Annotated in this window: 55 protein-coding genes and 2 tRNA genes (1 of these 57 running past the window's edge); 40 read left to right on the top strand and 17 right to left on the bottom strand. The window is 66.3% G+C overall.

The annotated features are described in order from the left end of the window. The 4 genes in view from EV641_RS23210 to EV641_RS23195 are tightly spaced (at most 57 nt apart) and all read left to right on the top strand, a layout consistent with a single transcriptional unit that may run on beyond the window. A protein-coding gene (locus EV641_RS23210) for an NAD(P)/FAD-dependent oxidoreductase (protein WP_054713908.1) crosses the window boundary here: on the top strand, positions 1–1325 show its 3' portion. 217 nt of this gene lie to the left of the window's left edge; only the last 1325 of its 1542 coding nucleotides appear in the window; its start codon lies beyond the left edge, outside the window; it ends in the stop codon at positions 1323–1325. Further along, complete coding sequence (locus EV641_RS23205) at positions 1322–3037, top strand: GMC family oxidoreductase (RefSeq protein WP_132474909.1); 1716 nt, start codon at positions 1322–1324, stop codon at positions 3035–3037. Before EV641_RS23210 ends, EV641_RS23205 begins: the two co-directional genes overlap by 4 nt. Then, positions 3018–3656 (top strand): acetoacetate decarboxylase family protein, encoded by a 639-nt coding sequence (locus EV641_RS23200; protein WP_199233363.1) that lies wholly within the window; start codon positions 3018–3020, stop codon positions 3654–3656. The genes EV641_RS23205 and EV641_RS23200 overlap by 20 nt, the downstream gene beginning before the upstream one ends. Positions 3657–3713: 57 nt before the next feature. Next, positions 3714–4337, top strand: a complete 624-nt coding sequence (locus EV641_RS23195) for a pentapeptide repeat-containing protein (RefSeq protein WP_054713591.1) — start codon at positions 3714–3716, stop codon at positions 4335–4337. 3 nt (positions 4338–4340) lie between these two features. Here EV641_RS23195 and EV641_RS23190 read toward each other — a convergent pair whose 3' ends face one another. Next, a complete protein-coding gene (locus EV641_RS23190) occupies positions 4341–5129 on the bottom strand; it encodes a DUF5602 domain-containing protein (protein WP_054713585.1) in 789 nt (262 codons plus the stop codon). Between the two features lie 303 nt (positions 5130–5432). On the opposite strand from EV641_RS23190, the gene EV641_RS23185 reads away from it, so the two are divergent. Then, entirely contained in the window at positions 5433–6890 is a 1458-nt protein-coding gene (locus tag EV641_RS23185; RefSeq protein WP_132474907.1) for a catalase, read from the top strand. A 144-nt stretch (positions 6891–7034) separates the two neighbouring features. Here the strand turns inward: EV641_RS23185 and EV641_RS23180 are convergent, their stop codons facing one another. Continuing rightward, positions 7035–7931 (bottom strand): LLM class flavin-dependent oxidoreductase, encoded by an 897-nt coding sequence (locus EV641_RS23180; RefSeq protein ID WP_132474905.1) that lies wholly within the window; start codon positions 7929–7931, stop codon positions 7035–7037. 108 nt (positions 7932–8039) lie between these two features. Here EV641_RS23180 and EV641_RS23175 point away from each other — a divergent pair, with 108 nt between their 5' ends. The 6 genes from EV641_RS23175 (at position 8040) to EV641_RS23150 (ending at position 15237) form a co-directional block, all read left to right on the top strand. Continuing rightward, positions 8040–8468 (top strand): Fur family transcriptional regulator, encoded by a 429-nt coding sequence (locus EV641_RS23175; RefSeq protein ID WP_054713587.1) that lies wholly within the window; start codon positions 8040–8042, stop codon positions 8466–8468. Between the two features lie 105 nt (positions 8469–8573). After that, entirely contained in the window at positions 8574–10034 is a 1461-nt protein-coding gene (locus EV641_RS23170; RefSeq protein WP_132474903.1) for a catalase, read from the top strand. Positions 10035–10342: 308 nt separating this feature from the next. Continuing rightward, the gene (locus EV641_RS23165) at positions 10343–10816 is read left to right on the top strand and encodes a DNA starvation/stationary phase protection protein (RefSeq protein WP_132474901.1); all 474 of its coding nucleotides are present in this window, start codon (positions 10343–10345) and stop codon (positions 10814–10816) included. A gap of 172 nt (positions 10817–10988) precedes the next feature. Beyond that, the gene (locus EV641_RS23160) at positions 10989–11798 is read left to right on the top strand and encodes a metal-dependent hydrolase (RefSeq protein WP_132475048.1); all 810 of its coding nucleotides are present in this window, start codon (positions 10989–10991) and stop codon (positions 11796–11798) included. Positions 11799–11879: 81 nt separating this feature from the next. Further along, a complete protein-coding gene (locus tag EV641_RS23155) occupies positions 11880–13625 on the top strand; it encodes a cholesterol oxidase substrate-binding domain-containing protein (RefSeq protein ID WP_132474899.1) in 1746 nt (581 codons plus the stop codon). Positions 13626–13806: 181 nt separating this feature from the next. Beyond that, on the top strand, positions 13807–15237 hold the full coding sequence (locus EV641_RS23150) for an alkaline phosphatase PhoX (RefSeq protein ID WP_132474897.1): 1431 nt from the start codon (positions 13807–13809) through the stop codon (positions 15235–15237). 81 nt (positions 15238–15318) lie between these two features. Here the strand turns inward: EV641_RS23150 and EV641_RS23145 are convergent, their stop codons facing one another. From EV641_RS23145 to EV641_RS23135, 3 genes are all read right to left on the bottom strand, one after another. Beyond that, complete coding sequence (locus EV641_RS23145; RefSeq protein WP_132474895.1) at positions 15319–15774, bottom strand: TerB family tellurite resistance protein; 456 nt, start codon at positions 15772–15774, stop codon at positions 15319–15321. Positions 15775–15857: 83 nt separating this feature from the next. Continuing rightward, complete coding sequence (locus EV641_RS23140; RefSeq protein WP_132474893.1) at positions 15858–16979, bottom strand: CoA transferase; 1122 nt, start codon at positions 16977–16979, stop codon at positions 15858–15860. Then, positions 16976–18163, bottom strand: coding sequence for an acyl-CoA dehydrogenase family protein (locus EV641_RS23135; protein WP_132474891.1), 1188 nt, complete (start codon positions 18161–18163; stop codon positions 16976–16978). Before EV641_RS23135 ends, EV641_RS23140 begins: the two co-directional genes overlap by 4 nt. A gap of 164 nt (positions 18164–18327) precedes the next feature. On the opposite strand from EV641_RS23135, the gene EV641_RS23130 reads away from it, so the two are divergent. From EV641_RS23130 to EV641_RS23110, 5 genes are all read left to right on the top strand, one after another. Continuing rightward, complete coding sequence (locus EV641_RS23130; RefSeq protein ID WP_132474889.1) at positions 18328–19335, top strand: LacI family DNA-binding transcriptional regulator; 1008 nt, start codon at positions 18328–18330, stop codon at positions 19333–19335. A gap of 126 nt (positions 19336–19461) precedes the next feature. Continuing rightward, positions 19462–19836, top strand: coding sequence for a helix-turn-helix transcriptional regulator (locus tag EV641_RS23125; RefSeq protein WP_132475045.1), 375 nt, complete (start codon positions 19462–19464; stop codon positions 19834–19836). Between the two features lie 10 nt (positions 19837–19846). Further along, positions 19847–20257, top strand: coding sequence for a VOC family protein (locus EV641_RS23120; RefSeq protein ID WP_054713696.1), 411 nt, complete (start codon positions 19847–19849; stop codon positions 20255–20257). Positions 20258–20292: 35 nt separating this feature from the next. After that, positions 20293–20766, top strand: a complete 474-nt coding sequence (locus EV641_RS23115; RefSeq protein WP_132474887.1) for a nitroreductase family deazaflavin-dependent oxidoreductase — start codon at positions 20293–20295, stop codon at positions 20764–20766. Between the two features lie 76 nt (positions 20767–20842). Beyond that, positions 20843–23233 carry an excinuclease ABC subunit UvrA gene (locus EV641_RS23110; RefSeq protein WP_054713702.1) on the top strand — a complete coding sequence of 797 codons (2391 nt, stop codon included), beginning with the start codon at positions 20843–20845 and terminating at the stop codon, positions 23231–23233. A gap of 59 nt (positions 23234–23292) precedes the next feature. Here EV641_RS23110 and EV641_RS23105 read toward each other — a convergent pair. Both EV641_RS23105 and EV641_RS23100 read right to left on the bottom strand, forming a co-directional pair. Beyond that, positions 23293–23366: transfer RNA gene (locus EV641_RS23105), tRNA-Pro, on the bottom strand. 76 nt (positions 23367–23442) lie between these two features. Then, complete coding sequence (locus EV641_RS23100; RefSeq protein WP_132474886.1) at positions 23443–24396, bottom strand: metallophosphoesterase; 954 nt, start codon at positions 24394–24396, stop codon at positions 23443–23445. 66 nt (positions 24397–24462) lie between these two features. Between EV641_RS23100 and EV641_RS23095 the strand changes: the two genes are divergently transcribed. Then, positions 24463–24939, top strand: coding sequence for a GatB/YqeY domain-containing protein (locus EV641_RS23095; RefSeq protein ID WP_132474884.1), 477 nt, complete (start codon positions 24463–24465; stop codon positions 24937–24939). A gap of 7 nt (positions 24940–24946) precedes the next feature. Here the strand turns inward: EV641_RS23095 and EV641_RS23090 are convergent, their stop codons facing one another. Continuing rightward, positions 24947–27391: a transglycosylase domain-containing protein gene (locus EV641_RS23090; RefSeq protein ID WP_132475043.1), complete on the bottom strand. Its 2445-nt coding sequence runs from the start codon at positions 27389–27391 to the stop codon at positions 24947–24949. Between the two features lie 278 nt (positions 27392–27669). Here EV641_RS23090 and EV641_RS23085 point away from each other — a divergent pair, with 278 nt between their 5' ends. Then, positions 27670–27993 (top strand): WhiB family transcriptional regulator, encoded by a 324-nt coding sequence (locus EV641_RS23085; RefSeq protein WP_054713697.1) that lies wholly within the window; start codon positions 27670–27672, stop codon positions 27991–27993. 100 nt (positions 27994–28093) lie between these two features. Here the strand turns inward: EV641_RS23085 and EV641_RS23080 are convergent, their stop codons facing one another. Further along, a complete protein-coding gene (locus tag EV641_RS23080; protein ID WP_054713698.1) occupies positions 28094–29233 on the bottom strand; it encodes an ArsA family ATPase in 1140 nt (379 codons plus the stop codon). Next, positions 29230–30243: an ArsA-related P-loop ATPase gene (locus EV641_RS23075; protein WP_132474882.1), complete on the bottom strand. Its 1014-nt coding sequence runs from the start codon at positions 30241–30243 to the stop codon at positions 29230–29232. The genes EV641_RS23080 and EV641_RS23075 overlap by 4 nt, the downstream gene beginning before the upstream one ends. A gap of 53 nt (positions 30244–30296) precedes the next feature. Here EV641_RS23075 and EV641_RS23070 point away from each other — a divergent pair, with 53 nt between their 5' ends. From EV641_RS23070 to EV641_RS23060, 3 genes are read left to right on the top strand one after another with little or no spacing between them, the layout of a single operon-like run. Then, the gene (locus tag EV641_RS23070; RefSeq protein WP_132474880.1) at positions 30297–30461 is read left to right on the top strand and encodes a hypothetical protein; all 165 of its coding nucleotides are present in this window, start codon (positions 30297–30299) and stop codon (positions 30459–30461) included. A gap of 4 nt (positions 30462–30465) precedes the next feature. Continuing rightward, positions 30466–30927, top strand: a complete 462-nt coding sequence (locus EV641_RS23065) for a RidA family protein (protein ID WP_054713699.1) — start codon at positions 30466–30468, stop codon at positions 30925–30927. A 2-nt stretch (positions 30928–30929) separates the two neighbouring features. Then, positions 30930–31712: an MBL fold metallo-hydrolase gene (locus EV641_RS23060; RefSeq protein ID WP_132474878.1), complete on the top strand. Its 783-nt coding sequence runs from the start codon at positions 30930–30932 to the stop codon at positions 31710–31712. Between the two features lie 87 nt (positions 31713–31799). On the opposite strand, the gene EV641_RS23055 is transcribed toward EV641_RS23060, so the two are convergent. Both EV641_RS23055 and EV641_RS23050 read right to left on the bottom strand, forming a co-directional pair. Then, a complete protein-coding gene (locus EV641_RS23055) occupies positions 31800–32474 on the bottom strand; it encodes a Crp/Fnr family transcriptional regulator (protein ID WP_132474876.1) in 675 nt (224 codons plus the stop codon). Positions 32475–32671: 197 nt separating this feature from the next. Then, the gene (locus tag EV641_RS23050; protein ID WP_054713700.1) at positions 32672–32941 is read right to left on the bottom strand and encodes a hypothetical protein; all 270 of its coding nucleotides are present in this window, start codon (positions 32939–32941) and stop codon (positions 32672–32674) included. Between the two features lie 207 nt (positions 32942–33148). Between EV641_RS23050 and nth the strand changes: the two genes are divergently transcribed. From nth to EV641_RS23030, 4 genes are read left to right on the top strand one after another with little or no spacing between them, the layout of a single operon-like run. Next, entirely contained in the window at positions 33149–33829 is a 681-nt protein-coding gene (nth, locus tag EV641_RS23045; RefSeq protein WP_241997421.1) for an endonuclease III, read from the top strand. Positions 33830–33834: 5 nt separating this feature from the next. Continuing rightward, on the top strand, positions 33835–34497 hold the full coding sequence (locus EV641_RS23040; protein WP_132474872.1) for a TlpA disulfide reductase family protein: 663 nt from the start codon (positions 33835–33837) through the stop codon (positions 34495–34497). Continuing rightward, positions 34494–35192 (top strand): CoA pyrophosphatase, encoded by a 699-nt coding sequence (locus tag EV641_RS23035; RefSeq protein WP_132474870.1) that lies wholly within the window; start codon positions 34494–34496, stop codon positions 35190–35192. The genes EV641_RS23040 and EV641_RS23035 overlap by 4 nt, the downstream gene beginning before the upstream one ends. Then, a complete protein-coding gene (locus EV641_RS23030) occupies positions 35189–36379 on the top strand; it encodes a MarP family serine protease (protein WP_132474868.1) in 1191 nt (396 codons plus the stop codon). The genes EV641_RS23035 and EV641_RS23030 overlap by 4 nt, the downstream gene beginning before the upstream one ends. A gap of 13 nt (positions 36380–36392) precedes the next feature. Here the strand turns inward: EV641_RS23030 and EV641_RS23025 are convergent, their stop codons facing one another. The 3 genes from EV641_RS23025 to acs form a co-directional block, all read right to left on the bottom strand. Beyond that, positions 36393–37325 (bottom strand): alpha/beta hydrolase, encoded by a 933-nt coding sequence (locus EV641_RS23025; protein ID WP_199233367.1) that lies wholly within the window; start codon positions 37323–37325, stop codon positions 36393–36395. A gap of 13 nt (positions 37326–37338) precedes the next feature. After that, entirely contained in the window at positions 37339–37839 is a 501-nt protein-coding gene (locus EV641_RS23020; protein WP_054718906.1) for a phage holin family protein, read from the bottom strand. 199 nt (positions 37840–38038) lie between these two features. Beyond that, positions 38039–39970: an acetate--CoA ligase gene (gene acs / locus EV641_RS23015; protein ID WP_132474866.1), complete on the bottom strand. Its 1932-nt coding sequence runs from the start codon at positions 39968–39970 to the stop codon at positions 38039–38041. 226 nt (positions 39971–40196) lie between these two features. On the opposite strand from acs, the gene EV641_RS23010 reads away from it, so the two are divergent. After that, positions 40197–40949, top strand: coding sequence for an oxidoreductase (locus EV641_RS23010; protein ID WP_132474864.1), 753 nt, complete (start codon positions 40197–40199; stop codon positions 40947–40949). A 415-nt stretch (positions 40950–41364) separates the two neighbouring features. Here the strand turns inward: EV641_RS23010 and EV641_RS23005 are convergent, their stop codons facing one another. Beyond that, positions 41365–42219: an HAD-IB family hydrolase gene (locus EV641_RS23005; protein WP_132474862.1), complete on the bottom strand. Its 855-nt coding sequence runs from the start codon at positions 42217–42219 to the stop codon at positions 41365–41367. A gap of 373 nt (positions 42220–42592) precedes the next feature. Between EV641_RS23005 and ssd the strand changes: the two genes are divergently transcribed. The 8 genes from ssd (at position 42593) to EV641_RS22965 (ending at position 48564) form a co-directional block, all read left to right on the top strand. Beyond that, positions 42593–43654 carry a septum site-determining protein Ssd gene (gene ssd, locus EV641_RS23000; protein ID WP_132474860.1) on the top strand — a complete coding sequence of 354 codons (1062 nt, stop codon included), beginning with the start codon at positions 42593–42595 and terminating at the stop codon, positions 43652–43654. After that, on the top strand, positions 43651–44823 hold the full coding sequence (locus tag EV641_RS22995) for a TadA family conjugal transfer-associated ATPase (protein ID WP_132474858.1): 1173 nt from the start codon (positions 43651–43653) through the stop codon (positions 44821–44823). The genes ssd and EV641_RS22995 overlap by 4 nt, the downstream gene beginning before the upstream one ends. Next, entirely contained in the window at positions 44820–45620 is an 801-nt protein-coding gene (locus EV641_RS22990; RefSeq protein ID WP_132474856.1) for a type II secretion system F family protein, read from the top strand. The genes EV641_RS22995 and EV641_RS22990 overlap by 4 nt, the downstream gene beginning before the upstream one ends. Positions 45621–45628: 8 nt before the next feature. Then, positions 45629–46198, top strand: coding sequence for a type II secretion system F family protein (locus EV641_RS22985; RefSeq protein WP_132475038.1), 570 nt, complete (start codon positions 45629–45631; stop codon positions 46196–46198). Positions 46199–46287: 89 nt separating this feature from the next. After that, entirely contained in the window at positions 46288–46452 is a 165-nt protein-coding gene (locus EV641_RS22980; protein ID WP_132475036.1) for a DUF4244 domain-containing protein, read from the top strand. 47 nt (positions 46453–46499) lie between these two features. After that, on the top strand, positions 46500–46814 hold the full coding sequence (locus EV641_RS22975) for a TadE family type IV pilus minor pilin (RefSeq protein ID WP_132474854.1): 315 nt from the start codon (positions 46500–46502) through the stop codon (positions 46812–46814). 84 nt (positions 46815–46898) lie between these two features. Beyond that, positions 46899–48047, top strand: a complete 1149-nt coding sequence (locus EV641_RS22970) for an RNA-guided endonuclease TnpB family protein (protein ID WP_132474852.1) — start codon at positions 46899–46901, stop codon at positions 48045–48047. Between the two features lie 16 nt (positions 48048–48063). Beyond that, positions 48064–48564: an Rv3654c family TadE-like protein gene (locus EV641_RS22965; protein ID WP_347238247.1), complete on the top strand. Its 501-nt coding sequence runs from the start codon at positions 48064–48066 to the stop codon at positions 48562–48564. A gap of 21 nt (positions 48565–48585) precedes the next feature. On the opposite strand, the gene EV641_RS22960 is transcribed toward EV641_RS22965, so the two are convergent. Beyond that, positions 48586–50940, bottom strand: coding sequence for a DEAD/DEAH box helicase (locus EV641_RS22960; RefSeq protein WP_132474850.1), 2355 nt, complete (start codon positions 50938–50940; stop codon positions 48586–48588). A 348-nt stretch (positions 50941–51288) separates the two neighbouring features. Between EV641_RS22960 and EV641_RS22955 the strand changes: the two genes are divergently transcribed. From EV641_RS22955 to EV641_RS22930, 6 genes are all read left to right on the top strand, one after another. After that, positions 51289–51492: a cold-shock protein gene (locus tag EV641_RS22955; RefSeq protein WP_054720028.1), complete on the top strand. Its 204-nt coding sequence runs from the start codon at positions 51289–51291 to the stop codon at positions 51490–51492. Between the two features lie 132 nt (positions 51493–51624). Beyond that, on the top strand, positions 51625–52233 hold the full coding sequence (locus tag EV641_RS22950; RefSeq protein WP_132474848.1) for a hypothetical protein: 609 nt from the start codon (positions 51625–51627) through the stop codon (positions 52231–52233). A 115-nt stretch (positions 52234–52348) separates the two neighbouring features. Next, on the top strand, positions 52349–55300 hold the full coding sequence (gene topA / locus EV641_RS22945) for a type I DNA topoisomerase (protein ID WP_132474846.1): 2952 nt from the start codon (positions 52349–52351) through the stop codon (positions 55298–55300). Positions 55301–55346: 46 nt separating this feature from the next. After that, positions 55347–56534 carry a DNA polymerase III subunit delta' gene (locus tag EV641_RS22940; protein ID WP_132474844.1) on the top strand — a complete coding sequence of 396 codons (1188 nt, stop codon included), beginning with the start codon at positions 55347–55349 and terminating at the stop codon, positions 56532–56534. Positions 56535–56596: 62 nt separating this feature from the next. Further along, a tRNA-Thr gene (locus EV641_RS22935) sits at positions 56597–56669 on the top strand. A gap of 270 nt (positions 56670–56939) precedes the next feature. After that, the gene (locus EV641_RS22930; protein ID WP_054719110.1) at positions 56940–57137 is read left to right on the top strand and encodes a hypothetical protein; all 198 of its coding nucleotides are present in this window, start codon (positions 56940–56942) and stop codon (positions 57135–57137) included. Positions 57138–57248 lie beyond the last annotated feature (111 nt).

Below are 57248 nucleotides of genomic sequence, written 5' to 3'. Positions count from 1 at the left end.
ATGTTCCGAGTGCGCTGTACTCCTTCTCCTTCGCTCCGGAATCCGAGTGGAAGAGGGCGCACGGCACTCGGGCCGAGATCTACGCGTACCTGCAACGGGTAGCCCGCGAACAGGGCGTCACGGAGCGGACGATGTTCGGGTGCGAACTGCGCGATGCGCAGTGGGACGGAGAGCGCGCGCGGTGGGTGGTGTCGACCTCGCGCGGCAACCTCACTGCCGACGTGCTCGTCGCCGCGACAGGCGCGCTCTCCACACCCACCCTGCCTAAAGTGCCGGGTCTGGAACTGTTCAGCGGCACCATGTTCCACTCCGCCGAGTGGGACCACAGTCATGACCTGACTGGCGCACGGGTCGCGGTGATCGGTACTGGGGCATCGGCAATCCAGTTCGTTCCCGAGATCGTCGGCAGGGTCGACCACCTCACGCTGTTCCAGCGCACCGCCTCGTGGGTGATGCCCAAGCGCGATCATGGAATTGCCTCGCCTGTGCGATCGCTGTACCGCCGATTCCCCGTCGTCCAGAAGGCTGTTCGCGGTGCTGTGTACGGTCAGAAGGAAATGTATGTCGTCGGAATGACGAAACCGTTCGCACGGAACTACGCCTTGCCGCTGTTCGAGAAGCGTGCCCGTTCGTTCCTGCGCAAGCAGGTACCCGACCCGGAGTTGCGGAACCGGCTCACGCCGGACTTCGCCATCACCTGCAAGCGAATCCTGTTGTCCAACGACTGGTTCCCGGCAATCACCCGCAGCGATGTCGAGATCGTGTCGTCGGCGCTGACGTCGGTGACCGAGAACGGAGTCGTCGACGCCGACGGCAACGAATACCCGGTCGACACGATCATCTTCGGAACCGGATTCACGCCGTCCGAGCCTCCCATCGCACAACATGTCCGAGGAGAGCACGGGCGGAGTCTCGCGGAAGTATGGAACGGAAGCCCCTCGGCGCACCTGGGAATCAGCGTCAACGGGTTCCCGAATCTGTTCCTCATGTACGGCCCGAACACCAATCTCGGACACAGCTCGATCGTGTACATGCTCGAGTCCCAGGCCGCGTACATCGCAGCCGCCCTGCGGGTCATGCGCACCCGTCGTCTCGATGCGGTGGAAGTCAGAGCGGACGCACAGCGTCGCTTCGCCGAGGAACTCGACCCGATGCTGGCCGGTACGGTCTGGAACACCGGTGGCTGCAGTAGTTGGTATCTCGACAGGACCGGCCGGAACTCGGTGATGTGGCCGACCTTCACCTGGCACTACCGCAATCGGACCAAGGAGTTCGATGCAGAGAACTACGACCTGCGGGCCGCGAACACGGGAGTACGAGGATGACCCACTACGACGTCCTCGTCATCGGATCGGGATTCGGTGGCAGCGTCTCGGCCCTGCGCCTGACCGAGAAGGGATACCGGGTCGGGGTTCTCGAGGCCGGTCGCCGCTTCGCCGACGACGAGCTCCCGAAGACCAGCTGGAGACTCCGTAGGTACCTGTGGGCTCCGGCAATCGGATGCTATGGCGTGCAGCGTATTCACCTCCTTCCTGACGTGCTGGTCATGGCCGGAGCGGGGGTCGGAGGCGGCTCGCTCAACTACGCGAACACTCTCTACCGTCCGCCATCGCGGTTCTTCCAGGACCCCCAGTGGGGCCACATCACCGACTGGGAGGCCGAACTCTCGCCCTACTACGAGCAGGCGTCGCGCATGCTCGGGGTGCGCAAGAACCCCAGCATCACCCCCGCCGATGTGGTGATGCGCAAGGTCGCCGACGACATGGGCGTGGGCGACACCTTCGGCCCCACGCCGGTCGGTGTCTTCTTCGACGAACCGGGCAGGACCGTATCCGACCCGTTCTTCGGAGGCGCGGGCCCGAACCGCACCGGATGTACCGAGTGCGGCAGCTGCATGACCGGATGCCGTGTGGGTGCCAAGAATACCCTCGTCAAGAACTACCTCCATCTCGCCGAGCGTGCGGGTGCGCGAATCCATCCACTGACGACCGCGACCCGCGTGACACCTCGAGCAGATGGCGGATACGAGATCGAGGCGCGCAGCACCAACGGGATCCGCAAGCGGCGGAGGATGTTCACCGCAGACGAGGTGATCGTCGCAGCCGGCACGTACGGCACCGCCCGATTGCTGCTCGCCATGCGCGAGAGCGGCGACCTGCCGCGGTTGTCACCGAGCCTCGGCCGCGTCGTCCGGACCAACTCGGAGGCGGTGCTCGCCGCGACGGCGCAGAACCGCGAGGTCGACTACACCGAGGGTGTTGCGATCACGTCGTCGTTCCACCCCGACGATCACACCCACATCGAACCGGTGCGATACGGTAAGGGCAGCAACGCGATCGGGCTGCTGCAGGCGATGCTCGTCGACGGCGGCGGCAAGATTCCGAGATTGGCGAAGTTCGTAGGTGTCGCAGCCCGTAACCCACTTGCCTTCCTGCGCAGTCTGTCGGTGCGGCACTGGTCCGAACGCACCGTCATCGCGCTGGTGATGCAGACCGACGACAATTCTCTCGAACTCGCCAGCAGGCGGAGTCCATTCGGGCACGGCGTCACCAGCAAGCAGGGGCCGGGGAGTCCGCCACCCGAATGGATCCCCGTCGGACACGAGGCGGTCCGGAGAGTGGGGGACGAGATCGGTGGTGACCCCGGGGGATCGCTCCTCGATCTGGCGAACATCCCCATGACCGCACATTTTCTCGGCGGCTGCGTGATCGGCGACTCGCCCGAGACCGGCGTCGTCGACCCGTACCTTCGCGCATACGGTCACGAGGGTATTCATGTGGTCGACGGTTCGGTCGTGACCGCGAATCTCGGCGTCAACCCGTCCCTCACCATCGCCGCGCAGGCCGAGCGGGCAATGGCGTTGTGGCCCAACAAGGGTGAGATCGACCAGAGGCCTGGCGTCGGAGCGCCCTACGTCGCGGTGGACCCGGTACCGCCGATACGGCCGACGGTGCCCGCGGATGCGCCCGGGGCACTGCGCCTACCGCTGTTCACAATCCGACATGAGGAGGCCGGCGATGCTGTGGAGCGTGCCTGAAAGCGCCGACGACCGCACCGACTGGCCGGTGTCGCCGCCACCGCCGTGGCCGGCGAACGTGCGCGCCACCCTATGGTGGCACCGCAGCACTCCCGCTGCTCGTGAATACGGGCCCGACGGGCCGATCGTGCCGATGACGCTCGCGATGATGGTCGACTATCTGGATTCTCCGGTAGGTCCGTATCGCGAGATCCTGGCCAGCCCGGTGCTGCGCCGCAGGCTGATCCCTGCGATGGCGGTGCCGTTCATCGCAGTCGATTCCGAACCGTCGGTACACGGTGGCCGTGAGCACTGGAGATTGCCGAAGGTGCTCGCCGACTTCGGCGGAGACGTCCTGGGTGACTTCACCGCAACCGGCGAGGGGTGGAAGGTGCGGACCTGCACATCCCCACGGGGGCCGCAACTGCCGATTGCCGGAGGTCTGACGTTCGCGCAGCCGGGCGAGAGCGGAGAGCTGTACCGGGCATCCGCGCGTCTTCGCGGCCGTTTCCGGTATGCGAGGGTGACGGTGGATGCGGAGGGGCCGACGCTGAGCCGCTGGCTTCGCGCCGGGGACCATCACGGAATCGTCGTCACGTCGGGTTCGATGGCGACCGGGCAGGCCCGCATCGCGCGGTAGCGCCGGAGGTGCCGATGCGGAAGATCCGCGTGAGGCCTGATGGTGAACACTGAGTGTATGAACGACCCGGCCTTCGACACAGCATCCGACACGATCGTGGGGGAGGACTACTCCGACGCGCGTCTACCGGGTGGGCAGTGGCGGCGTCAGGAGTATGTGGGCTGCACCTTCCATGACGCGGACCTCTCCGGACTCGAGACGGAAGCGGTCACGTTCACCGACTGCGACTTCACCGGCGCGGACCTCACCGGCTCGACGCATTCCGGTGCGGCCTTCCGAAACTGCACGTTCGAGTACACGCAGTTGCGCAACAGCACGTTCCGGAACTCGACGTTTCTCGGCTCGGTTTTCCGCGACTGCCGGATGCGACCCATGACCTTCGACGAGGTCGACTTCAGCCTGACCTCGCTCGGTGGCGTCGATCTGCGGAAGGCGGACCTGAGCGGATGCAGATTGCGGGAGGCGAACCTGGTCGAGGCCGATCTGCGTGAATCGCTGCTCGTCGGCGCCGACCTCAGCGGTGTGCGTGCCGGTGGGTTGCGACTCGACGGAGCAGACCTGACCGGCGCGCGAGTCGACGCGATGCTCTGGGTCTCTGCGAGCCTGCGCGGCGCGAAGATCGATTTCGGGCAGGCGCTGGCGTACGCGGGTGCGCAAGGGCTCGAGGTCGTGCAGGGCTGAGACCTACGACGGTTCCCGCGGCGTGAGCCCGCCGAGTTCGATGACATACTCCTGCGCGGCCTCGTCCCAGGTGACGGAGTAGGTCGTGGGGTACGCGCCGGACTGCTGGTAGGCGGCGGGTTGGGGCAGGTCCTCGTGCAGATCCGGCTTCGACGTGAGCCACTCGCGGGTCATCATCGGCTCGATGAACACGACCTGACCGTCCCACGTCCCGTGCAACACCGTCTCGGTGAAGTGGTGATCGTGTGCGCCGGTGTCGAGCCAATGCAGCCCCATGCCCGGAACGGTGCCCAGGAGTGGATCGTCGCCGGCTGCGTAGCCGTCCGGTAGATACCGGGGGTCGGGGAGTCGAGTGGACGCTTCGATGTAGCCCGGCGTCAGGGGATGGATCGCTTCTCTGGCTGCAGGGTCGATCAAGTAGAAGTGCACATCGATGTGGGGGATGTCGAAGCCGTGCTCAGGGTTGTGGCCGTGCGAATTCCAGTCGAGGGTCACGTGGTCGAAGATGGTCGTCGCTGCTTGCTCGGGTAGCGGCAGGACGTACTCCTGGGTGGTCGGCAACATCCCGATCGGAAGTTCATCGAGGGCGGCGGTGTCGAGGCGGACACCGACTGCGGTCGGAGCGCGGTCGTCGTCGAACGCGACATAGGTATGTGCGCTGCCGGCTCCGACCGAAACCTCGTCGGCGCTGACGACTCCAGACATTCCGCCTGCGTGCGCGGCGGGGGAGGTGGCTACGAGGAGCACGCATGCCGCAGCGACGAGCAAGGGCGAGCGTGATCGGATGGCCATGGTTCTCCTGTGATGCATGCGGCTGGTGATTCGGATGGTATTTCCCTGACGACCGGTCCCGTGCCGGGTACGTTGAATCGTGATGTTCCGGTTCTGCCCGCCGGTACATCGGGACTTTGTGCCTCGTTTTCTTGACCTATTCAAGAAAAGGTGATGAAGTGTGACTGGCAACACAACATGAGCCCACGTTGTGGAACGCCAGGGATCCCCGCCGCTCCGCAGCCCGGAGTGGTAGAGCGACAACTGGATACGAACTTCGACTCAACGCACGCACACCCACGCATGCCTACGGAGGGACGACTTATGACCCAGGACAAGTTGACGACCGGCGCAGGCGCCCCCGTCCCCGACAATCAGAACGTCATCACCGCTGGACCACGGGGTCCGCAACTTCTCCAGGACGTCTGGTTCCTCGAAAAACTCGCGCACTTCGACCGTGAGGTCATCCCCGAACGCCGCATGCACGCGAAGGGTTCGGGTGCGTACGGGACCTTCACTGTCACCAACGACATCTCGCAGTACACCACCGCCAAGATCTTCTCCGAAGTCGGCAAGAAGACCGAGCTGTTCGCCCGGTTCTCCACTGTCGCCGGCGAGCGCGGTGCTGCCGATGCCGAGCGCGACATTCGCGGCTTCGCGGTCAAGTTCTACACCGAGGACGGAAACTGGGACCTCGTCGGCAACAACACCCCGGTCTTCTTCTTCCGCGATCCGCTGAAGTTCCCCGACCTCAACCACGCCGTCAAGCGCGACCCGCGCACCAATCTGCGTAGTCCCAACAACAACTGGGATTTCTGGACCAACCTGCCGGAGTCGCTGCACCAGGTCACCATCGTGATGAGCGACCGTGGCATCCCCTCCTCGTACCGGCACATGCACGGTTTCGGATCGCACACATTCAGTTTCATCAATGCCGAGGGCGAGCGGTTCTGGGTGAAGTTCCACCACCGTGTCCAGCAGGGCATCAAGAACCTCACGGACGCCGAGGCCGCCGAACTCGTCGGCACCGACCGGGAAAGCCATCAGCGCGATCTCTTCGACGCGATCGAGGCCGGCGACTTCCCGAAGTGGAAGTTGTGCGTCCAGATCATGCCGGAGGCCGACGCCGCGAAGGTGCCCTACCATCCGTTCGACCTGACGAAGGTGTGGCCGAAGGGCGACTACCCCCTCATCGAAGTCGGCGAGTGGGAGCTCAACCGCAACCCCGACAACTACTTCGCAGAAGTCGAGCAGGCCGCCTTCAACCCAGCGCATGTGGTTCCGGGCATCAGTTTCTCGCCCGACAAGATGCTGCAGGGGCGCCTGTTCTCGTACGGAGATGCGCAGCGGTACCGGCTGGGAGTCAATCACTTCCAGATCCCCGTCAACGCGGCGAAGAACGGGGTGAACAGCTTCCACCGCGACGGCGCGATGCGAGTCGACGGGAATTACGGCGGCAAGCTGCACTACGAGCCGAACAGCTACGGCAAGTGGCAGGAACAGGCGCAGTACCGCAATCCGCCGCAGTCGGTGGGCGACGTCGCCGATGCATGGAACTTCCGTGAGGACGACGACAACTACTTCTCGCAGCCCCGCGTGTTGTTCAACAACATGAGTGACGAGCAGAAGCAGGCATTGTTCGAGAACACCGCCCGCGCGATCGACGGCGCTGAAGAGATTGTGGTGCAGCGCCACATCGACAATTGCACCCAGTGCGACCCCGCCTACGGAGAGGGCGTCGCGAAGGCGATTGCAGCGCTCAAGGGAGAACGCCCCATCTAGGTTTGTTCCATCGGTAGGGGCCGTCTGCGCACGCGGGCGGCCCCGCCGCTGTCTCTATTGTCCGGCATTGTCCGGCGCCGTCCCCTTCTGTCAGGGCGTCACCTCGAATGGGTGCCCACCGCGCCCTGCAATCGCTGAACCGCGTCAGGTCGCATTCCGCTCCGCGTCGACGAGGTCGCGCACCTGTGGCGCGACCTCTCCGGCGAAGCGTTCGAGGTCGTCGGCGGAGTCGCTGCCGAGGATGAACGTGCTGGTGCCGTGCAGCAGTGCCACATCGGCGAGTTGTTCGGCCCACACTCGCGGCGGCCCGTTGAGGAACGAACCGTCGGCCGAGTCGGTGAAGGTGCCGCTGATGTTGTACAAGCGGCGGATCGCGGCAGGGTCGCGGCCCGCCTTGCGTGCGGCCTCGTCCACACGCTCGCTCATCGCACCGAGTTTGTCGGGACCGGCATTGAAGGCGCTGGGTAGCCAACCATCGGCGTGGCGTCCCGTCACGGCGAGCATCCGTTTCCCGTATGCGCCGAGCCAGATTCCGATGTCGTGTAGCGGAGCCGGACCGCGCTTGGCGCCGGAGACGCTGTAGTGCTCACCGTCGACGCGTGCCGTGCCGCGTTCGTCCGACCAAAGCGCCCGGATCACGGATACGGCCTCGACGAGGGCGTCGACCGATTCACCGGCGCTGCGTCGTGGACCTCCGTTGGCGGCGACGGCATCCCAGAAGGCGCCCGCGCCCAATCCGAGTTCGACGCGCCCGCCACTGAGTCGATCGAGCGACGCGGCGCTACGTGCGAGGATCGCGGGCCCTCTCAGTGGGAGGTTGGCGACGTTCGGCGACACCGCGACGGTCTCGGTCGTCGCTGCGATCCAGGTCAGCAGTGTCCAGGTGTCGAGAAACCCGGATTGATACGGATGGTCCTGGATGGTGACCAGGTCGAGACCTGCGCGTTCGGATCGGACGGCCAGGTCTACGACGGTCGACGGGTCTGCGGCGGCCGGAGTGAGGAAGCTTCCGAACCGGAGATGTTGGCCGAAATCGGGCATGTTCTGGTCCCTTCGCTGACCGTGGCGATGCTGCCCACCCTAACTGGTGATCGTCACCACACGGTTTCTTTTCTTGACTAATTCCAGAAAAGCGGCATACTTGAGGCCATGCAGCGAACGGATGACTCACACTTCGACCCCAAGGAACAGCTTCGTTCCGTGGGGCTCCGGGTGACGGCTCCGCGTGTTGCAGTACTCGATATGGTTGCTCGGAACCCGCATTCGGATGCCGATGAGGTCGCCGCCGCTGTGCGCGACGAGCTCGGCAAGGTATCGACCCAGGCCGTGTACGACGTACTCAGGGCTTGCGTGGGTGCCGGACTTCTCCGGCGGATCGAGCCGGCCGGCTCCCCGGCCCGGTTCGAGACCCGCACCGGAGACAATCACCACCACCTGGTCTGCCGTAATTGCGGCACCGTCGTCGACGTCGACTGCACTGTCGGTGCCGCACCCTGCCTTACTCCGTCGGATCCCGGAGGCTTCGTCGTCGACGAAGCCGAGGTGACCTTCTGGGGACTGTGCCAGTCCTGCCGCTGAACCCTTTCGATATCCAGATCCACTTCATGCACGGTGTCGCTCCGGCGACCCGTGTCGACGCGTCGTACCCGGTCTCACGGGTAATCGCCAATACGGAGGTCGCACATGACGAACACCCGTTTCACCACCAACAACGCCGGTAACCCGGTAGCCAGTGACGACACCTCGCTGACCGCGGGCGCGCAGGGGCCGATCCTGCTGCACGACCATTACCTCATCGAGAAGCTTGCACACTTCAACCGTGAGCGTGTCCCCGAGCGGGTGGTCCACGCGAAGGGTGGCGGCGCATTCGGCGAACTCGTCGTGACCGAGGACGTGAGTGCCTACACGAAGGCGAAGCTGTTCCAGCCAGGTGTGAAAACCGAGTCTCTGGTGCGCTTTTCGACTGTCGCAGGTGAGCAGGGAAGTCCTGACACATGGCGCGACCCGCGCGGCTTCGCGATGCGGTTCTACTCCGAGGACGGCAACTACGACCTCGTCGGTAACAACACGCCGGTCTTCTTCATCAAGGATCCGATCAAGTTCCCCGACTTCATCCATTCTCAGAAGCGTCTGCCCGGCTCCGGCCTCCGCGACCACACCATGCAGTGGGATTTCTGGACGCTGCGTCCCGAAACCGCGCACCAGGTGACCTGGCTGATGGGTGACCGCGGCATTCCTCGTACCTGGCGTCACATGGACGGCTTCGGCTCCCACACCTACCAGTGGATCAACGCCGAGGGCCAGCGATTCTGGGTCAAGTATCATTTCAAGACCGACCAGGGCATCGAAACCCTCACCGCAGCGGAGGCCGATGTGCTCGCAGGCACCGACCCCGACTACCATCGCGCCGACCTGTACCAGGCGATCGAACGGGGTGAGTTCCCCAGCTGGACGCTGCACGTGCAGGTGATGCCCGTTGTGGATGCCGAGGGCTATCGCTTCAATCCGTTCGACCTCACCAAGGTCTGGTCGCAGAAGGACTACCCGCTGATCAAGGTGGGTACCTGGACCCTGAATCGCAACCCGCGGAACTTCTTCGCCGAGATCGAGCAGGCAGCGTTCGCGCCGTCGAACATCGTGCCGGGCATCGGATTCTCACCCGACAAGATGCTGCTCGGTCGCGTGTTCTCCTACGCGGACGCACACCGCTATCGTGTCGGCGCCAACCACGCACAGCTGCCGGTCAATGCTCCGAAGAACAAGGTGGAGTCGTACTCGCAGGACGGCAGCATGGCGTACTCGTTCAACGACCCCGCGACGCCGGTATACGCACCGAACAGCTTCGGCGGTCCGCATGCGGACCCCGAGCGCGCAGGCGATGAGGGGCTGTGGAGCTTCGGTACCGAAGCTGTGCGAGCCGCATACGTCGAGCACGCGGAGGACGACGACTTCGGTCAGGCGGGCGTGTTGGTTCGGGTGGTCATGGACGACGCCGCGCGGGAGCGCTTGGCCGGCAACATCGTCGGTCACGTCCTCGGCGGTACGTCTGAGGCCTTGTACGAGCGCATCTTCGAATACTGGCGCAATGTCGACGCCGATCTGGGGAAGAAGGTCGAAGAAGGCGTGCGGTCCGGCGGCGAATGATCTCTCGGGTGTACCCGACGCTTCAGGCGAGGCCCCACAAGTAGATCGCAACGGCCAATGCCCAGACGATCAGAGACTGTGCGTCCATCGTGCTAACCCCCTCGGTCGGTCGATGATGAACCGTACAACCATCATGCCTCGCGGCGGGTGCCGGGTCACGGTCGCCGGCCCTGCCGACACGATCCTGTGACACACCCGGGGCTTCATCCGGATGTGGAGTCGGCCACAAAATGATGCGGTCCGGAAACATTCGGGCATGAAAACAGTTGAACCCAAAGGTAGTTACGAAATTGAGAGGAGTGCGAAAGATGAACAGCCCCATCAGCAGCACGCTGTCGGACGAGAACCGGAAGGTTGCGGCAGACGCCTTGCAGAACGTGCTCGTCGATGTGATCGACCTGAGCCTGATCGGCAAGCAGGCGCACTGGAACGTCGTCGGGTCCCAGTTCCGTAGCATCCATCTCGACCTCGACGAGCTCGTCGCCACTGCTCGCGAGTTCACCGATCAGGTGGCCGAGCGGCTGACCGCGATCGGTGTCAGCCCGGACGGGCGAGTGGCGACGGTTGCCCGCGACAGTGGCACCAAGGGCTTCGGCGACGGCTGGAGCAAGGACACCGAGGTCGTCGCTTCGATCGTCGGTAATCTCGCAGCTGTCATCGCGCGGTTGCGTGAGGGTATCGAGGCCACCGGCGATGCCGACCCGGTCACGCAGGATCTGCTGATCGGCCAGGCCGCTCGACTCGAACAGCTCCACTGGATGTGGCAAGCGCAGCTCGCCTGATCAGAACGACACACGGAAGGCCGCCCACCGGCACGGTGGGCGGCCTTCCGTTGTTCGGGGGTCTCCGGAGTGGTCCGTGTGACTCGTGTGTCGGTTGTGGTTGCTAGGTTGGTATTCGACCTTCTCCGATGTGGGGCGGGCAACGACGTTCGATCGAAAGGTGGTGTCCGACATGGTAATGGGCCCTACCCATGCGGTATCCGGAGCGCTCGTCGGGCTCCTGGTCGCCGACGTGCTTCCACGGGAATGGGGTGGCCCGACGTCGACACCGGAGATTCTCGCCTTCGCGGGTGTCTGTGCGGGATCGGCGCTGCTGCCCGATCTCGACACATCCCAATCGACCGTCGCGAGGTCGTTCGGTCCGGTGAGTCAGACGTTCGCTCGGGGCGTCGGCGCGGTCTCGGCCGGGTATTACAACGTCACACGTGGGCGTAGGGATCGGAAGCGGACCGGTGGCCACCGCACCATGACGCACACGGCGTTGTTCGCGGCTCTGCTGGGTGCGGGGGTGTCGGTGCTGGTTGCACAGTTCGGCCGCAACGCGATCATCGGTGTCCTGTTCATCACGTTGGGTCTCGCGCTGCGCGGACTGTTCGGCACCTGGGCCAAGAAGTACGGGTGGTTCATCGTCACCGTCGTCACTGCCATCCTCTCGGTCCTGATGTGGACGGCGTTCCCCGGGGAGGTGGGATCGACCGGCCTGGGGGTCGCCGTCGCTCTCGGGTGTGTCACCCACTGTCTTGGTGATGCGATCACCAAGGAGGGGATCCCCTTCCTCGCTCCCTTCGTGCCGTGGCAAGGCAAACGATGGTGGGAGTTCAAACTTCCGAGCGCGATCTCCATCCGTGCGGGTGGGCCGTTCGAGGTCGTGTTCCTCGGGCCGGCGATGACTCTGGCCGCGATCGGATTTGCCCTCTGGTCCGTCGACGGGGTCCCGGGCTACGTCTTCGGAGCGCTCGAAGCGTCCGGTCTCTCGTTCTGAATTTCGAAGCCACTGGCATCGAAAAGAAACTTGTTCTATTTTTGCTCCGTCCCGGTTTCCCACAGAACGGAGCTCGTCCACGTGAGCGAACAAGCCTCGAGCGCTGCCCTCAGCCGACGTGGTTTCCTCGGAGCCGCCGCGGGCGCCGCGGCGCTTGCAGGGTTGAGCTGGACGCCCGCGGGAGCGATCCCGCTCGGCGACCCGAGCGCGACCATCCCCGCGCCCCCGGAATTCCCCGCCGACATCCCGCTCGCGCAGCAACGCTTCGAGAACTGGGCGAAGACCATCCGGTTCGATGCCGTATGGACAGCCACCGCACGCGAGCCCGGCGACGTCGTACGCCTCGCGAACTGGGCACGCAGCCACGGCTACCGCATCCGCCCGCGGGGCTCGATGCACAGTTGGAGCCCGCTCACTCTCGTGCCCGGCGAGAGTGCCGACAAGATCGTGCTCATCGACACCATCACGCATCTGAACTCTGTGAGCGTCGACGGAGGAGATTCTCCGGCCACCGTGACTGCGGGTGGCGGCGCAAGTCTCGAATCGATCCTCTCGGCACTCCAGGCCGAAGGTCTCGGCTGGGCCAATTCACCGGCGATAGGCGACATCACCATCGCGGGGGCCCTGTCGATCGGAGCCCACGGCGCGACCTATCCGGCTGCGGGGGAGCAGGCTGTCCCGGGACAGTCCTTCGGTTCCCTGTCGAACCTCATCGTCGCGCTCACCGCGGTGGTCTGGAACGACGCCGCAGGGGAATACGAACTGCGCGAGTTCCACCGCTCCGACGCCGACATCACGCCCCTGCTGACCCACCTCGGTCGCACCTTCGTCACCTCTGTGACGCTGATGGCCGGCGCGAACTATCGGCTCCGGTGTCAGAGCTTCACCGACGTGCCGTGGCAGGAACTGTTCGCGCCGCCAGGAACGCCGGGCCGGACGTTCGAGCGCTACGCAGAGGAATCCGGACGTGTCGAGGCGATCTGGTTTCCGTTCACCGAAACCCCGTGGCTCAAGATCTGGTCCGTCAGCCCCGAGAAGCCGCCCGCCTCACGCGAAGTGTACGGCCCCTACAACTACTTCTTCACCGACAGCATCCCCGAGCTGGTCACCACTCCGCTCGGTCAGGTGGTGAGCGGCAATCAGGCCATCACCCCGGCGTTCGGTGCGTCGCAGTTCAGTGCCGTCGCGGCGGGCCTGAAAGCGACCGGCACCGAAGATCTCTGGGGTTGGTCGAAGGACCTGCTGTTCTATCTGCGGGCCACCACTCTCCGGGTCATCGCGGGTGGCGGCGTCGTGGTGACGAAGCGCGAGAACATCGCACGGGTCATCAACGAATTCACGACGTGGTTGCACGGCCGGATGAGCGAGCTTGCGTCGCAGGGGCTGTATCCGGTCAACGGGCCGTTCGAGGTGCGGATGTGCTCCGTCGACGACCAGGGCGAGGTGCTCGTCGACTCGGCCGGTGCGCCGAACCTGTCTCCGGTGCGACCGCGACCCGATCGCCCCGATTGGGACACCGCGATCTGGCTGAACGTGGTGTCGCTCCCCGGTACCGAAGGCCTGCCGGCCTTCTTCCAGCAGATGGAGGAGTGGATGGTCGCCAACTACTCCGGTGACTATGCGACGTTCCGCTCCGAGTGGTCCAAGGGCTGGGCGTTCGACTCCGAGGGGGGCTATCGGAACCCGCAGTTCCTCGGCGACACGGTTCCGGCCATGTATCGCACCGGGCTGGGCGGCGGTGAGGGCTGGGACGCGGCGGGCGCGGCATTCGATCGATACGATCCGCATCGCGTGTTCAGCAACGGTTTCCTCGACAGGCTGATCTGACGCCGGAACGGGGTTTCCCCGAGGTACGGACTCCACCGTACCGAGCATGCGATGCCACGTGCTCGGCACGGTGAATTCGGTTGCAGTTCATCAGGATGACGCCGGACCGCCATCAACGCGGGTAGTGCGATCCCTACCGTCTCGTGGGTTACGTATTCGACCCATATGGAGGTATCGGAAAATGAGTTCCGCAGCCAATAGTTCCGCGCTGAATCGCCGAGGTTTCCTCGGCCGCACCGCACTCGCCGGTGTCGGCATCGCTTTCGCCGGAAGTCTCGACGCGCTGGTTCGGCCGGGCACTGCGGCAGCGGCTCCCGGGGCGATCGGATACGGCCCACTCGTTCCGGATCCCCACGGGTTGCTCGCGCTGCCGATCGGTTTCTCGTACACCGTGCTCGCGAAGTCGGGGGAAACATTGCTCGACGACGGCAACCCGGTTCCGAGCAGCCCCGACGCGCTGGGTGTGTTCGCCCGAGGCAACGGCGCCACGGTCGTGTCGAACCACGAGGTCGGCGACGACGCGAGCGACGAACCGTTCGCCGTCCCCGCTGTCGACGGCGTGACATACGACCCCGGTGCGCGTGGCGGTACCACCACGATCCTCGTCTCGCCGAACGGTCAGCGTGAAGGCCAGTACGTCAGCCTCGCCGGCACCGTCGACAACTGCGCGGGCGGAATCACGCCGTGGGGCACGTGGTTGACGTGTGAGGAGACCGACGACCGCGCCGGCGACAACGGGCTCACCTTCGACCACGGCTATGTCTTCGAAGTCGATCCCGCGAGTCAGGAGGCGAACGTCGGCACCAGCCCGGTACCGCTGAAGTTCCTCGGACGATTCGAACACGAGGCCGTCGCCGTCGATCCCGGAACGAGCGCGATCTACCTCACCGAGGACGCCGACGAACCCAACGGACTGTTCTTCCGGTGGGTGCCGCCGCAGGGTTTCGTCGGCCGTCACGGAGCGCTGCGCGAGCTGGCGCAGTCCGATGGGGGCGACACAGCCGGTGGGCTGCAGGCGATGCGCTGCTTCCAGGACGGAGCCTTCGTCGCCGATCTGTCGCAGGCCACCGAGCCGGGAACGCGTTACGCCGTGCAGTGGGTCGCTGTCCCCGACCGGAACGCGAACGACGAACCCATCCGCGAGCAGTTCGGGAACGGCGAGGTCACGCGCAGTCGCAAGCTCGAAGGCGCGTGGTGGGGTGACGGCGGCGCGTACTTCGTCGCGAGCTACGCGCGCTTCGACGACGGCAGCGTCGCCGAGCACGACGGGCAGGTGTGGTTCTATGATCCCGCATCCGAGACCGCAGAGCTGAAGGTGTTGTTCGGAGTCAATCCGGATCCGTCGGTCGACACCGGCAACTACGACGGCCCCGACAACATCACCGTGTCCCCGCACGGCGGACTCGTGCTCGCCGAGGACGGTGACGGCGTCAGCCACCTGATCGGCGTCACCCCCAGCGGTGCACCGTTCTCGCTGGCGCGAAACGAGCTGAACGACAGCGAGTTCTGCGGTCCCGCATTCAGCGCCGACGGTCGGACGCTGTTCGTCAACATCCAGACTCCGGGGATGACCTTGGCGATCACCGGCCCCTGGATCCGCCCGATCGGGTAGCGCCTTCGCCGCAACGAGGTCGACGAGAAGTGGAGCCGCGCACTCGAGTGAGTGCGCGGCTCCATTGTCGTGCATCCGATGTCAGAGATCGAACTCTGCGGGGTTGATCCCGACCGCATGTGCGGCGCCGCGCACGGCGGCCTTCTCGTGGTCGTCGAAGTGCCCGTCGGCGCCCCCGATGATGATGCCGATCTGGATGACCGCGCGGGCCTGATCCTGTTTCGACTTCAACTTGGCGATCGTGGCGGTGGCTTCGACCTTGCCGAAGTCGAAATCGGACTCGAGCTTGCTGCAGTACCAGTCGAACTTCTCGCGGAGCTCGTCCTTCGGGAACACCGACAGAAGGTCGTTGCTCATGATCAGCGCCGCTGTCTTCTGTCGTTCGGAGGGGTCGATGCTGCCGTCGGCGGCCGCAATCAGCGCGCACATCGCCATGCTGGCGTTCGCAAACTCCTTGTTTTTGAACTGATCCGTCTTTGTCTTGAGCTGCGCGCTCAGTTCGGTGGTCTTCGCCTTGAGCTGATCCCAGAACGCCATGGTGGCCCTTCGTGTCGGTGTCCGTGCACCAACCACTCTGCCATCGGATGCGAAAAGTGTGCTTTGTGAGGTCCGCTGCATCCCTACTGTTCGCTGAGCCGCGGCGGCGCCGCCCGGTAGGTCGCGGGTGTGGCGCTGAGACGGATCGGGTTGGCGATCTGTCGCAGGGGCCTCTCGCGTCGTTCGTCGTCGATCTCCACAACAGGTGTGAGCCCGAGCCGTTCGGCCAGCGCGATCGCGTCGGCTATGTCATTGAGCGGGCCACAGGGGACCCGCTCCGCGGTCAGCGCGTCGAACCACGTGTCAGCGGTCTCGGAGGACAGGGCCTCGTTGATCGCCTTCACGAGCACGTCGCGGTTGGCCACGCGCGCCGCGTTCGTGGCGTACCGCTCGTCGGAGGCGAGTTCGTCGAGACCGAGCACGCTGCACAGTGAGGCGAACTGACGGTCGTTGCCCACGGCAAGCACCAGCGGACGGTCTGCGGTGGTGAACAGTTCGTACGGCGCGATGCTGGGGTGCCGGTTGCCCATGGCGGTGGGAACGACTCCCGCAGCCACGTACCCGGAGGACTGGTTCGCCAGAGCCGACAGGAGCGATGACAGGAGGTTGACCTCGACGCGCTGCCCCCGGCCGGTGCGGTCGCGGTGTCGCAGCGCCGCAAGGATGCCCAGTGCCGCATGCATTCCGGTGATGACGTCGACGACCGCGACACCGACCTTGGTGGGGGTGTCGGCGTCGGGGCCCGTGATGCTCATCAGGCCGCCGACCGCTTGGATCAGCAGATCGTAACCGGGCAGAGTGTTGTGTCCGCCGAATCCGGTGATCGAGCAGTACACGATATCGTGATTGATCTCGCGCACCTGCTCGTAGCCGAGGCCGAGGCGGTCCATGGTGCCCGGCAGGAAATTCTCGACCATGACGTCGGCGCGTTCGACGAGGCGGCGGGCCTCGGCGAGTCCCTCCCGCGAGGACAGATCGAGAGCCGCCGATCTCTTGTTCCGGTTGACTCCGAGGAAGTACGACGATTCCTCGCCGACCCACGGCGGACCCCAGCTGCGGGTGTCGTCCCCGGTACCCGGGCGCTCGACCTTGATCACTTCGGCGCCGAGGTCGGCGAGCATCATCGTGGCGTACGGGCCGGCGAGGACGCGGCCGAAGTCGGCGATCACCAGGTCGTCCAGGGCGCCACCCGTCTGTGTGGTCACCTGAATGCGGCCTCTCCCGTCAGCACCTTGCCGATGGACAGCTGGTGCATCTCGGAGGTGCCCTCGTAGGTCAGCACCGATTCGAGGTTGTTGGCATGCCGGATGACCGGGTATTCGAGGGTGATGCCGTTGGCGCCGAGGATCGTGCGGCATTCGCGCGCGATTGCAATGGCCTCACGGACGCTGTTGAGCTTGCCGGTGCTGATCTGCTCGGGGGTGATCTCGCCGCGGTCCTTGATACGGCCGAGGTTGTAGGCGAGGAGATGTCCTTTGCCTACCTCGAGCGCCATATCGGCGATCTTGGCCTGAGTCAGCTGGAACGCGGCGAGCGGCTTGTCGAACACGATCCGCGACTGTGCGTAGTCGATGGCGGTCTCGAGGCAATCACGCGCCGCTCCCATGGCGCCGAAGGCGATGCCGAAGCGGGCTTCGCCGAGGGCGGTCAGCGGGCCGCGCAGGCCCTTCGCGAGCGGCATCATCGCCGAGGACGGCAGCCGCACTCCGTCGAGGACGAGTTCGGAGGTCACCGAGGCGCGGAGCGACATCTTGGCGTGGATCTCCGGCGCGGAGAAGCCTGGCGTGTCCGTGGGGACGACGAAGCCGCGGATGCCCTTGGGGCCCTCGTCGAGGTCGGTCTGTGCCCACACCACGGCGACGTCGGCGATCGATCCGTTGGTGATCCACATCTTGGTGCCGCTGAGGATCCAGTCGTCGCCGTCGCGCTTTGCGTTGGTGCGCATCCCGGCAGGGTTGGAGCCGAAGTCGGGTTCGGTGAGGCCGAAGCAGCCGATCGCTTCGCCGGCGGCCATGCGCGGCAGCCATTCCTGCTTCTGCTCCTCGCTGCCCCAATGATGGATGGAGAACATTGCGAGGGAGCCCTGCACCGAGACCAGGCTGCGGATACCGGAGTCGACGGCTTCGAGTTCGAGGCAGGCCAGTCCGTATGCGGTCGCGCTCATGCCGGCGCAGCCGTAGCCGTCGAGGTGCATGCCGAGAACGCCGAGCGCGCCCAGTTCCTTCGCGAGGTCGCGGGCCGGGAGTTTCGCCTCTTCGAACCATTGGGCGATGTGCGGGCGGATGCGGTCGTTCGCGAACTTGCGCACGGTGTCGCGGATTGCGATCTCTTCCGGTTCCAGCAGCGAGTCGAGGGCGAAGAGCTGGGTCAGGGACTGGGTGTTCGACATGTGGTTCTCCGAGGTCCTGGGTGACGGGTCCGAGGTGAGGAAAATCGTTTGTGCAATCGTATGCGAGAACGATTGCGAGAACGTTTGCATCACCTAGACTAGGGAGAGTGATGCAGGTCGTCAACCCGGCGCCGGCATCGATGTGACAGAGCAGGAGAGCCCGAATGGCCCGATCCGACCGCGCGCCGACTCTCAAGGAGATCGCCGAGCGTGCCGGTGTGCACGTCTCGACGGCATCGCGGGTGCTCCGCCAGCCCGAACCCGTCGACGGATGGTCGGACTCCGCTCTCCGTGTGCGCGAGGTCGCGGACGAACTGGGTTACCGCCCGAATCTGTGGGCAGCGAGCCTGCGCACCCGTAAGACCACCACGCTCGGTGTGGTGATGCCCAGGCTCACCGACGGCGTCGTCGCCACGACCTATCAGGGCATCGAGGAAGCGGCCGAGCGGGCCGGGTACTCGGTGCTGCTGTCGAGTCCTCCCGACGACCTCGACGCGCAACGCCGCGCCATCTCGTTACTTGTCGGTCGTCAGGTCGACGGCCTGCTGCTCAGCAGCCTGCACATCCCCGGTGGCCCGTTCGTCGAGTCGCTCGCACTCGGACCGCTTCCGCTGCTGTGTGTCACCCGGCACGCCGACGCGGGACTGCCCTTCGTCGTCGGCGACGACTACCGCGGCGGGTGCCTCGCCGCGCAACACCTGCTCGACCGCGGATACTCGGATGTCGCGATCATCGCAGGCCCTGACCACGCGAGCACGGCCCGAGACCGCCGCGCGGGATTCGTCGACACGCTCGCGCGTGCATCGTTCCCGCCGCGCCCCGACCGGATCGTGCGGTCGGGCTTCGACGTGGCAGGGGGCGTGGCGGCCGCGCGCGCACTGCTGGATCGCCCGGATCGGCCCCGCGCGATCTTCGCGGTCAGCGACACGATCGCGATCGGTGTCCTCGGAGTCGCGCGCGATCTCGGGCTGGCGATCCCCGGCGACCTCGCACTCGTGGGATACAACGACATTCCGATCGTCGAGCAACTACCCGTCCCGCTGACGACGGTCCGCTCACCTGCCCACGAGATCGGGGCGGCCGCGGTGCGCAGCCTGCTCGAACTCGTACAGGGACGTGAGGTGGAGTCCATGCGGCTCCCGGTGGAGCTCATCGAGCGGAAATCGAGCTGACCCTGCCCCGACGTGTGCGGTCACCGCTGGACAACACCACGGTGACCGAGGACGATCGCGCACGTGGCGAACAGCGATGCTCAGCGTCTCCGAGACCTCACGCTGTTGCGCCGTGTCCGCGACCGCATGGATCGTGAGTACGCGCAGCCGCTCGACGTGGACGCACTCGCGCGCGGGGTGGGCATGTCGGCGGGGCATCTGAGTCGCCAGTTCAAGAAGGCCTACGGCGAATCGCCCTACTCGTACCTGATGACCCGCCGGATCGAACGTGCGATGACGCTTCTTCGCCGCGGTGACCTCAGCGTCACCGATGTGTGTTTCGAAGTGGGCTGCTCGTCACTGGGGACATTCAGCACGCGGTTCACCGAATTGGTCGGCATGCCGCCGAGCGCCTACAAAGACAAGGCCGAATACGGGACGGAGGGTATTCCGGCGTGCGTCGCGAAACAGATCACGAGACCGGTCAGGAATCGAGAAGCGCAGGTGTCCGGCCGTCGCTAGCGTTACGGCCATGGACATCACCATTCATTACACCTTCCTCCCGCACACCGATCCGGAAGCGTCCCTGGCGTTCTACCGCGACACCCTCGGATTCGAGGTCCGCAAGGACGTCGGCTACGAGAACATGCGGTGGATCACCGTCGGACCTCCCAACCACCCTGAAACCTCGATCGTCCTGAACCCGCCTGCGGCAGACCCCACCATCAGCGACGAGGAGCGGAATACGATCCTCGAGCTGATGGCGAAGGGCAACTACGGTGCGGTCACTCTCGCCACAGACGACCTGGACGGGCTGTTCGCGCGTCTCGAGGCCGGCGGGGCCGAGGTCCTTCAGGAACCGATGGATCAGGATTACGGCGTGCGCGACTGCGCCTTCCGCGACCCCGCGGGCAATCTGATTCGGATCAACCAAACCAGCTGAGCTGCACGGTATTCACACTTCGAGTGGAGGTCGAGATGGGGCAGGACGACGGACGGGACGCACACCGCACCCGACCACCCGGCACGCCGGGGGCGCTCTCACGCTGGTTCCAGCGGACAGCCAACGCACGAACGATGCGTAAGATCCGACGGGGCAAGGGCCGGACGATGGGCATGGACATGCTGATCCTGCACACGATCGGTCGCCGGAGCGGACAACGGCGTGAAACACCGCTGATGCGGTTGACGGACGGCGACGATGCCGTTCTCGTCGTCGCATCGGGTGGCGGCAGTGTGAACCCCGACTGGCACGCCAATCTGATGGCGCACCCGGACGGCGTGTCCGTGGAACTTCCAGGCCGTGCACCCGTATCCGCGACAGCACACGAACTTCGCGGCACCGAACGTGCACAGGCCTGGCAGCGACTGGCGGCCGAGCAGCCTCGAATTGCGAAGTATCAGGGCAAGTCCGATCGTGAATACCCGTTGATCCGGCTGACGCTGCAGTAACCGCGTGGCACAGTCGAACAGGTCGATTACTGCGGACCTCCAGGGCGAGGTTCCGGACAGAGAAACGGAGACACCGATGACACCGTCCGCCAGGGCGAACACCCGGTCGCGTGAACTGAATACTGCCGACAGTCACGACAGGATCCTCGTCCACGGGGCACGGGTGAACAACCTTCGCGATGTCAGTATCGAGATCCGGAAGCGGCGGCTGACGGTGTTCACCGGTGTCTCCGGATCCGGCAAGAGTTCGCTGGTGTTCGGCACGATCGCCGCGGAGTCGCAGCGGCTGATCAACGAGACCTACAGCGCGTTCGTTCAGGGGTTCATGCCGAGCATGGCCCGACCCGACGTGGACGTGCTCGACGGACTGACGACGGCGATCCTCGTCGATCAGGAACGCATGGGTGCCAATCCACGCTCCACCGTCGGCACCGCAACCGACGCCAACGCCATGCTGCGCATCCTCTTCAGCCGGATGGGCAAGCCGCATATCGGTTCCCCCCAAGCCTTTTCGTTCAATGTCGCTTCGATCAGCGGTGCCGGAGCCGTGTCGATGGAGCGCGGGGGACGGACAGTGAAGGAACGCCGATCCTTCACTATCACCGGCGGGATGTGTCTGCGATGTGAAGGTCGGGGATCGGTGTCCGACTTCGATCTGACCGCGCTGTACGACGAGACCAAGTCGCTCAACGAAGGTGCGCTGACCATTCCCGGCTACAGCATGGATGGCTGGTACGGGCGAATCTACCGAGGCTGTGGTTTCTTCGATCCCGACAAGCCGATCGCCAAGTTCACGAAGAAGCAGCTGAACGATCTGCTCTACAAGGAACCGACCAGGATCAAGGTCGAGGGCGTCAACGTGACCTTCGAAGGACTGATCCCGAAGATCCAGAAGTCGTTCCTGTCCAAGGACCGCGAAGCGATGCAGCCGCACATTCGTGCGTTCGTGGACCGCGCGATCACATTCTCGACCTGTCCCGAGTGCGACGGCACGCGACTCACCGAGGACGCGCGATCGTCGAAGATCAAGGGACTGAGCATCGCTGACGTGTGCTCGATGCAGATCAGCGACCTTGCCGAGTGGGTTCGAGATCTCGACGAACCGTCCTTGGGGCCTCTACTCGACAACCTGCGGCAGAATCTCGAATCCTTCGTCGACATCGGTCTGGGATACCTGTCGCTCGAACGCCCGGCCGGCACACTCTCCGGTGGTGAGGCACAGAGGACCAAGCTGATCCGCCACCTCGGGTCGTCGCTCACCGACGTCACCTACGTCTTCGACGAACCGACGATCGGTCTGCATCCGCACGACATCGCGCGGATGAACGACCTCCTGCTGCAACTACGCGACAAAGGCAACACCGTGCTCGTCGTCGAACACAAGCCCGAGGTCATGGCAATCGCCGACCATGTCGTCGATCTCGGTCCACACGCCGGTACCGACGGCGGCAAGGTGATGTTCGAGGGCACCTTCGACGGCCTGCGGAAGAGCGACACCCTCACCGGCAAACACCTCGACGATCGTGCCTCGCTGAAATCGTCGGTACGCCACGGCGCCGGCGCACTCGAAGTGCGCGGCGCCGACACCAACAACCTCCGCAACGTCGATGTCGACATCCCCCTCGGAGTGCTGGTGGTGCTCACCGGTGTCGCGGGGTCGGGGAAGAGCTCGCTCATCGGCGGATCGGTGTCCGGTCGCGACGGCGTGGTCACCATCGACCAGGGAGCGATCAAGGGGTCGCGGCGTAGCAATCCTGCGACGTACACAGGCATGCTCGACCCGATCCGAAAGGCCTTCGCGAAGGCCAACGGGGTCAAGCCGGCGCTGTTCAGCGCGAATTCGGAAGGCGCGTGCCCCAACTGCAACGGCGCGGGCGTCGTCTACTCCGACCTCGCGATGATGGCCGGAGTCGCGACCCCCTGCGAGGTGTGCGACGGAAAGCGTTTCCTGGCCGAGGTGCTCGAATACAAGTTCGGTGGCAAGGACATCAGCGAGGTCCTGCGGATGTCTGTCGCCGAGGCCGAGGAGTTCTTCGGATCTGCGGACTCGAAGATCCCGGCGGCCCACAAGATCCTGGATCGCCTGGTGGACGTCGGACTCGGTTACATCAAGGTCGGGCAGCCGCTGACGACGCTCTCCGGCGGTGAACGGCAGCGGCTGAAGCTCGCCACCCACATGGGGGAGAAGGGCGAGATCTACATCCTGGACGAGCCCACCACCGGCCTCCACCTCGCCGACGTCGAGAATCTGCTCGGCCTGCTAGACCGGCTCGTCGACTCCGGAAAGTCCGTCATCGTCATCGAGCATCATCAGGCGGTCATGGCGCACGCCGACTGGATCATCGACCTCGGTCCCGGTGCAGGCCACGATGGCGGCAGCATCGTCTTCGAGGGGAAGCCGTCGGATCTCGTCGCCGCGCGGTCGACACTCACCGGTGAGCATCTCGCGGAGTATGTCGGAGCGTGAATGCGATCAGGGCGCATTCTCCAGCCGGAGAATGCGCCCTGATCGGCTCGTTTCACGAGTCGGGGTGGCGGGATTCGAACCCACGACCTCTTCGTCCCGAACGAAGCGCGCTACCAAGCTGCGCCACACCCCGTGATGAACCTCGGTCAGCTTACAACACGACTCGTATGAAGGTTAAATCGGCTGGTCAGTGACAAGGTTCCCGATGGTCAGCGACGAGACCCCGCGCTTTCCGCGGCGCTGCCCGCGGACCTCCGTGATTCCTCGCGCGGAGCCGGAACCAAGGCCAGAAGAGTGGCTTCCGGGCGGCAGCAGAAGCGTGCAGGGGCGAAGGGGGAGGTACCCATTCCTGCCGACACGTGCAACTGCATATGGGTGCCCCACCGAGACGGGCCCTTCACTCGCGACCGGTCGATGCCGCAGTTGGTCACCAGAGCACCGAAGAACGGCAGGCACAGCTGTCCGCCGTGGGTGTGGCCGGCGAGTACGAGGTCGTACCCGTCGTCGGCGAAACGGTCGAGCACTCGCGGCTCGGGGGAGTGGGTCAGTCCCAGGCGAAGATCTGCGGACTTGTCGGCCGCTCCGGCGATGGTCTCGTAGCGATCGCGTTCGAGATGCGGATCGTCGACCCCGGCCACCGAGATGCGCACGCCGCCGACCTCGATGTCGCGGCGGACGTGCGTCATGTCCTGCCAGCCGCGTTCGTTGAACGCTGCGCGCAGGTCGCCCCAGGGAAGCGGCGGCCCGTACACGCGGTCGTGGTCCTTGTCGAAGTAGGCGAGTGGATTCTTCAGGACGGGCGCGAAGTAGTCGTTGCTGCCGAACACGAAGAGGCCCGGCCGGGCCAGGAGGCCGCTGAGCGCCTGGACGACCGCGGGAACCGACTTCGGGTGCGACAGGTTGTCGCCCGTGTTGATCACCAGATCGGGTTCGAGGCGATCGAGTTCCCTGATCCAGCTCTGCTTGCGTTTCTGCCCCGGCATCATGTGCAGGTCGCTGATGTGCAGCACGCGGAGAGTCGATGCACCCGGTGCGAGGACCGGGACGGTGACCTCCCGAAGCGTGAAGGCGTTGCGTTCGATCAGCGTTGCGTAACCGAGACCGAGGACGGCAGCTCCTGCGGTACTCGCGGCGACACGTGTGAGGGGAGAAAGGTCAGGCACTTCTTCAGCGTACCGCCGCTGCACGTCTGCGCACGTGCTTCGAGGTTCCCGGCGTAGGTTCTGGGTATGACCGATACAGCATCCTCACTCAAATCCACATTGCGTGCAGACATGACTGCCGCGATGAAGGCCAAGGACCAACTGCGCTTGGCGACGCTGCGGATGTTGCTCGCCGCGATCCAGACCGAGGAAGTCTCGGGGAAGGAAGCGCGCGAGCTCTCCGACGACGAGGTCATCAAGGTTCTGTCGCGGGAATCCAAGAAGCGCGGCGAGGCCGCTGAGGTCTACACCGAGAACGGGCGTGGCGAACTCGCAGCCAAGGAGCATGCTGAGGCCCGCATCATCGACGAATATCTGCCGACTCCGCTGACCGACGCGGAACTCGTCGACGTGGTGGACACGGCCATCGGCAGGGTCGCCGATGAGCTCGGTGCGCGTCCCGGTCCGAAGAACATGGGCCAGGTCATGAAAGTCGCGACCGCGATCGCCGCGGGCAAGGCGGATGGAAAGCGCCTGTCGGCGGCGGTGCGGTCGCGACTCTAGCCGTCTGTCAGTTGTCCGGATCCGGCGCTGACGGTGTCGTCGTGGCCGCCGGGCTCTCCGACTCGCTGTCGTCGGGCGGCGCCGACTCGGTCTGAGCAGGTTCTTGTCGTCCGGGGACCGGGGCAGGTGCCGACGGCACCGTGGTGTCCGGAACCTCGCTACCGCTCGGACGTGCGGGCGTCGCGCTCGTTGTCGGTGCCGCACGCACCGATCCGTCACTGATGAAGATCGTCACCGTGGACCCGGGGACCGCCGAGCCGGACGGTGAGCTTCCGGTGACCGTGCCTGCCCGCTCCTCGGCCTTCGTCGTCGATTCCGACACCGAGAACCCCGCGTCCTGCAAGCGTTGCACGGCCCGATCGCGCGACAGGCCCGTGACGTCGGGAACCTGAGCGTTACCTGCGCCGCGGACGTAACGAGGGTCGGTCGGCGGAAGCTCGACGGATCCGAACTTAGTGGCGACCGGAGACATGGCCGTGAACCAGGTGTGTGCCGGGGCGGTGCCGCCGAACAGGTTGCCGTCGTAGCACGGGCGGACGGGGTTGGCGCAGATCTGGCCGGGGGTGGGGGAGTCGCCGTAGGTGTAGACGGATCCGGCGTACCGGTTGGTGAAGCCCAGGAATGCGGACGACATGTGCGACTCGGTGGTTCCGGTCTTGGCTGCCACCGGCAGGTTCCACCCGGTGCTGCCCGCGGCTCCGGAAGCGGTACCTCCGCCTGCGGTGTCCTTGCTCATCGCGTTCGCAAGGGTGTCGGCGAGGCCCGGTTCGACGGCCTGCTCGCACGCCTGCTGCGTGATCGGTACGGGCTTGCCCTCACGATCGAATACACCGTCGATCGGAGTCGGGGGGCACCACTTGCCGTGCGAGGCGAGGGTGGCAGCCACGTTCGACAATTCGAGGTTGTTGATCCATGTAGGGCCGAGCGTGTACGAGCCCAGGTGCTGATTCTTCTGCATGTCGGCCATCGACTGCTCGCCGAAGCCCGAGGTGTTGGGCTGTGAGTAGGAACGCATGCCCAGGCGGACGGACATGTCGACGACGGAGTCGACGCCGGTCGCCTCGATCAGCTTCACGAAGGCGGTGTTCGGGGACTGCGCGAGTGCATCGGTCACCGACAGCGCAGGCGGGTACGGCGCGGCGTTCTCGACGCAGTAGTAGCCGGCGGGGCAGCCACGCGCACCGCCGTCACCGAGGCCCTGTGCGTTGTAGCGGCTGGGCACGTCGAGGACGGCGCTGGTGCCGAGGCCCTTCTCCATCGCCGCAGCGACCGTGAAGATCTTGAAAATCGATCCCGCGCCGTGACCGGCGAGCGAGTAGGGCTGCGGCTGGACTGTTTCGTAGGCGTCGCCGTCGAGGCCGTAGGTGCGGCTCGATCCCATGGCGAGGACACGATGGGAGTCCTGGCCGGGTTCGATCACGTTCATCACCGTTGCGACGTCGTCGACGGTCGGGCTCGTGTATTGATCGAGCGCGGCTTTGGTCGAACTCTGCACTTCGGGGTCGAGTGTGGTGCGGATCATGTATCCGCCCTTGTCGATCTGCTCTCGTGACAGACCCGAGTTCGCGAGGTACTGGAGTGCGTACTCGCAGAAGAATCCGCGATCGCCCGCTGCGATGCAGCCGCGCGGCAGGGTGTTCGGCTCGGGGAGGACACCGAGCGGTTCGGCCTTCGCTGCCCGGATCTCTTCGGCCCGCTCGGGAATGTTGTCGATCATCGTGTCGAGCACGATGTTTCGGCGGTTGGTCACGCCCTCTGCGTTTGTGTACGGGTTGAGCGCGGAGCTGGACTGCACCATGCCCGCGAGCATGGCTGATTGCGTGACGTTCAGGTCTTTCGCGTCGATCCCGAAGTAGGTCTGGGCGGCGTCCTGGATGCCGAACGAGCCGTTTCCGAATGGCACCAGGTTCAGGTAGCGGGTGAGAATCTCGTCCTTCGACAACTCTTCGTCGAGGGTGAGTGCCATCCGGATCTCACGGATCTTGCGGGCCGGTGTGGTCTCGATCGCCGCGCGGCGTTCCGCGTCGGTCTTCGCCACGACGTGCAGCAGGTAGTTCTTCACGTACTGCTGGTCGATCGTGGACGCACCCTGCTCGACCTGACCGCTACTGGTGTTGGTGAGGAAGGCGCGGATGGTGCCCTGCCAGTCCACGCCCTGGTGCTCGGGGAAGCGCTTGTCCTCGATCGAGACGATCGCGAGCTTCATCTCGTTGGAGATCTGGTCGCTGGGTACCTCGAAGCGTCGCTGGTCGTACAGCCACGCGATCGGGTTGCCGGCGGTGTCGACCATCGTCGTGACGGCGGGAACGATCCCTTCGACGAGTTCGGCGGAACTGTTGTCCACGGTGTCCGCGGCGCGATTCGACACGTACCCGAATCCGCCCGCAGCCGGAAAGAGCATTCCGGCCACGAGGACACCGCCGAGGGCCGTGCAACCGGCAAGTTTCGCCACAGTACTTCGGATCGACACGGGTACACCCTACGTGCCGATCGGAGCAGGCGACGATTCCAGGGAGTCGAAACGCCGTCCGACGTGCAGCTATGCACGGGCGTACCAGAAAAGGTTTCGTTCGCCTTGCGCGCGGGCATCAGTTTACCTAGATTGAGACAGCAGTGTGATACAGGTAACACCTCGACAGTGAAGACGTACAAGTTTTTTCATGCTAAGTGCAAAATTGTGCGTCCTCGGGAACTCCGCACACCGGAGTTTGGGAAGCAAAGGGGAACTGAATGCACCTGACCACTCCTATGACCAGGCTCGACGTCGACGAAGAAGAAGCACGCATCGCCTGGGTTTCGAAGGCCCGATGCCGCGAGGTAGACCCCGATCAGTTGTTCGTCCGAGGTGCAGCGCAGCGGAAGGCGGCGGTGATCTGCCGACATTGCCCCGTGATGCTGCAGTGCGGCGCAGACGCGCTCGACAACCGCGTCGAGTTCGGAGTGTGGGGAGGGATGACCGAACGTCAGCGACGTGCACTCCTCAAGCAGCACCCGGAGGTCGAGTCCTGGTCGGACTTCTTCGAGGCGCAGCGGCAGCACCAGAACGCGGTATGACCGCGAGTCTGTGAGAGCCGCGAGCCGGGTGAGAGCACTGCCTGTGTGACGACGCCGGAGCACGCACGACGGGGAAGGTCGTGCGTGCCGCCCGGAACACTCAGGCCTGACGTGTCAACTGGTCGCCCACCGCCCGCAGCGCTTCGAGGTCCGACACCTCGAAAGGCAACGACGGCACTCCGACGACCGGCACACGTGGATTCGCCGAGGTGAATCCACGCAGCAGGCGAACTTCTCGCTTCGCCGTCACCGCGCGATGCGCGTGGATGCGGAGCACGGCCTCTGCGGCGGGCGCATCCTCACCACCTTGTTCTGCCAGGAGATCGGCCGAGGTCAACGCATGGTCGGCCGGCAGCGACGACAACGTGGGGTGCGTCCGGTTGAGCACAAGGCCCGCAAGCGGCATCTTGTCGCCGCTCAATCGCTCCACGAAGAACGATGCCTCCCGCAGAGCATCCGGTTCCGGGGCCGCGACCACCATGAAATGCGTCCCGGGCTGCTGCAAGAGCTGATAGGTGCGATTGGCGCGGTCACGGAACCCGCCGAACATCGAATCCAGCGACTGCACGAATGCGGACGCATCCGACAGCATCTGGCTACCCACGATCGTCGACACCGCCTTCAATGCCAAGCCCATTGCACCCGTCACGATCCGGCCGAGGCCACGACCCGGGGCAGTGAAGATACGGATCATCCGGCCGTCGAGGAAAGCGCCGAGGCGTTGCGGTGCGTCGAGGAAGTCGAGGGCATTCCGTGACGGCGGGGTGTCCACCACGATGAGATCCCACTCGTCGCTCGCTGCGAGCTGGCCGAGTTTCTCCATCGCCATGTACTCCTGCGTACCGGAGAACGACGACGCCACCGTTTGATAGAAGGGGTTGTCGAGAATCTGCTGGGCCTTCTCCGGCGTGGAATGCTCGAGCACCATGTCGTCGAACGTGCGGCGCATGTTCAGCATCATCGCGTGCAACTCGCCCGTCGCGCCGGGCTCGAGCGGCACCTTCTGCGGCGAATTGTCGAGCTTCTGCACACCGAGCGCCTGGGCGAGCCGTCTCGCCGGATCGATCGTGAGCACCACGACCTTGCGACCCTGCTCCGCTGCACGCAACGCGAGCGATGCCGCCGTCGTCGTCTTACCGACCCCCCCTGACCCGCAGCACACGATCACTCGCGACGTCGGATCGTGGAGGATCTTCGCGACATCGAGCACCGGTGCCGTGCGCACGGTCCGCTCGGTCATCGGACACCCTGCTCGGCGAGAAGCTCGGCAAGCTCGTAGAGCCCGCCGAGGTCGACCCCGTCCGCAAGCAGTGGTAAAGACATCCGTGCCACCTTCACGTCGTCGAGTTGGGCGGCGCTGACCTGCTGCGCCTGCAGTATCGAGGCATGCTCGATGGTCTCTGTGAGCAGTCCGGCGAAATCGTCGTCCGAGAGCGTCAACCCGACCCGTTCGAACGCGGACCGGATGGATCCGGCGGGGATGCGGCCGTCGGCGACGTCGTCGACGAGTGTGTCCGGCAGATGCTCGGGTTCGGTCCTGTTGACGATCACCGTGCCCATCCGCAGATCGGCGGCCTCGAGTTCGTCGACTGCGTCGGCCGTCTCCTGCACGGGCAGTGCCTCGAGCAGCGTGACCAGGTGCACGACAGTCTCGTCGGAATGCAGCAACCGCACGACACCTTCGCTCTGCGAGCGGATCGGTCCCGACTTCGCGAGGTCGGCCATCGCCTTCGTCACGTCGAGGAAGCTGCCGATCCGGCCGGTGGGCGGAGCGTCGACCACGATCGCGTCGTACAGGCGCTCACCGGACTTGTCGGTGCGCACCACCGTCTCCTTGATCTTTCCGGTGAGAATCACATCGCGGAGTCCCGGGGCGAGTGTCGTCGCGAACTCGATCGCGCCGATCCTGCGCATCGCGCGGCCCGCGAACCCGAGGTTGTAGAACATGTCGAGGTACTCCAGGAACGCCGCTTCGATGTCGATCGCGAGGGCCATGACCACTCCGCCCCCCTCGGCGGTTGCGATCTTGGTCTCCACCGGAGGCAGCGGCGCCACGTCGAACAGCTGCGCGATTCCCTGCCTGCCCTCGGTCTCGACGAGCAGAACCTTCCGGCCCCCCGACGCGAGGGCAAGCGCTATGGCCGCCGCGACGGTGGATTTTCCGGTGCCCCCCTTGCCGGACACGAAGTGCAGTCGTGCCCGCGCGGCCTTGGCCGGCCATGTGCCGGAATGAGATGTCTGTGTCGCCACGGTGTCGAGCCTATAAGTCGTCAAGCGGGAAAGGCGCCGGATAGGGTCAGGTCATGAGTGAATTGACTACGTGGGAGTACGCAACCGTGCCCCTGCTCACGCACGCGACCAAGCAGATCCTCGACACGTGGGGTTCCGACGGGTGGGAACTGGTGACGGTTCTGCAGGGACCCACCGGCGAACAGCACGTCGCGTACCTCAAGCGTCCGAAGAGCTGACCCCATGGCAGAAACCTGGACCGCACGTCTGACCGAACTCGGGATCACCCTGCCGCCGGTCGCCGAGCCGGTCGCCGCATATGTGCCGGCCCTGCGCAGCGGGAGCACTGTCTACACCTCGGGCCAGCTTCCTATGGTCGACGGCACCCTGGCGTACGTCGGCAAGGTCGGCTCCGACGTGTCCGCCGACGACGCGAAGAACGCTGCCCGCATCTCGGCGCTCAACGCTCTGGCCGCCGTCGATGCCCTCGTGGGTATCGACAATGTGGTGCGCATCGTCAAGGTCGTGGGATTCGTGGCCTCGGCCGACGGATTCACCGGACAACCCGGTGTCGTCAACGGAGCCTCGGAACTGCTGGGCGAGATCTTCGGCGAGGCCGGTGCTCACGCGAGATCCGCAGTCGGTGTCGCCGAACTTCCGCTCGCAGCGTCCGTCGAGGTAGAGCTGATGGTCGAGGTGCGCTGATCATGGCGCTCGTTCATCCTGCCTACGGGCAACTGCGACAGGTAACCGAGAACGCGGCGGTGCTACTCGCCGAGAATCCGTCGGTGATGTCCCTCGAGGGCACCAATACCTGGATCCTGCGGGCACCGGACAGCGACGAGTGCATCGTGATCGACCCGGGCCCGCTCGACGAGGCGCACCTCGCGCGTGTCGCGCAGGTCCCGGTCGCGATGACGCTCATCAGTCATCGACACTTCGACCACACCGAAGGCGGTGAGCGTCTTGCGGAGCTCACCGGAAGCCCGGTTCATGCCGTGACACCCGAACATCGGCACGGTGGCGGTACCGAGCTGTCCGACGGCGACGTCGTCGAAGCCGGCGGACTCCGCGTTCGGGTCCTCGCCACACCGGGGCACACGGCGGATTCGCTGTCGTTCGTTCTCGAGGACGATCGCAGCGTCCTCACCGCCGACACGATCCTCGGGCGGGGAACGACCGTGCTCGACGACACGGACGGCGACCTCGGCGACTATCTGGGTTCGTTGCGGTCGTACATAGAACTCGGCTCGGGGTACACGGTGCTACCCGGACACGGTGCGGAACTACCCGACCTCGAGACGATCGCTCGGGGGTACCTGGCGCACCGGGAGCAACGGCTCGACCAGGTTCGCAGTGCGTTGCGCACCCTCGGCCCCGAGGCCTCGGCACGGCAGGTGGTGGAACACGTGTATGCCGACGTCGACGAGTCTCTGTGGGGCGCGGCCGAGAAGTCGGTGAACGTACAGCTGGCATATCTGCGCGGGTAGCCCGCAGGGTAAGAACGAACGGTCGAGGCCGGGACACCCCATGGTGTCCCGGCCTCGACCGTAAGCGGAGTCTCTCGGAGGTCGTCCCTAGCGGGCGCGACGCGCCAGGCGCTCGGAGTCCGAGATCAGCACGCTCTTGCCTTCGAGCCGCAGCCAGCCGCGGTGCGCGAAGTCTGCAAGCGCCTTGTTGACCGTCTCGCGGGACGCGCCGACGAGCTGAGCGATCTCTTCCTGGGTCAGGTCGTGGGTCACGCGGAGTGCACCCGCTTCCTGGGTGCCGAAGCGCTGTGCGAGCTGCAGCAGCGCCTTGGCGACACGACCGGGAACGTCGGTGAAGATCAGGTCGGCGAGGCTGTTGTTGGTGCGACGCAGACGACGGGCGAGCACGCGCAGGAGCTGCTCCGCGATCTCGGGACGCTGGTCGATCCACGCCTTGAGCGCTTCACGGTCCATGCTCACCGCTCGCACCTCGGTGACGGTGGTGGCGGTGGATGTGCGCGGACCCGGGTCGAAGATGGACAGCTCACCGAACATGTCGGAGGGGCCCATGATCGTCAGCAGGTTCTCGCGGCCGTCCGGCGAGCGCCGTCCGAGCTTGATCTTGCCGGAGACGATGATGTACAGGCGGTCGCCCGGTTCGCCCTCGTTGAAGATGACGTGGCCGCGCGGGAAATCGACCGGTTGCAGCTCCTTGATCAGCGCCGCAACCGCAGAGGGCTCGACTCCTTGGAAGATGCCTGCTCTGGCCAGGACCTCGTCCACGTGCGCTCCTTTTGGGATGATTCTTGTTGTACTTCAACTGGCGGGTGTGCACGTCCAAGGCATCCCGGCAAGGGTCACCATTCCGGCGTACGGACGCCAAGTCTACTGTGCCTGCCGCATGTGTGAGTGACCGACACCACGGAACCCTTCCGTGTATGTCGGGTCCCGCCCTCGAATGCTACCGGCCGGTACCTGCGTCAGCTCGCGCGGCTCGCGTCCAGGAGATCCGGAGTGTCGACGGAATCGGAGGTGTCGCTGCGCCTCCGGCGCCGGTTGAACCGGGCCAATGCGCCGGGGAATCCTTCGCGGGCGAGTGCGTCGACGTCGGCGTGGTCCGCCTGGTCGAGGAACTCTTCGACCTCCTGCTGGCGAACGGACAATCGACTCAATCGCGATTCGACCCTTTCCATGGCGAGTGCAAACAGCATGAGCAGCACTGGGAGAAGTACGACAGCAAGAGCTTGCATGACGGGAAGTAAACACGGGCAAGATCTCAGAACAGACACGGCCCCCGGATTGAGTCGGACCTCTTACGTACAGTGGTCCAGGTGCAACCGACCCCGTCCGAGAGCCTCGATTCGAGTCCCGTTCGCGCCCCGGAACGGGGCCCGCGCAGGTCACGTCGGGCTCGGGGCCCCGAGTCCCGCCTCGGTCTGGTCCGGCGCGCACGGCGGATGAACCGACGCCTCGCCGAGGCCTTCCCGCATGTCTACTGTGAGCTCGATTTCACCACTCCGCTCGAGCTCGCAGTCGCGACGATTCTGTCCGCACAGTGCACTGATGTACGAGTCAACCAGGTCACGCCGGCGCTCTTCGCGCGCTACCCGGACGCTCGCTCGTACGCGGAAGCCGACCGCACCGAACTCGAGGAGTACATCCGCTCCACCGGCTTCTACCGCAACAAGGCGAATTCGCTCATCGGCCTGGGCCAGGCGTTGCTCGAGCGTTTCGACGGTGAGGTTCCGCGCCGGATGAAAGACCTCGTGACGCTCCCGGGCATCGGCCGGAAAACGGCGAATGTGGTCCTCGGTAACGCCTTCGATGTGCCGGGAATCACTGTCGACACCCACTTCGGGCGGCTCGTGAACCGGTGGAAATGGACCGACGAAACCGACCCCGTGAAGGTCGAACATCTGGTCGGCGAGCTCATCGAGCGTAAGGAATGGACCCTGCTGTCCCATCGGGTGATCTTTCACGGCCGTCGGGTCTGCCATGCACGTAAGCCGGCGTGCGGAGTGTGCGTGCTCGCGAAGGACTGCCCGTCCTACGGGATCGGGCCCACCGACCCGCAGATCGCCGCGGGGCTCGTGAAGGGACCGGAGACCGAGCATCTGCTCGAGCTCGCCGGGCGGTGAGGGTGGTGCGTCCTTCGAGTGCAGGCCGTTGGAGCCTGGCGGCGCTGGTCGTCGTGATCGCGCTGATCGTGGCCATCTGGCCCCGCGACGGCGATACCCCCGACCCGAGTCCCTCCGACGGTCCGGGGACCTCCGCAGCACCCGTCGACCGTCGCCCCCAGGACGACGCGCAAGCGCTCGCCCCACTGCGCGTCGCAGCGGACCTGCTGCCGTGCCCGGCGCCGACGGGCGCACCTCCGGAGGGGCCGCTTGTCGGATCGGTCTTCGAGTGCGTGGGAGACGGTAGCGCCGTCGACCTCGCCGCCGGGCTCGCCGGGCGGCCCGCCGTCGTCAACCTCTGGGCGTGGTGGTGCGCTCCGTGTGCCGAAGAACTTCCCGTGCTCGAGGAGTACGCGCAGCGTGTGGGCGACGCGGTGTCGGTGGTGACCGTGCACACCGATCCCAACGAGGCGAACGCGCTGGACCGGCTCGCTCAGTACGACGTCCGGCTGCCCGGTGTGCAGGATGGCTCAGGACGCGTGCAAGCAGCGGTGGCTGCGCCGGCGGTATTGCCGGTCACGGTGCTCGTGCGCGCCGACGGGTCGGTCGCCAAGGTGTTGCCCCAACCGTTCCGCAGTGCAGACGAGGTGGCCGAGGTTGTCGAGACACATCTGGGGGTTGTCGCATGATGCCGTATTGGCTGCGGCGTGTGGCCACGGTTGAGCCCACCGATCCGCACGGACTCAATCCCGTCCTGGACCGAGAGGCTCCGCACGGGACGGTCACGCGCCCGGCGTCGGTGCTCGTCCTGTTCGGCGGATCGCCCGAGCCCGACCCTCTTGCCCGCGGTGGTCTGCCGGCCGACGCCGAGGTCCTGCTCACCCAGCGCGCCGCGACTATGCGCCAGCACAGCGGACAGGTCGCATTTCCCGGTGGCGCCGCCGACCCCGAGGACGACGGCCCCATCGCGACAGCCCTGCGTGAGGCGCAGGAGGAGACCGGGGTCGACCCGCACGGGGTCCGACCGCTGGCGGTGCTTCCCGAACTGTTCATTCCGCCGTCGGGGTTCGACGTGACCCCCGTCGTTGCGTATTGGGAGAAGCCCAGCCCGGTCGGGGTGGTCGACCCCGCCGAAGCGGCTCGCGTCGTGCGTGTACCTCTGCGCGATCTGCTCGATCCCGACAACAGATTCCAGGTCTCCCACCGGATGGGGTATCGAGGCCCGGCATTCCAGGTCGACAGCATGCTCGTGTGGGGTTTCACCGCGGGTGTTCTCGCGGGTCTGTTCGCAGTGTCGGGGTGGGAGATCGAATGGGACCACAGCGACGTCCGTGATCTGGAAGTGGTGCAAGCCGAACTCGAATCGGGGGTGATCGACGCATGACCGGATCGGGTTGGCTCGACCTCGTCCTCGTCCTCGTCGTGATCATCGCGGCGTCGTCCGGCCTGCGGCAGGGGGCGGTGGCGTCCGCGCTGGCATTCCTCGGGGTGCTGTTGGGTGCCGTGGCCGGCATCCTCATCGCACCGCACGTTCTCGTCCATGTCGACGAGGGACGGCTGCGGATACTGGCGGGGATCGTGTTGATCATCGTGCTGGTGGTGGTCGGGGAGGTCGCGGGCATGGTGCTCGGCCGGGCCGCGCGCAGCAGCATGCACAGCCCCAGCGCCCGCGCGGTCGACAGCGTGATCGGCGCGGGGCTCCAATCTGTGGCTGTACTCATCGCCGCGTGGTTGCTGGCTATCCCGTTGACGTCCGCGGCACAACCGCAGATATCCGCGGCGGTGCGCGGATCGAAGGTGCTCGGTACGGTCGACAATCTCGCGACCGACTGGATGCGGGCGATCCCCAACGAGTTCTCGGCACTTCTCGACACCTCGGGACTCCCCGAGGTGATCGGGCCGTTCGGTCGCACCCCGATCGCCGAGGTCGCCGTTCCCGACGGCACACTGCTCGACGGGCCGATCCCTGAGCAGTTGCATTCGAGTGTGCTGCGCATCAACGGTGTTGCGCCGAGCTGCCAGAAGGCGCTCGAAGGATCGGGCTTCGTGGTGTCGCCCGAGCGGGTCATGACGAATGCACACGTCGTCGCGGGCACCGCGGCCGTGACCGTCGAGAGCAACGGGCGTGCACTCGACGCGGAGGTCGTGCTGTTCGACCCGGCGGTCGACGTGGCGATCCTCGCGGTCCCGGGTCTGACTGCGCCGCCACTCGCGTTCTCCTCGACCCCGGCGGAGTCGGGTGACGACGCCATCGTCCTCGGGTATCCGGGTGGCGGGCCATACACCGCCAGCGCGGCCCGAATCCGCGAAACCCTGGATCTGCAGGGACCGGACATCTACCGCAGCGGCACCGTCGAGCGGGAGGTCTACACACTGCGCGGGCTGATCCAGCAGGGTAACTCCGGTGGACCGCTGGTCGACCCGCAGGGGCGGATCCTGGGCATGGTGTTCGGTGCAGCCGTCGACGATACCGACACCGGATTCGCGCTCACCGCATCCGAGGTGAGCCGTCAGCTCGCGATGGCCGACTCGATGGTCGCCGCCGTCGAAACCGGGGCGTGCATCGTCTGATGGCCCGGTACATCTAGAGCGTGCGAGCGAAGTCCAGAAATGCTGCCGTCACGTCGTCGGGCTTCTCCTGGTGTGCGTAGTGACCTGCTCCGTCGATGAACTTGATGACCCGGCCGGGTGCGTGCCGCACGCAGCGACGCAGGGTCGCTGCCATCACGTACGGATCGAGCGCACCGTGCATCTGCAGGACAGGAACGGCCAGAGTGACATCCATGGCCTTCATGAACCGGCGGCCGTCGGGTCGCCACTGACTGCGGAAGGCCCACCGCTGGTATTCGAGGCTGCAGTGCGCTACTCCCGGGATCCGGACCGCTGAGCGCAAGCGGTCGATGACGTCGGGGAACTCCGCACTGTGCTGCCAGTCGCTCCCCGAACGGATCCGCACGAGGCGTTCGATCTCGGCGCCGTCGTCGCGCACGAGGAGCTGTTCGGGTCGCCACGGCAGCTGATAGGCGAGGAAGGTGGGCAGCAGTGCCTTGCGCTGAGCGCGATCGCGAATGGCAGCATCGCGGAGCGAAATCGGGTGCGGGGAGTCCACGACCGTGATCGCGCGGACGAGCTGAGGGTGCAGAACTGCGGTGGCCCAGCACACGAGACCCCCGTCGGCGTGGCCGACGAGAATCGCCTCGGTGTGTCCCAGCGCTCGGATGAGTCCGGCGACGTCGGCCGCGAGGGTCCAGCCGTCGTAACCGCGGGGTGGCTTGTCGGTGTCGCCGTAGCCACGTAGATCGATCGCGACCGCACGATATCCGGCGTCGGCGACAGCGGTGAGCTGATGGCGCCACGACCACCACAGGTCGCCGAAACCATGAACGAATACCACCAACGGCGCGCCGGGCGCAGTGCCGTGGGCTTCGACCGCGTGCAGTCGGATGCCGTTGGCGTGGATATCGCGATGGGTCCACGGTCCGTCGTAACGGACCGTGGACGGATCCGGTGGCGTCAATGTGGTGATTGCGTCAGCGAGCCGCGTGTTGCGGGCGATGTGCATCGGCATCGTCGCCGGAGTGCGGCAGAACCGTCTTCGCCTGCTTGAGCGAGTCGATGGTCTTGTTCGGTGCCCGTAGCTTGCGAACCCGCAGGTAACCGATGAGCGCGAATATCGCGGTCACGACCACCATCAGCAGGAAGACGATCAGGAACGCCAGCCAGCGGGCAACCCACACGTCGAGCAGTTCGGCGAGGAAGAAGAAGAAGAAGAACGAGCTGAAGATGAGTACAGCGAGGGCGAGGATGAAGAACAGACTGCCCTGCAGGCCCTTCTTGACCTCGCCGGTGACCTCGGCCTTCGCGAGTTCGACCTCGGCACGGAACAGCGTGGACACCTGCGCGGTCGCGTCACGGACGAGTTCGCCGATACTCGCGTCCCGCGAGGTCGGGGTGTGTACCTCCGTCAGCGGAATGCCCGAGATGCTGCTCGGCGCCCCGTCTCCCGGCCGGTTCCCGTTCGTGACGCTCACTAGTCGACCCCTTCAGGTTGGTTCGTTCGTGCTTGCGGTGGGCTCGCCCACGCCGTAACAGTAGCGCCGATCCCGATGTGGGGGCGACGAGTGACATAGCAAGGCGGCGGCTTTTGTGAAATCTTCCGGTACTTCAACCTGATGACGCCACGGCGCCCTCCCGGGAACGAATTCCGGGAGGGCGCCGCGTCGAGCGGGTTTACTTCTTGCGGATCGCGTCGAACACCGCGGGGTCCACCAGTGTCGAGGTGTCGCCGAGTTCGCGACCCTCGGCGACGTCGCGGAGCAAGCGTCGCATGATCTTGCCGGAACGGGTCTTGGGCAGCTCGGGCACGATCGTGATCTGCCGCGGCTTCGCGATCGGGGAGATCTCGACTGCGACGTGATCGCGCAGTTCCTTGATGAGCTGGTCGCCGGTGTTCTCGACGTGCTCGAGCAGGATCACGTACGCGACGATGCCCTGACCGGTTGTGTCGTCGGCCGCGCCGACCACTGCGGATTCCGCGACAGCGGGATGGCTGACCAGAGCGGATTCGACTTCGGAGGTGGAGATGCGGTGCCCGGAGACGTTCATGACGTCGTCGACACGTCCGAGGACCCACAGGTCGCCGTCCTCGTCGTACTTGGCGCCGTCGCCTGCGAAGTACCAGCCCTGCTCCTCGTAACGGGACCAGTAGGTTTCGCGGTAGCGCAGAGGATCGCCCCAGATCCCGCGGAGCATCGCCGGCCACGGCTGGTCGAGCACCAGATAACCGTTGCCGCCGGCGCCGAGCGGGTTGGCCGCGTCGTCGACGATCTTCGCGGAGATCCCGGGCAGTGGTGCCATCGCGGAACCGGGTTTGGTGGCGGTGATGCCGGGCAGTGGGGAAATCATGATCGCACCGGTCTCGGTCTGCCACCAGGTATCGACGATCGGAGTCTTGCCTGCGCCGATGACCTCGCGGTACCAGCGCCACGCCTCGGGGTTGATCGGCTCGCCGACGGAGCCGAGCAGCCGGATCGACGACAGGTCGTGGGCGTCGGGGATCTCACGGCCCCACTTCATGAACGTGCGGATCAGGGTGGGAGCGGTGTAGTAGATCGAGACGCCGTACTTCTCGATGATCTCGAAGTGGCGGTGCTCGTTGGGGGAGTTGGGGGTGCCTTCGTAGACGATCTGGGTGGCGCCGTTCGAGAGCGGCCCGTACACGATGTAGGAGTGTCCGGTGACCCAGCCGATGTCGGCGGTGCACCAGTAGACGTCCTTGCCCGGCTTGTGGTCGAACACGTAATGGTGCGTGTAGGAGGCCTGGGTGAGGTAGCCGCCGGAGGTGTGGACGATGCCTTTGGGCTTCCCCGTGGTGCCGGAGGTGTACAGGATGAACAGGGGGTGCTCGGCGTCGAACGCCTCGGGCGTGTGTTCGGGGGAGGCCTTCTCGACGGTCTCGTGCCACCAGAGGTCGCGCCCTGAAGTCCACCCGACGTCGATGCCGGTGCGCTCGACCACGAGCACGTTCTGGATCGACGCTGCGCCGTCGACCGCTTCGTCGGCGGCGGTCTTGAGCGGAGCTGCCTGCCCGCGGCGCCACTGCCCGTCGACCGTGACGAGAAGCTTGGCTTCGGCGTCGTCGATGCGGGAGCGCAGAGCGGTGGCGGAGAAGCCGGCGAAGACGACGGAGTGCGTGAGGCCCAGTCGGGCGCACGCGAGCATCGTGACGATCGCCTCGGGGATCATCGGCATGTAGATCGCGACGCGGTCGCCGGTGACGAGACCGAGGTCGGTGAAGGTGTTCGCGGCCTTCGACACCTCGGCGAGCAGATCGCTGTAGGTCAGAGAGCGGGAGTCGCCGGGTTCACCTTCGAAGTGGATCGCGACGCGGTCGCCGTTGCCGGCTTCGACGTGACGGTCGACGCAGTTGTAGGCGACGTTGAGGGAGCCTCCGACGAACCATTTCGCGACGGGAGCATCGGACCAGTCGAGCACCTGTGTCCAGGGTGTGGCCCAGTCGAGACGCTGGGCCTGGGTATCCCAGAACGCGAGCCGGTCGGCGTCGGCGGCGGCCTGCAACTCGGGACCTGCGTTGGCGGTGGCGGCGAACTCGGCGCTCGGCGGGAACGCCTGCTGGTCGTGGTCCTGGGCTGCGCTCGTCATGGTGCGGTGGCCTCTTTCCGGGTCGTGGCAAAACAGTTCGGACCCCAGTGAGCGTAGTCACCTGTGACGCGGATCGCACCGTTGCACGACGCTGCAACCTGCTCACATGCGCTGATCGGTCGTTGTCGCGCGACGGGCGGTCGGCAACGGCGACGAGTGGCCCCTCGATGAGCCCATTGACGGGCCGTAGGTGATGTTCGCAGCTCACGCCGGTACCGTTCGGGCCGTGACCGATCCGCTTCAGCCCATTCTCGATCTCCCCGGCGTGCGCGACGCGGCAGACCGCGCGCGTGATGCCCTCGCCGAGGTCCACCGTCATCGCACGAACCGTCGCGGCTGGCCGAACACTGCGGCGGAGGCCTCGGTGCGGGCCGCGCGAGCATCGGCAGCGATCGGCGGTGGATCCACGGAGCTTCCGCCCCCGGGAGAGACAGGCGATCCGGTGCTGTCGGGTGCGTTGCGGGTCGCGCAGTCCCTCGACGGTGATGCGCTCGCAAATCAGGTGTCCACGTGGCGCCGTGCGCCCCTGCAGGCGCTGGCCCGCCTCCACCTGCTCGCCGCGGCCGATGTGGTGGACGATCCGGAGCAGCTGGGTCGGCCCCGGTCGGAGCCGGGAGTGGCGGAACGTCTCGACGGTCTCGCTCAACTGGTCACGGGAGGAAGTTCCGTGCCTGCTCCGGTGCTTGCGGCCGTGGTGCACGGCGAGCTCTGTTCACTGAGTCCCTTCGGTGTTGCCGACGGCGTCGTGGCGCGTGCAGCGTCGCGGCTGGTGTGTGTGGCTTCCGGGCTCGACACCCACAACCTCGGAGTACCCGAAGTGACGTGGATGCGGCGAGCCCAGGCATACCGCGATGGAATCGCAGGCTTCGGTCAGGGCACCGACGTGGGCGTCGGTGGCTGGGTGATCTTCTGCTGCGGTGCGCTCGAGGCCGGTGCTCGCGAGGCGACGTCGATCGCAGAGGCGTTCGGCGGCAACTGAGATCCACCGCGCGAACTTGGAATGAATTGCAGTACATTGCCTTTCGGCTGCACAGTCAAAAGCGGGTGGCACGCCGATCGTGATCGGTGCGCCACCCGCTAGCACGGAACTTCCGGGTTACCAAGCGTGCTGGTGTGGGTTGTGTGTCAACGGCCTCGGCGATGATCCGGGTGTCGGCGGTTCGCTCCCCGCAACGGGTGCGGGGGTCTTGCCTTCGAGAACTCGGAACTCGCAGGCCCACAACGCTTCTGCCCTTATAGTGGCATCGGCTCCGCGTGGGTACTCGGTGTCCGTGCTGGGAAACGCGGGCGGGAGATCGAATCTTCTCTTCCGATTCGCTCTTGGCCTCCCGTGCTTCCGTAACTCATTTGTACCCCGTACTTTCGGCGTCGGCAAGCCCCTGGCTCGGAAAGATTCAGCCGGGGAGTGGGGTGAGGCGAAGGTGTTGCGCAGGGCCGTGCCGGCGCCCGGCGAGGTAGACTGCGGCACCGGTGATCAACGCCGCCGCGGCTCCTGCGACGGCCAGTCCGAGGAGCCCTTTCGCCGACGGCCGGACGCGTCGCGACAACGGTACCGGTCGGGTGAAAGTCAATATGGGCCAGTCATTTTCATTCGCGACACGGCGTAACACCCGGTCGGGATTGACCGCACGCGGCTTGCCGACCACCTGCAGCATCGGCACGTCCGTCGCAGAATCCGAGTACGCATAACAACGCGCCAGGTCGTAGCCGTGGCTGACTGCGAGCTCGCGGATCGCGGTGCTCTTCGCCTCACCGAAGCAGTAGAACTCGAGTTCCCCGGCGTACCGCCCGTGGACGATCCTCATCCGACTTGCAGCGCTGTACGAGGCACCGAGTGCCTGGGCGATCGGCGTGACGACCTCTTCGCCCGACGCCGACACGATCACCACGTCGTGGCCGCGGGCATGGTGGTCTGCGATCAGGTCCTTGGCTTCCGCGTACACCAACGGCGTGACTATCTCGTCGAGGGTCTCGTCCACGATCGAGCGGATCTGTTCCACGTCCCAGCCCTTGCACATCTGCGCTATGTGCTCGCGCATCCGGTCGACGCGCTCCTGGTCGACGGTGGACAGCACGAAGAGCAGCTGCGCGTAAGTGCTCGCCAGCACCGCGCGGTGGCTGAGCAGGCCGTGCTCGAAGAACGGGCGGGTGAATGCGAGGACGCTCGATTTGGCGATCACGGTCTTGTCGAGGTCGAAGAAGGCGGCGATCCGACCGGACTCGGCGGGATCCGCGGTCGCATCTGTCACGTGCTCCACCATAGGGCCCGCGGTGCCACTTCCGCGGCTCGGATGAGCGCCACGCCACGCGGATGTTTGAACTTGCAAACACCGAGTATGGAAGGTGTAGTATCGCGACAGTCTGGATATCCAGGCAGTGTTCAGCCCGACCCCCCGGGGCTGAACTCCGACGGCCCTCGCCTCCTCCCCCCCTGGCGAGGGTCGTCCCTTTTGTTCGGGGCGGTTGTCCTACCTGCGCCGATGACGTCTCGGCGTGCCGCGCCGAGTCGCACGGACTTCCTGCAGCAACGAGTTGTCCACAGGCGCCTGATCCATCCACAGATTCGGCGATACCGGCGAATCGGCCTTCCGCGGCAGCCGCGGAGCCCGCACGCTGTGCGGCATGAACGACGTCCTTGCACTGATCGGCGACGCGACCCTCCTGGCAAGCCTGCGCCGTGTGGCAGCGGCAGCAGACCGGCAACTGGCCGAACCGACCGTCCTACCGCGGCGCCGCGCATGGCTGGATGCGGGCCTGGTGGTGGTCGACCGCGACGAAGCGCTCTCCTGCGCTGCTGCGCTGCCCCGCAGATCAGGGATCGTGTTGGTCTGCCCGGGTGCACCCGGCCTGGACGAGTGGCAGGCCGCGGCCACGGTGGGCGCCGAACACGTGCTGGGTCTTCCCGATGACGAAGTGGAACTGCTCGCCGTCCTCGGTGCGGCGGCCGAACCCGAAGCGGGTGGAGGCACGGTGTTCGCGGTGGTCGGTGGCTGTGGCGGTGCAGGCGCCTCGACCTTCGCTGCCGCACTCGCGTGGGCGGCTGCCGCCCGGGGTGCACCCGGTGTCCTTCTCGTCGACGCCGACCCTTTCGGCGCGGGACTGGACACCCTCACTGGGCTCGAGGAACGCGCAGGTATCCGATGGTCGGGCCTGACGGTCGACTCGGGCAGTGTCTCTGCCCGGGCCTTGCGCGATGCCGTACCCGAATGGCTGTCCGGAGTGGGGGTGCTCGCCGGCGACCGGGGTGCCGAGCGTATCGGCGCGGCCCCGCTCACCGCGGTCCTCGAAGCAGCGCGCCGTGCGGGCGTGGCCGTGGTCTGCGACGTGGCCCGTACATTCGACGAGGTCGCCGAGGCCGCGATCGCTGCTGCCGACACCACCGTGCTCGTCACCCAGGCACGGGTGAGCGGCGCGTTGGCTGCCGCCCGGACGGCGGACTGGCTCACGGGTCGCGCCGCCACAGCGGGAGTCGTGGTGCGGGGGCCCGCACCCGGCGGTTTGCGCGCAGCCGACGTCGCCGCAGTGGTGGGACTGCCGCTGCTGGCCGCGATGCGTCCTCAGCCCGGGCTCGCAGAGGCCCTCGAACGTGGCGGCCTGCGACTTCGGCAGCGGTCGCCGCTCGTCGTTGCTGCCTTCGAGGTCTTCGACTCCTCCGCTCACGCCGGGCCGAGGGGTGCCGCATGAACGATGTCCTCGACGCCGAACTGCTCGACCGGGTACGCGATCGGCTCGCGGCCGAACCTGGTGATCTGTCACCCGCACGGGTCGCGACCGCGCTGCGCGCCGAAGCCGGCGGTGTGCTCGGCGACACCGATCTTCTCGTCGCTCTGCGCCATCTCCAGACCGAGCTCACGGGAGCCGGCCCACTCGAAGCGTTACTCTCCGACCCCACAGTGACGGATGTGCTGGTCACCGCCCCCGACCGGGTGTGGGTCGACTGTGGTGGCGGTCTGACGCTCACGCCGGTGACCTTTCCGGACGAGGCCGCCGTCCGGCGGCTCGCGCAGCGTCTCGCATTGTTCGCCGGGCGCCGACTCGACGATGCGCAGATGTGGGTCGACGGTCGCCTCCCTGGGCACGGCGAGTTCGGTGTCCGCCTGCACGCAGTACTCGCCCCCGTCGCCCAGGGTGGAACGTGCCTGTCACTGCGCGTGCTGAGGCCGGCGACGCAGGGACTCGACGCGTTGGTCGAGCGCGGAGCGGTGCATCCCGATGCCCACCGGTTGCTCCGCAGGATCGTATCGGCGCGCCTGGCCTTCCTCGTCGTCGGCGGAACCGGCGCGGGCAAGACGACGCTCTTGGCGGCGCTCCTCGGCGCGGTCGACCCCGCGGAACGAATCGTGTGCGTCGAGGACGCCGCAGAACTCGTGCCCGATCACCCACATGTGGTGCGTCTCGTCGCCCGAGCACCGAACGTCGAAGGTGTCGGGGAGGTCACCGTGCGCGATCTCGTGCGTCAGGCATTGCGGATGCGGCCGGACCGGATCGTCGTCGGTGAGGTGCGGGGCGCCGAGGTGGTCGATCTCCTGACAGCGTTGAACACAGGCCATGACGGCGGCGCGGGCACCGTGCACGCGAACTCACCCGACGAAGTGCCCGCCCGACTCGAAGCGCTCGCAGCCCTCGGCGGACTCGATCGCGCCGCACTGCACAGTCAGCTCGCCGCCGCCGTCCAGGTGATCCTGCACGTCCACCGGGCTCCCGACGGATCCAGGAGGCTCGTCGAGATCGGAGTGGTCGAACGCGACCAGATCGCCGGGGTTCTGGTGGTGCCCGCGTGGACATATGCCGGCGGTGCCGCGCCTCGTTCGGAAAGGCTCGAACGGATCCTGCGGTCGAGGGAGGAGTCGTGACCGTATCAGCCCTGTGCCTGGCGGCTGCCGTCCTCGCTGCCCCTGGTGCCGACGCGCGCCGGAGACTCGAACGACGTGAAGTCGCATCACCGGCGACGTTGCGCCGACCGAACCGAGTGCTCTGCGCGGTGGTCGCCGCCTCGGCCGGGTCGATCCTCATCGGAGTGGGCGCAGCCGTCGCCGTGGCGGTCGCAGCGGCCACGATCGTGTACCGCCTGCGTCGCCGCCAACGGGCGGCGCGTCTCGACACCGACCGTCGGACCCTGCTCTCCGGCCTCGATATGGTGATCGCGGAACTGCACGTCGGCGCGCATCCCGCCGACGCATGCGACACGGCCGCGTGCGAAACCACCGGGCCGACCTCGGACTCGCTGCGGGTCGCGGCGGCGCGGGCGCGGCTGGGCGGGTCCGCGTCTGACGGGTTACGCGGTGCAGCAAGCGAATTCGAGGAAGAGGGGATCGGCGAGAGTCTCGTCCGGGTTGCCGACGCCTGGTCGGTCTCCGACCGCCACGGACTGGCGCTCGCGGAACTGTTGTCGGCGGCCCGGTCCGATCTCGCGGCCCGTATGCGTATCCGGACGCGCACCGACGCCGGTCTCGCCGGCGCCCGCGCCACTGCGACGGTTCTCGCCGCGCTTCCATTGCTCGGAGTGGCACTGGGACAGCTCATGGGAGCGGCGCCGCTGACGACGCTCCTCGGCGGCGGACTCGGTGCCGTGCTGCTGGTGCTCGGCACGGTGCTCGTGTGCGCCGGATTGCTGTGGACCGACCGCATCGCCGACAGAGTCGGCCGGTGACCGGGTCGATGTTGCTGCCGTCGTTGTGCCTTGCTGCCGCACTGGTTGCGGTGCCGGACCCGGGAACACGGAGGTTGCAGTCCTTGCACGGATCATCCGTCCCCACGACGAGTATCGCGACCGGTGACGCGCAGGATCCATATGCGATCGCCGCCGCGTTCGATCTCTTCGCGGCGTGCCTGCGGGCCGGGATGCCGGCAGCATCCGCGGCGGGTGTGGTCGCGGAGTCCGCGCCGGCCGCGCTCGCTGCGGCACTTCGGCGAGGAGCCGACCGCTTGAAGCTCGGTGCCGATCCGGCCGCCGCGTGGTCTGCGGACGGCGACGCACTGCTCGAAGACTTCGCTCGCGCCGCCCGGAGATCGGCGAAATCCGGTGCGCCACTGTCCGACATCGTGGCCGAACTCGCCGTGCGGCATCGTACCGAGGCCGAAGACAAAGCCGCCGGCGACATCGAACGCGCAGGTGTGCTCGTGAGCGGCCCGCTCGGCCTGTGCTTCCTGCCGGCGTTCGTGTGCTTGGGCATTGTGCCGGTGGTGATCGGCCTGGCCCGGGGTGTCCTGGGGTCAGGGCTGTTGTGACGTCGACGCGGACCGTCCGCATCGGCAGAGAGGGGAAACTCGTGTTCACCGAATCCACAGAAGAAGATGGGTCGTTCGTCCGCCGTGTCGTGAAGGTGGCGGGTGGCGACGACGGCATGTCGACGGCGGAGTATGCCATCGGCACCATTGCCGCGGCGGCCTTCGGGGCCGTGTTGTACACGGTCGTGACCGGAGACGGAATCGTGTCGGCGCTGACCGGCATCGTCGAACGAGCCCTCAACACCTCGGTGTGACGGTGTGGGCTCGTGCTCGTCGTGTCGCTGCGCGGGACGAGGGCGGCGTGACAGTCGAAGCGGCGCTTGCGATCGCCTCGCTCATCACAGTTCTGACATTGTGTCTCGGTGCCGTGCTGTGTATTTCGCAGCAGGTGCAGTGTCAGGACGCGGCGCGTGAGGCGGCGCGGCTCGCGGCGCGTGGCGACGAGGCCCGGGCGGTCGAGGTGGCCGCCCGGGTGGCACCTTCCGGTGCGCACATCGAGGTGGGTGCGGAAGACGATCTCGTCGTCGCGACCGTGAGCGTCGACGCGCGGCTGTTCCCGATGATCACCCTGACGGCCGACGCCGTTGCGGTCCGCGAACCGGGGGAGGTGTCGTGACCGGAGAACGTAGCGCGCAAGCCCGGTCCTTCAGGGCCGGGTCGGCGCATCAATTGTGTCGGTGGCCTCCAATAGGGTCTGGGTGTGCAGCTCCGATACCAGTACCGCGTCTACCCGACGCCCGGGCAGCAGCACATGCTGGCCCGGTCGTTCGGATGCGCACGGGTGGTGTTCAACGATGCGCTGCGCGCCCGGCAGGACGCGTACGCGGCCGGGGTGAAGCTCTCGGACACCGACGTGCAGAAGCAGGTGGTCACCGAGGCGAAGAAGACCCCACAACGGGCGTGGCTGGCCGAAGTAGCGTCGGTAGCGCTGGTGCAGTCGGTGCGCGACTCGGCAGTGGCCTACCGCAACTGGTTCGACTCGATGTCGGGGAAGCGGAAGGGCCGCAAGGTCGGGGCGCCGCGGTTCCGGTCCCGCAAGGACAACCGGCAGGCGATCCGGCTGACCCGCAACGGGTTCTCGCTGCGCCCGAACGGGAAGTTGTATATCGCGAAGGTCGGCGAGGTGACGGTGGCGTGGTCGCGGGAGTTGCCGTCGGAGCCGTCGAGTGTGTCGATCATCAAGGACGCGGCCGGACGTTATTTCGCGTCGTTCGTGGTGGAGACGACCGACGTGGCGTTGCCGGAGTGCGGCGCGGAGGTGGGGATCGATCTGGGTTTGACGACGTTCGCGGTGCTCTCGGACGGGGAGGTCATCGAGTCCCCGAAGTTCCTCCGCCAGGCCGAACGGCGGTTGAAGAAGGCGCAGCAAGCCCTGTCCCACAAGGACAAGGGCAGCAGGAATCGGGCGAAGGCACGTATGCGTGTCGCGAAGGCCCATGCCACGGTGGCCGATGCCCGCAAGGATTGGGCGCACAAGCAGTCCACGGTGATCATCCGCGAGAATCAAGCGGTGTTCGTCGAGGATTTGTGTGTCACCGGGTTGGCGCGGACACGGTTGGCGAAGTCGGTGCACGATGCCGGGTGGGCGATGTTCACCCGCATGGTGGAGGAGAAGGCCGCCCGGTACGGGCGGACCTTCGTCAAGGTGGACCGCTGGTTCCCGTCGAGTCAGTTGTGCTCGGTGTGCGGGATGAAGGACGGCCCGAAGCCGCTTTCGATTCGGGAGTGGCAGTGCGCGGCGTGTGGGGTGGTCCACGACCGCGACCTCAACGCTGCGAAGAACATCCACGCGGCCGGGCGGGCCGAGTGGTTGAACGCCTGCGGAGGGACTGTAAATCCTGCCGTTTAGCGGGAGGTAAGTCCCTGTGAAACAGGAACCCACCGGAGTGGCGCGTAGTGCTGCAGGAGGAATCCCGGTTGTTCATGGCAGGGAGGACGTCAATCGGTTGGACCTGCGCGACGAGCGCGGCAGCGCGAGCATCCTCGGGTGCTGCATCATGGCCGCGCTCATCACGATCACCGCGACCGTTCTGCACGTCGGAGCGGTCGTGGTGGTCCGTCACCGCCTGCAGGCCGCGGCTGACCTGGCGGCGCTGGCCGTCGCGTCGTCACTCGACCGTGGATCCGTCGAGGCCTGTGTGGTGGCGCAGACCGTGGCCGACCGCATGGATGTGGGCGTGCGGAGTTGCCGGATAGACGGGTGGGACGCGGTTGTGGAGACCCATGCTCCGGTGTCGCCGGTGTTCGGCGACCGGGAAGCGTCGGCGATCGCCCGGGCCGGTCCTGCGGCACCCGAGCTCGATGCACCGTCGGCCGAATCCGATTCCACGGCCGAGCGCGTCCGGCGACACGGGGCGCACGAATGAGCAGTGGCTCTCGTTCGGTCGTTACGGTGAACTGTCGATCCCGTCCAGAATCGCGGACAGCAGCGTGATCGCCCCGGCCTTGTCGAGCGGATCATTGCCGTTCCCGCACTTGGGGGAATGCACGCACGACGGGCAGCCGTCGAGGCATTCGCATGCCTGCACTGCATCGCGGGTAGCGTTGAGCCACTGGATGATCCGTGAGAATCCACGTTCGGCGAAACCGGCGCCGCCCGGATGCCCGTCGTAGACGAAGACGGTGGGCAATCCGGTGTCGGCGTGCAGGTCGGTCGACACGCCACCGATATCGCCGCGATCGCACGTCGCGACGAGAGGGAGCAATCCGATGGCGGCGTGCTCGGCGGCATGCAGAGCGCCCGGAACACGCTCGGGCGTCAACCCGATCCGGTCGAGCAGCTCCGGTGTGACGGTGTACAGCACGGCGCGAGTGGGCAGGGACTGCGCCGGCATATCCAACTCGATCTGGTCGAGCACCTCTCCGGAGGGGAGACGCCGGAGATAGGCGACCACCTGCCCGGTCACCTCGACTGCCGCCATGCGCACGGTGACAGGCCCGTACGTCCGGGTCTCCTCCACAGCGACGACTCGGATGTCGGTGACCTCCCGCACCGACGTCGACCACTCCGGATTCTCGGCGTGCACGAATGCGACGCCGTCGTCGAGGTGCAGTTCGTCGACGACGAAGGTCTCGCCCTGGTGGAGATGCACTGCACCGGGGTGGACGGTCGCGGGTGCACGCCCGGCTTCGACGGTGCCGAGCATCCGGCCTGTGTCGGCCTCGACGATCGCGACCTGATGGCCGATGCCGCCGCGGATGTCGACTTCGGCGTGCGGGTGGGTGTCCGGTGTGACGAACCAACCGTGCGGGCGCCGACGGATCAGACCCTGCTTCGCCAGGTCGGTGAGCAGGTCGTGCACGTCGAATCCGTCGACCTCCGCGTGCGAGAGCGGCAACTCCGATGCGGCGCACAACAGCTGCGGTCCGAGTACGTACGGATTCGCCGGGTCGGTCACGGTCGCCTCGACCGGCCTGTCGAGCAGCGCCTGCGGGTGGTGCACGAGATAGGTGTCGAGTGGATCGTCGCGCGCGACGAGAACGACGAGCGAACCCTGACCACGCCGTCCGGCCCGACCGCCCTGCTGCCAGAACGACGCGACCGAACCAGGGAACCCGGCGACGACCACGGCGTCGAGACCTGCGATGTCGACACCGAGTTCGAGCGCGTTCGTGCTCGCGACACCGAGCAACCGGCCGTCGGACAGGGCCGCCTCGAGATCGCGACGGTCCTCCGCGAGATACCCGGCGCGATAGGTCGCGACACGGTCCACGAGGTCGGGCGCCGATTCGGCGAGCAGACGCCGTGTGCCCATCGCGGTGAGTTCCGCGCCGTGACGTGAACGGACGAATGCCAGCGTGCGCGCGCCTTCGACGACGAGGTCGGCGAGCAGCCGAGCGGCCTCGGTACCGGCAGCCCGGCGCACGGGCGCACCGTGCTCGCCGGTGACTTCCCGCAGCAGCGGTGGTTCCCACAACGCGACGGTGCGCGGACCGTGGGGCGAGCCGTCCTCGGTCACCTCCGCGCACGGCGCTCCGATCAACCGCGAGGCGGCGGCTCCCGGATCGGCGGTGGTGGCGGAGGCCAGGATGAACACCGGGTCGGCGCCGTAATGGTGCGCGAGGCGACGCAACCGCCTGATGATCAGCGCGACGTGCGACCCGAAGACTCCCCGGTACGAATGGCACTCGTCGATCACGACGTAACGCAGCCGACGCAACAGCCGCGCCCAGCGTGCGTGGCCGGGCAGGATCGCCAGGTGCAGCATGTCGGGGTTGGTGAAGATCCACCGAGAATGGCTACGCGCCCATCGGCGCAGTTCCGTGGAGGTGTCGCCGTCGTACGCACATGGATGGACGGTCGACAGGTCGGGCGTCGCCCCGGTCAGTTCTGTCACCGCGCGCAATTGGTCGGCGCCGAGCGCCTTCGTGGGGGATAGATACAGCGCGGTGGCCTGCAGGTCGGACGCGAGTGCCGTGAGCACCGGAAGCTGGTAGGCGACGGATTTGCCCGACGCGGTACCGGTGGACACCACGACGTTGTTGCCTGCGACCGCGAGATCCGAGGCGTGGATCTGATGACACCAGGGCTCCGACACGCCTTGTCCGCGGAGAGCGTCGACCACGGATCCGGCGGCCCAGTCCGGCCAGCGGGCGTGTCGTGCCTTCCGGGTGGGTAGTTCGGCGATGTGGGTGAGTGGGTGTTCGTTCGATGGTGTGCCGGCGAGCAGTCGGTCGAGCAGCGCCTGTCCGTAGCCCGGGGCAGTGGTTCCACCGGGGTGGATAGGTGATGAACTGTTCACACGTCGGCTCCGCTGGATCGAATTCGGCGCGGGCGGGTGCGGCGTAGCATCGACCGCAGACCTCTACCCGCAGGTAAATGCTACCGAGCGGCCTACAAGATCAGAATTTTGGCGCGATTGTGCCATACCTACTGTTGTGACCGCCCAGAACATGATTGACTGGCACGCGGTCGCAGCTTCTGTGTTCGTAGACTTGAGAAAGTGCACGCTCGCAGGATCGTGGTTGCGAGCGGTGTGCTTTAGCTCTTCCAACGGGGGATTCGAAAGGTACAGCGGTCGGAATCGGGACCTGGCGTCCGCTGTCCCCAGCGGCTCGTCGAATCCGGTGTTAGAAAGAGAAGGAAAAGCATGGCACAGGGCACTGTGAAGTGGTTCAACGCGGAGAAGGGCTTCGGCTTCATCGCTCCGGAGGACGGCTCTGCCGACGTGTTCGTTCACTACTCCGAGATCCAGGGTGCCGGTTTCCGCACCCTCGAGGAGAACCAGCGCGTCGAGTTCGAGGTGGGCCAGGGCACCAAGGGCCCGCAGGCCACCGGTGTGCGCGCCGTCTGATCCGACGCGCTCCACCGAGCACCTCTGAGGGCGATCGCCCTCACTCCATCGTCCCCTGTCGCCACCGGCGATGGGGGACGATGGCCTTTCGGGGCAAGACAACCGGAAATGGCCACAGACAGGGAGGAAGCAGTGAGTCAACTGTCCTTCTTGGGCGCCGATACCGCGCCGCCTGCACTGTCCGATCTGAGCGGGTTGCTTGCGGCGCAGGGACAGATCGTGTTGCATACCGCCCACTCGGCGCAGATTTCGGTGACGGTCGATGAGTCGTGGCGCGCGTCCGCGATCGCCGACCGAATGGTCGCGACGGGGCTGACCGCAGAGATCGGTACGGCACCGGACGGGTCTCCGCGGGTGCACACCGCCGACGTTCCGGATCTCGTCCCACTCGCGACCGCGTGGTCGCGGGGCGGAACCAAGAGCGTCCCGGCCGGATGGGTCCCGAACGCCGGCGCGCTGAGGACGTGGTTCCTGGCAGCGGGCCGGATGGAGGCCGAAGGCGAGAGGTATGTCCTCGGGCTCGATCCGGATGCGCCCGGTACCTACGTTGCACTCTCCGAGGCTTTGATGCTGGCCGGAATCGCCCCCACCTTGATCAGTCCGTATGGCGCCCCACCTGGGCTGAGAGTGTCGGGACCGCGCCGCATCGCGCGGCTCGAGGAGAGTATCGGAGCGCCCCCCGACCACTCCGAGGCCCGCGCGATCTGGCCACGTCACGAGCACGGAGAGCACCACATGTGACGAGCGATCGACCGACTATGTGCGACCCTGTGTGTGACCGAGTCGGGGAGACGGGTCGGTATACATGTCTTCGAGAGACGGACATGTCGGCAAAAGGGAAGGTTCAGGCGTCACGGTGGCAGCACGGGACAAAGGCACGTCGGACAACGCGTCGGGTACGCGCCGACTCGTCATCGTAGAATCTCCGACCAAGGCGAAGAAGATCGCTCCCTACCTGGGGCGCAACTATGTCGTCGAAGCCTCCGTCGGCCACATCCGCGACCTTCCACGCGGCGCAGCGGACGTCCCGGCCAAGTACAAGGGTGAGTCGTGGGCGCGGCTCGGCGTCGATGTCGATCACGACTTCGAGCCGTTGTACGTCGTCAGCCCCGAGAAGAAGTCGAAGGTCACCGAGCTCAAGTCGCTCCTGAAGGACGCCGACGAGCTCTACCTCGCCACCGACCCCGACCGCGAGGGCGAAGCCATCGCGTGGCACCTCCTCGAGACGCTCAAGCCGAAGGTGCCGGTCCGCCGGATGGTCTTCCACGAGATCACCGAACCCGCGATCCGCGCAGCGGCGGAGAACACCCGCGAGCTCGACAACGATCTGGTCGACGCGCAGGAAACCCGACGCATCCTCGATCGCCTGTACGGCTACGAGGTCAGCCCGGTGCTGTGGAAGAAAGTCATGCCGCGACTGTCGGCGGGCCGAGTCCAGTCGGTCGCGACCCGTGTCATCGTGCGACGCGAACGCGAGCGCATGGCATTCAAGTCCGCCGAGTACTGGGACATCGCCGCGACCATGGACGCCGGTGCCGACGCGAGCCCCCGCTCGTTCGGCGCGCGCCTCGTCAACGTCGACGGTTCCCGCGTCGCTGCAGGTCGCGACTTCGGCCCCGACGGCGCTCTGAAGACCGACGGTGTCGTCGTGCTCGACGAGGCATACGCCCGTCGACTCGCCGACGCACTGTCCGGTGTCGCGCTGACGGTGTCGTCGGCGGAGAGCAAGCCGTATACGCGCAAGCCCTACGCACCGTTCATGACCTCCACGCTCCAGCAGGAGGCCGGCCGCAAGCTCCGGTTCTCGTCCGAACGCACGATGCGCATCGCGCAGCGGTTGTACGAGAACGGCTACATCACCTATATGCGTACCGACTCGACGACGCTGTCCGAGTCGGCGATCGCCGCGGCCCGCTCGCAGGCCACACAGCTGTACGGCGCGGAATACGTGCACGCGACGCCCCGTCAGTACACCCGCAAGGTCAAGAACGCGCAGGAAGCGCACGAGGCGATCCGGCCCGCCGGCGACGTCTTCGCGACTCCGGGCGAACTGCATGCGCGCCTCGACACCGACGAGTTCAAGCTGTACGAGCTGATCTGGCAGCGTACGGTCGCGTCGCAGATGGCCGACGCTCGCGGTACCACTCTCACGCTCCGCATCGCGGGCACCGCCGGGACCGGCGAAGTGTGCACCTTCTCGTCGTCGGGTCGCACGATCACGTTCGCGGGCTTCCTCAAGGCCTACGTCGAAAGCGTCGACGAAGAGGCCGGCGGTCAGTCGGACGACGCAGAGTCGCGTCTGCCCAACCTCAGCGAGGGTGCGGCGGTGACCGCGACGAAACTCGATCCGGATGGGCACTCGACCAATCCGCCCGCCCGGTTCACCGAAGCGAGCCTGATCAAGACCCTCGAAGAGTTGGGTATCGGGCGTCCGTCGACCTACGCGTCGATCATCAAGACGATTCTCGACCGCGGCTATGTCTACAAGCGTGGCAGTGCGCTGGTGCCGTCGTGGGTGGCGTTCGCGGTGATCGGCCTGCTCGAGGCTCATTTCGCTCAGCTGGTCGACTACGACTTCACCGCGGGTATGGAGGACGATCTCGACGAGATCGCCGCCGGTCAGGAGCAGCGCAGCGCGTGGCTGTCCCGGTTCTACTTCGGTGGCGAGCACGGCGATGAGGACTCGGTCGCACGCAAGGGGGGCCTGAAGAAGCTGGTCGGGCAGAACCTCGAGGACATCGATGCCCGCGAGATCAACTCGATCAGGTTGTTCGACGATGCGGAGGGTCGCGAGATCCACGTGCGGGTGGGCCGGTTCGGCCCGTACCTCGAGCGGATGGTCGTCGACCCCGACAACCCGGATGGCGACCTCATCTCGCAGCGCGCGAACCTGCCCGAGGATCTGCCGCCGGACGAGCTGACCCTGGAATACGCAGAGAAGCTCTTCTCGACCCCGCAGGAGGGCCGGGTGCTCGGCGTCGATCCGGCGACCGGACACGAGATCGTGGCCCGCGAGGGTCGCTTCGGTCCGTACGTCACCGAGTTGCTGCCCGAGCCGAAGCCCGAGCCCGAGCCGGAGCCCGATGTCACCCCCGTCCCGGTCGAAGAGCTGACGAGTGGCGGCGCAACGAAGACCGCGACCAAGACGGCCGCGAAGAAGGCGGCCAAGAAGGCGCCGGCGAAGAAAGCGACGAAGAAGGCCACCGGCCCGAAGCCGCGCACGGCGTCGCTGCTCAAGACGATGGAGTTGTCATCCGTCACGCTCGACGACGCCCTGCGGTTGCTGTCACTGCCGCGTGTCGTCGGTGTCGATCCGGAGTCCGGCGACGAAATCACCGCGCAGAACGGTCGCTACGGTCCGTATCTGAAGAAGGGCACCGATTCGCGTTCGCTGGCGACCGAGGAACAGATGTTCACCGTCACCCTCGAGGAAGCGCTGAAGATCTACTCCGAGCCGAAGCGCCGCGGACGTCAGGCGGCTGCTGTACCTCCGCTACGTGAACTCGGCGTCGATCCGGTCAGCGAGAAGCCGATGGTCATCAAGGACGGCCGTTTCGGGCCGTACGTCACCGACGGCGAGACCAACGCGAGCCTGCGCAAGGGTGATGAGGTCGGCACGATCACCGACGAACGCGCATCCGAGCTGTTGGCGGATCGCCGTGCCCGGGGACCGGCGAAGAAGACCACCAAGAAGGCGGCGAAGAAGGCTCCGGCCAAGAAGACGGCGGCGAAGAAGACCGCAGCCAAGAAGACCGCGGCGAAGAAGACCGCGGCGAAGAAGACCGCCACCGAGGAGACGACCGACTGATCCGCCCGGACCGAGGTCGTCGGTGCCGATCGCTACGCTGAGCCCCATGCCCGGAGTCTTCGATCGTCTCGTCGGTCAACACGATGTCGAGACCGACCTCGTCGGTGCGGCCGTGGCCGCCCGTACCGGCGCCTCCGGTTCTGCGATGACCCACTCCTGGCTGTTCACGGGCCCGCCCGGATCAGGTCGCTCCATTGCGGCCCTGTGCTTCGCAGCGGCACTGCAGTGCACCGACGACGCAAGCCCCGGGTGCGGTCGCTGCCACGCGTGCACCACCACGATGGCGGGCACTCACGGCGATGTCCGACGCGTCGTTCCCGAAGGCCTGACGATCAGCGTCAAGGCGATGCGCGAGATCGTGCAGGTCGCGGCGCGGCGGCCGAGTACCGGGCGTTGGCAGGTCGTCGTCATCGAAGACGCCGACCGTCTTACGGAAGGCGCCGCGAACGCGCTGCTCAAGGTCGTCGAGGAGCCGCCGCAGCGCACGGTGTTCCTGCTGTGCGCGCCGTCGGTCGATCCTGAGGACATCTCGGTGACCCTGCGGTCGCGGTGCCGCCACGTCGGGCTGATCACCCCGAGCGTCGACTCGATCGCCCAGGTCCTTCGCGACGTGGACGGTATCGCTGCAGATGCCGCGCAGTGGGCCGCGTCGGTCAGTGGTGGCCATGTGGGTCGTGCTCGACGTCTCGCCACAGATCCGGCTGCTCGCGACAACCGCAAACGTGCGCTCGATGTTGCCGGCGCTGTACTGCGACCCGCCACCACCTATACCGCCGCGGACGAACTCGGTAAGAGTGCGGAGACCGAGGCGAAGGAGATCAGCGCAGACCGGGACGAACGGGAAACCGAAGAACTCAGGACGGCGCTCGGTGCCGGCGGAACCGGTAAGGGCGCGGCCGGTGCGCTACGAGGTTCGGCGGGAGTACTCAAGGAACTCGAACGCACCCAGAAATCGCGCAAGACCCGCACCGAGCGCGACATCATGGACCGCGCCCTCATCGACCTGGCCGGATTGTACCGGGACGCGCTCGCTCATTCGATGGGTGCGGCTGCGACGCCCAACCACCCCGACATGGCGGACCGTGCCCGCGACCTCGCATCCCGAACGAGGCCGGAAGGGCTCCTCGACTGCATCGAAGCGATCCTCGACTGCCGTGAGGCGCTCACACAGAACGTCAAACCACGCTTCGCGCTGGCCGCCATGGCCGCCCGTCTGAGCGCCGCGTTCCGGTGATCCCCCTGCCGGTTTGCATCGGGCAGGGGGGGTTCGGCTAGACTTCGGACGCCGCAAGGCGCGCTGCCTTAGCTCAGTCGGTAGAGCATTTCACTCGTAATGAAAAGGTCGAGAGTTCGATTCTCTCAGGCAGCTCAGTGACGAAGGCCCCGTCCCACCAGGGACGGGGCCTTCGTCGTTCCCGGGACATCTCCGGATATGCGTGGATCATGGGAACCATGCTGATCGAACTGTTCTCCCTCATCCTGATCCTCGGCGCACTGGCGGTAGTGCTTCCGATGGCGATCCGCGTCTTCCGCAACCGCGACGATCGCTGAGCAGGATCCGCATCCGGAGGCGCCGGCACCTGTACGGCAAGCCACGGCGTCTCTCGACAAGCTGCAGTGCACAGCTCATGCTCGATACATGAGCGAGTCGTTGAAGGAACGGGTGCGCGACAAGATCCTCCGGCAGCGCATCGAAGACGGTGGCCGGCCCATCGGGGACGCCGAAGGAGACGACCCCAGGGCCATGGACCTGAACCACGATCTGATGTTGCTCGACGGCGCAGAGGAGGACGACGCCGTCGTACAGGCCCTCGCGGAGAAATACTGGGTGCCCTGATAGCAGGAATGCCTCGTTGACCTGGCGATTTGGTGTTCTCGCGAACCGTCGCGTAACTTATTCCAGGTCAGAGCGACACGGACACCGACCCGGACCGCAAGGTCAGGGACA

It is taken from the genome of Rhodococcus sp. SMB37 (assembly GCF_004345605.1).
Lineage (GTDB): Bacteria > Actinomycetota > Actinomycetes > Mycobacteriales > Mycobacteriaceae > Rhodococcus.
The sequence above is the reverse complement of the archived record's forward strand: the minus strand, read 5'-3'. Positions and strand labels throughout refer to the sequence as shown.

Coding starts and splice junctions, on each gene's coding strand:
- EV641_RS23205 (WP_132474909.1), top strand. CDS start 1,322: ATGACCCACTACGACGTCCTCGTCATCGGATCGGGATTCGGTGGCAGC.
- EV641_RS23200 (WP_199233363.1), top strand. CDS start 3,018: ATGCTGTGGAGCGTGCCTGAAAGCGCCGACGACCGCACCGACTGGCCG.
- EV641_RS23195 (WP_054713591.1), top strand. CDS start 3,714: ATGAACGACCCGGCCTTCGACACAGCATCCGACACGATCGTGGGGGAG.
- EV641_RS23190 (WP_054713585.1), bottom strand. CDS start 5,129: ATGGCCATCCGATCACGCTCGCCCTTGCTCGTCGCTGCGGCATGCGTG.
- EV641_RS23185 (WP_132474907.1), top strand. CDS start 5,433: ATGACCCAGGACAAGTTGACGACCGGCGCAGGCGCCCCCGTCCCCGAC.
- EV641_RS23180 (WP_132474905.1), bottom strand. CDS start 7,931: ATGCCCGATTTCGGCCAACATCTCCGGTTCGGAAGCTTCCTCACTCCG.
- EV641_RS23175 (WP_054713587.1), top strand. CDS start 8,040: ATGCAGCGAACGGATGACTCACACTTCGACCCCAAGGAACAGCTTCGT.
- EV641_RS23170 (WP_132474903.1), top strand. CDS start 8,574: ATGACGAACACCCGTTTCACCACCAACAACGCCGGTAACCCGGTAGCC.
- EV641_RS23165 (WP_132474901.1), top strand. CDS start 10,343: ATGAACAGCCCCATCAGCAGCACGCTGTCGGACGAGAACCGGAAGGTT.
- EV641_RS23160 (WP_132475048.1), top strand. CDS start 10,989: ATGGTAATGGGCCCTACCCATGCGGTATCCGGAGCGCTCGTCGGGCTC.
- EV641_RS23150 (WP_132474897.1), top strand. CDS start 13,807: ATGAGTTCCGCAGCCAATAGTTCCGCGCTGAATCGCCGAGGTTTCCTC.
- EV641_RS23145 (WP_132474895.1), bottom strand. CDS start 15,774: ATGGCGTTCTGGGATCAGCTCAAGGCGAAGACCACCGAACTGAGCGCG.
- EV641_RS23135 (WP_132474891.1), bottom strand. CDS start 18,163: ATGTCGAACACCCAGTCCCTGACCCAGCTCTTCGCCCTCGACTCGCTG.
- EV641_RS23130 (WP_132474889.1), top strand. CDS start 18,328: ATGGCCCGATCCGACCGCGCGCCGACTCTCAAGGAGATCGCCGAGCGT.
- EV641_RS23125 (WP_132475045.1), top strand. CDS start 19,462: ATGGATCGTGAGTACGCGCAGCCGCTCGACGTGGACGCACTCGCGCGC.
- EV641_RS23120 (WP_054713696.1), top strand. CDS start 19,847: ATGGACATCACCATTCATTACACCTTCCTCCCGCACACCGATCCGGAA.
- EV641_RS23115 (WP_132474887.1), top strand. CDS start 20,293: ATGGGGCAGGACGACGGACGGGACGCACACCGCACCCGACCACCCGGC.
- EV641_RS23110 (WP_054713702.1), top strand. CDS start 20,843: ATGACACCGTCCGCCAGGGCGAACACCCGGTCGCGTGAACTGAATACT.
- EV641_RS23095 (WP_132474884.1), top strand. CDS start 24,463: ATGACCGATACAGCATCCTCACTCAAATCCACATTGCGTGCAGACATG.
- EV641_RS23085 (WP_054713697.1), top strand. CDS start 27,670: ATGCACCTGACCACTCCTATGACCAGGCTCGACGTCGACGAAGAAGAA.
- EV641_RS23080 (WP_054713698.1), bottom strand. CDS start 29,233: ATGACCGAGCGGACCGTGCGCACGGCACCGGTGCTCGATGTCGCGAAG.
- EV641_RS23070 (WP_132474880.1), top strand. CDS start 30,297: ATGAGTGAATTGACTACGTGGGAGTACGCAACCGTGCCCCTGCTCACG.
- EV641_RS23065 (WP_054713699.1), top strand. CDS start 30,466: ATGGCAGAAACCTGGACCGCACGTCTGACCGAACTCGGGATCACCCTG.
- EV641_RS23060 (WP_132474878.1), top strand. CDS start 30,930: ATGGCGCTCGTTCATCCTGCCTACGGGCAACTGCGACAGGTAACCGAG.
- EV641_RS23050 (WP_054713700.1), bottom strand. CDS start 32,941: ATGCAAGCTCTTGCTGTCGTACTTCTCCCAGTGCTGCTCATGCTGTTT.
- nth (WP_241997421.1), top strand. CDS start 33,149: ATGAACCGACGCCTCGCCGAGGCCTTCCCGCATGTCTACTGTGAGCTC.
- EV641_RS23035 (WP_132474870.1), top strand. CDS start 34,494: ATGATGCCGTATTGGCTGCGGCGTGTGGCCACGGTTGAGCCCACCGAT.
- EV641_RS23030 (WP_132474868.1), top strand. CDS start 35,189: ATGACCGGATCGGGTTGGCTCGACCTCGTCCTCGTCCTCGTCGTGATC.
- acs (WP_132474866.1), bottom strand. CDS start 39,970: ATGACGAGCGCAGCCCAGGACCACGACCAGCAGGCGTTCCCGCCGAGC.
- ssd (WP_132474860.1), top strand. CDS start 42,593: ATGAACGACGTCCTTGCACTGATCGGCGACGCGACCCTCCTGGCAAGC.
- EV641_RS22995 (WP_132474858.1), top strand. CDS start 43,651: ATGAACGATGTCCTCGACGCCGAACTGCTCGACCGGGTACGCGATCGG.
- EV641_RS22985 (WP_132475038.1), top strand. CDS start 45,629: ATGTTGCTGCCGTCGTTGTGCCTTGCTGCCGCACTGGTTGCGGTGCCG.
- EV641_RS22955 (WP_054720028.1), top strand. CDS start 51,289: ATGGCACAGGGCACTGTGAAGTGGTTCAACGCGGAGAAGGGCTTCGGC.
- EV641_RS22940 (WP_132474844.1), top strand. CDS start 55,347: ATGCCCGGAGTCTTCGATCGTCTCGTCGGTCAACACGATGTCGAGACC.
- EV641_RS22930 (WP_054719110.1), top strand. CDS start 56,940: ATGAGCGAGTCGTTGAAGGAACGGGTGCGCGACAAGATCCTCCGGCAG.